Origin of the sequence: Burkholderia sp. AU30198 (assembly GCF_020419825.1) — a bacterium.
GTDB lineage: Bacteria > Pseudomonadota > Gammaproteobacteria > Burkholderiales > Burkholderiaceae > Burkholderia.
Genome location: NZ_JAIZSA010000017.1, coordinates 1 through 57,671, shown reverse-complemented (window position 1 = coordinate 57,671; position 57,671 = coordinate 1). Strand labels below are relative to the sequence as shown.

Here is a 57,671-nt window from a genome sequence, read left to right as displayed (position 1 = left end):
GCGCCGCCGTCGGCGGTCTGCCAGACGCCGCCGCACGAGATGCCGACCGTCACGTGCCGGCTGTCGCGCGGATCGACCATCACCGAATGGATGCCCGGCGCATCGTATCCGCCGCCGCCCCATTCGGCGCGCTCCGGGCGATCCCACAATGCCCGGTTGAGCACCCAGGAACTGCCGCCGTCGTCGGAGCGGAACAGCCCGCCGGGAATCGTGCCAGCCCACAGCACGCCCGGCTCGTCGGCGCCGCCGGCTTCGAGCGACCAGATCTGCTGAAGCGTCCACGGCGGTTGCGGCGGGCGGGGAGGGGCGTCGTCCGCGTCGCCGGTGCCGGCACTCACGCGGGTGCTGGCAGGTGGGGCGTCGGCGGGTTGCGGCGGATAGACGGGAACCGCGCATTCTTCCCAGTCGGCGGCCCCAGTCTGCCTGCGATGTAGCTTGACGCCGAAATGACCGAGGTTCAGCGCCGCATACAGCGTGCCGTCGCGCGGGTCGGCGAGCGCCATGCTGACCGGCTCGCCCGCGAAGTGCGGCTCACCGGGCGTCCAGCCGCCGTGGCGGTCGGGTTGCAGGACGAACAGGCCCTTGCGGGTGGCGACGAGCAGTCGATCGTTCATGTGCGATGTCTCCTGATGGCCCGACCTGATGTTCTGGCACTGGATCGGCGCTTATGTGCAAGTTCCTTTATCCGCCCGTCAGCGCCTGCACGACATAGACCCGGCTGGCGTCGCCGAGCACATCGGACAGATGTTGCCGGTCGCGTATCGGCTGGCCGTCGATGAACACCGACAGGTGTTTGCGCAGCGCACCCTGGTCGTCGAGGATGTAGCCGCGCAGTCGCGGCTGCTCACCAAAAACGGTGTCGAATGCTTCGCCGAGCGTGAGGGCGTCGATTTCGCGCTCGGGCGTTTCGATATGCCGCTGGATCGAAGCGGCGAAGAAGAGGTGCGCCATGGCGGTGGCTGGCAGGAGCCGCGCGGAGGGGACGGTCTGTAGTTTAGGCGATCCATCGGGGGCGGAACGGTGGCGTTGCGTAGTCGCGGTGCGCCGGCGAGTCGGATCCGTCCCGGTCGACACGATCCGGCGATTCGGCAACAATCCTGCCCGGATCGTCATCGCATGCCGGATTCGGCCGCGATGCCGATCGACGGTCACACACGCTCCATTCACCAATGAAGGAAACCCTTGCCATGCCGCGATCCGCGCTGTCGATCGTCAAACCCGCCGTCGACGATATCGTTGCGGGCCGCAAGCAGGTGGAAATCCGGTCGTGGGCGCCGCCGGCCCTACCGCTATGCGATCTCGTGCTGGTGCAGAACACGATCTTCCTGCGACAGGACGGCCAGGAGGATCCAGACGGTATCGCGCTCGCGTTGGTCGACGTGGTGGGGGTACACGACTGGACGCCTGATGAAGCCCGCGCGCAAGGCAAGCAATGGTGTGCCGGGTACGTATGCTGGGAACTGACGAATGTGCGGGCGATCGATCCGCCTTTTTCGTGTGTCGCCCGGCGCGGCATCTATGCGTTGGCGGATGGCTCCGGCAAGGTGTCCTGATGATTGCGTCTGCATCCGGGCTGCGCTGAGTTCCTTCTCGTCACGAGACAGGGCGGTCGCGAAACGAATGGTCACCGGGCGCGCGCCGGTGACGTGCGCTAAACCGGAATCGACCGCCCGCGAATCCTGATCCCGAGCCGCACGACGCCAATCACCGCATTCGACAACCACGTGAGCAGGCGCGGCATTCCGCGCCGGCGGATATCGAGCAGCAGCACGATCCGCACTTCGTCGCTGTCGTTCCACACCTCGTGCATGAACGTGTCGTCCCACAGCAGGAAACGCCCCTCGTCGAGCCGGTATTCGTGGCCGTCGATCTTCAGCACGGCGGCCGGCGTGCCGTCCGCGCGCTTCGGCATCGACAGCACCAGATAGCCGCGCAGGATGCCGCGAAACGGCCCGCGATGCGGGGGAATGTGCTTGCCGGGTGCGAGGAACGACAGCGATGCGGACAACACGTCCGGCGACGCCGCGACGATCGACTCGATGGTCGGGCAGCGCGACAGGTTGCGCGGGAACGGCTGGCCGTACGCCTGCATGATGAACATCCGCCAGTCGCGGGCGTCGTTGGCCGAGATGTCGTACTGCTCGCGCATGATCTCGTGAAAGCGCGGGATGCGCGGCATGTCGCGCGCCACGGCGAATGCCTCTTGCTGGATGTCGGTCCACGCCCGGACGAAACGCTCGGCGTCGGGAAACGCGGCCGTGTCGAGCACTGCGCCGCCGTCGAGATGGCGGTCGTACAGCGTGCGCAGCAGGCCGGCTGCATAGTCGTAAGCGACGGACATGGTCGATCGAAGGGCGATCCGTAAGGGATGACGTCAGTCTGCCCGAAGCGCGGCGGGCGCTGCGTTACGTCAGGTTACGCCGGCTGACGAAAGAATGACAGTTTCATGAACGTCCGTCCCGAGCGCTCCCGGCGCCGGAGAAACCGCGCGGCTCGGGCCGCGACGCGCGGGAATAAATGCACGCGCTCCGTCGTCATACGGGTGTAGCACGTCGTCTCGTTGACTTCTCAAGGAGTGGAACATGAATACGCATTGGCTGGTGGCCGCCGCCGTGGCGGCGATTTCTCTCGCGGGTATCGCGCCGCAAGCGTCGGCACAGGCACTGACGCGCGCGCAGGTCAGGCAGCAACTGATCGACGCCGAAAACAACGGGCTGCGCTTCGTGACCGATACGTCGTATCCGGACGTGAGCCCGCTATTCCAGCGGCAGGCCGAACAGGTGCCGCAGCATCAGGCCAGCACGGCGGTCGGCAGCGATCCGGCCGCCGCCTCCGAAGCGGGCAAGCCGGCGACGATGCCGCCGCGCCAACGATCTGCCGCGTGCGTCGGCCCCGCGAGCTTCTGCTCGATCTATTTCGGGAGCTGACGCAGCCGCCTGCGTGCGCAGGTCAGGCATTCGATACGGTTGATCGATACGGAACATTGAAGGAGTTCATGATGAAAACATATGTCGCAGTCCTGACGATGATCGGAGCGATCGTCGGTCAGTCGGCTTTCGCGCAATCGGCCGCGCCGCTGACGCGTGCGCAGGTGCGCGACGAATTGATACGCCTGGAGGCAGCCGGATATGACCCGGCGAAGGGGGACGAAGGGGAGTATCCGGCGGACATCCAGGCGGCAGAAGCGAAGCTTGCCGAGCAGGACCGGGCGAGGATGGCGGCTGCCGCCGCGCATGCACCGGCGCCCGCTACGCCGGCGCAGACCGGCAACTAGGTGCCGCCATGGTCTTGTGTGACTTCAGGCCGTCGTGTTCGCGGCACGGCAGTACGGCAGCCCTTCGTGCCGCTCGACGCGGCAGAAGGGCACCGGCAGCGGTGCCGGTCATCGCGCGCCGCTTCGCGCGGCGTCGCGATCATCTGGCCAGCCGCGCCAGATGGGCGGGCAGGTCATTCGTGCGATGAACCGGAACGGCAGTCAGTATCGGTCTCGGCGGCCACCCGGCTCATGCGCGCGATGACCTGCCGTGCCGCCAGCGTGGCGATCACCAGGGCATCATGCGCTGCACGACCTGATCGCGCAGCACGAAGCGGTGTGCCAGCGCGGCTGCCACGTGCAGGCAAATACCGCCGAACAGTGCCCAGGCGAGGATGCCGTGCACGTCGCCCATCGCGTGGCCGAATCCGGAGCCGGCCGCCGACAGCGCGGGCAACGGCACGATCCCGAGCAGCGTCACGCCCCATGCGCGCGACGACGCGTTGATCCAGCCGAGCAGCGGCACTGCGATCAGCAGCGCGTAGAGCGCGAAATGCGTGACGCCCGACAGCGCACGCATCGCGGGCGGCAGGTCGCTCGCGGGCGGGCGATGCGTCACGCGCCACAGCACGCGGCAGACCATCGCGGCAATCAGCGCGGTGCCCACGAGCAGGTGCGCGGCGATCAGGCCGATGGGCTGCGTGTCGCGATGCACGTCGGGCATCGTCCAGCCGATCGCATATTGCGCAACGATCAGCGCGACGATCAGCCAGTGAAGAAGGCGTGCAACGGCGTCATATCGGGCGGGCGTGGACATGAGGACTCCTGGCGTACGACGGAGATGGTATCGGTCGGGTGGATTCTACGGTCGTATCCTTAACGAAACGTTAAGCACGCGACGGCCGCTCGTCGGGTTCGCCGGCCGGCACCGGTCCGCCCGCGTCCGCCGACGGCAGCGTAATCGCGACGCCGAGGCCGTGCCCGCCGATGCCGACCCCGAATTGCACGGTGCCGCCGAAGTACTGGGCGATGCGCGTGACGATCGACAGCCCAAGCCCGCTGCCGGGCGACTGCGCGCCGCTGCCGCGATAGAAACGGTCGCCGAGCCGCTCGTGCTCGCCGGGCGCGACGCCCGGCCCGTCGTCGCGCACGACGATGCGTTGCCGCGCACCGTCGTCGTGCACGCCGATCTCGATGCGACCGCCCTGGCGGCCATACTTGATGGCGTTGTCGACGAGGTTGTCGAGCAGGATGCCGATCAGGATCGGATCGGCTTCGATCGCCCGTCCGGCTGCGGTGCCGGCCACGAGGTCGATGGTCTTGTCCGATGCCTTCGCGAGATGGCGATCGATGGCGGCGTCGACGAGTTCGCGAACGACGACGGTGCGCGTCGGGATGCGTTCGTACTCGTCGAGCCGCGCGAGCAGCAGCAACTGTTCGGCGAGCCGCGCGCTGCGGTCGACGCCTTGAACGACCCGCTGCATCGCCAGTTGCTTGCGCGCCGGATCGTTGGTCGCGATCGCCACCTGGGCCTGGATCTTGATCGCGGCGAGCGGCGTCTTGAGTTCGTGCGCGGCGTCGGACGTGAACGCGCGTTCGCGCACGATCGATTGCCGCAGCCTGGCCAGCAGGCGGTCGATTGCGTCGACCAGCGTGCGCACCTCGTCCGGCACGGTGGCGATGCCGAGCGGCTCGAGCGATCGCGCATCGCGCGCGCCGATCAGCGTCGACAGTGTCTTCAACGGCGCGAGTCCGCGCCCGATCAGGTACCAGAGGAGCAGCGCCAGCACCGGGAGTGCGACGATCAGCGGCAGGACGATGCCGCGCGCGATGCCCGTTGCCAGATCGCTGCGCGTGTTGGCGATCTCCATCACGCGTATCCAGCGTCCCGACGCGTCGTCGCGCAAAGTGTGCGTGCGCCATGACGCGCCGCGAACGACGATCATCTCGGGGGTGCCGCGCGGGTTGCGCGTGTCGGGCAACCCGACCGCTTCGGCGGGAAGGCTCGACGCGACGACATGGCCCTGCGCGTCGCGTACCTCGAACAAGACGTCGCGCGGCAGTCGATCGCCGTCGGTTTCAGGGCCGGCACTCGCATTGCCGCGCCCCAGTTCGATGCGTGCGTCCGGCGGAAGACGGGCGAAGCGATCGAGGTCGGCGGGCGACAGATTGACCAGCAGCGACGCATATTCGACGAGGCGGGCGTCTTCCCATTCGCCGATCTCGCGGGTCGCATGACGGAAGCCGCCGAATACGGCGACGAGCCACACGACGGTCACGCAGCCGAGCGCCATCGACGACACGCGTCGCCGAATCGAGCGGGAGATCATGCGAGGTCGACAACGTAGCCGATGCCGCGGACGGTGCGGATCAGTTCCGCGCCGAGTTTCTTGCGCAAGTTCGAGACGTGAACCTCGATTGCATTGCTTTCGATGCCCTCCTGCCAGCCGTACAGGGTGTCTTCGAGGCGCGCGCGCGACTGCGGCGCGCCCGGGTGGCTGACGAGCTGAACCAGGATGGCCCACTCGCGTGACGTCAGTGCGATGCGCGATGCATCGCGCGTCACCGTGTGGGCGGTCAGGTCGATCGTGATGTCGCGCCACACGATTTCGTCGCCGGCGCGGCCCTGCGAACGGCGCACGAGCGCACGACAACGGGCGAGCACCTCGGTCAGCTCGAACGGCTTCGCGAGATAGTCGTCCGCGCCGTCGTCGAGGCCGCGGACCCGGTCGGCCACGGTGCCGCGCGCGGTCAGCACCAGCACGGGGACCGTGTCGCCCGCATCGCGCAATGCGCGCAGCAGCTCGGTGCCCGATTTCCCCGGCAGGCCGAGATCGAGCACGACGAGCGCGAAGCGCGTCGTCGCGAGCGCGGTGGCGGCCGCGTGACCGTCGCGCAACCAGTCGACGTGATAGCCGGCCTGACTCAGGCTGATCTCGAGACCGCTGCCGATCAGGTCGTCGTCTTCAACAAGGAGGAGTCGCATGGTCGATTCGGGTGCAGATGCCTGCGATTGTACGAGTGCCGCCGTGCATGCCGTGCAACGGATTGTAATTGTGCTGCATCAAGCTTCTCCCGATTCTGAAGAACGCTTAAGGTTCGCCACCGTCAATCCCGCTACCATCGGCCACACCATTTCTCGGGTTGTTCTTCGCTTCCCCGGATCCCGAACCGGGTCACGCATGTCCGGCACATGCCGTGTGTGCTTGCCCGTCAATCCTCGACCCCTCCGATCGATCTGCGATCGACGCGTGTCGTCCGCACGGGAGATTCTTTCACCATGGCATTCTCGACGATCGAGCGATGGCGCGCCCACTTGCTGGTCGCCGCACTGGCCGGCATGTTCATTCAGTGTTTCGTGCTGGTGTCGTTGCTCGCATGGCGCGTACCCGAAGCATTTTTCACCACGATGACGTTTCGCGTCTGGGCCGTCATCGCGGTCGCCACGGCGATCCTTTCGGCCCGCAAGCTTGCCGGCGTGGCGTTCCGGGCCGCGGTCGCATGCGGCTGCGTGCGCGTGACAGGAATCGATCGCCGTACGGTAGTCGTGTCATCTGATTGCGCGTATCGTCGCTGGGTCGTCCTTCACATCCGGCTCCACGGGAATCGATACGGCGGCGCGCACGGGTGAACCCGCGTGCGCGCGGCGGCTCCCGGGTGTCGTGGTCGTCCGGGTCACCACTGGGGAGAAGCATGGTTTTGCTGCATGTGCTGCGCGCGCTGGCCGGGGCAATGTCGATCGTCTGCGGGCTGGGCGTGTTGTTGGGCATTGCATACACGGTGACGGCCAGCGTGCTGGTCGGCCGGTTCTTTTCCCGGGCAGCGGCCCAGCCGCGCGATTATCCGGGCGTCACCGTCGCGAAGCCGCTGCACGGCGACGAGTGGCAACTCGTACAGCATCTTGAAAGCTTCTTCGTACAGAATTATCCGGGGCCGGTCCAGCACCTGTTCGGCGTGCACGATGCGAGCGACAAAGCCCTCGCAGCCGTCGAGACGCTGCGCGCGCGCTACCCCGATGCGAACATCAAGGTCGTCGCCGATGCGCGCTTGTACGGGCCGAACCGCAAGATCGCCAATCTCGTGAACATGCTCGAACACGCGGAGTATTCGGTGCTTTGTCTCGCCGACAGCGACGTGCTGGTCGAGCGCGATTATTTGCGTGCGGTCGTCGGCGCGCTGCAGCAGCCGGATGTCGGCATCGTGACGAGCGTGTATCGCGGCATCGCATCGCCGGGCTTCTGGCCCGGTGTCGCCGTCGCGATGACGAACTACCATTTCCTGCCGGGCGTGATCACCGGGCTCTTCATCGGGCGCGCACGGCCATGCTTTGGCCAGACGATTGCGATCACGCGCGCGACGCTCGAGCGCATCGGCGGGCTCGCGCGTTTCGCGCATCATCTGGCCGAGGATCACGCGCTGGGCGAAGCGGTGCGGCAGGTGGGCGCGCAGGTCGTCATTCCGCCGTTCGTCGTCGGGCATGCGTGTGTCGAGGAGACGTTCGCCAAGCTGTACGCACACGAATTGCGCTGGAGTTGCACGATCCGCGCGGCGGACCGGCTCGGTCATGCCGGCTCGGTGCTGATGCATCCGGTGCCACTCGCGCTGCTGGCGCTGCTGTTCTCCGGCGGCACGGCGGCCGCGTGCGGGCTGGCGGTCGCGGCGCTCGCCGCGCGGGCGCTGCTGATGCTGAAGACGAGCCGGGCAACCGGCGCGGGCCTGCGTGGTGCGCTCTGGCTGCCGTTCGTCGATCTCCTGCAGTTCTTCGTGTTCGTGTCGAGCTTCTTCTCGTCGCATGTCGTGTGGCGCGGCACGCGCTTTCACGTCGACCGGGAAGGCCTGCTGTCGCCGGCGAGCGAATCATGACGACGCCGACGAACCCCGGTGCCGATGCCGCGCAGCGGAACGCCGCACGGGGCGACGCGCGGCTGCGCCATGTGGGGCAGGTGGCGGCGCTGGGCGGGCTGGCGCTCGCCGTATGGCTGATCTGGCGCGAGCATCCGCTGGAAATCCTGCATCGCCTGCAGATCGCCGGTGCGGGGCTGTTGCTCGCGGCACTGGCGCACATCCTGCCGATGCTCGCGAACGCGTGGGACTGGCGGATGCTGATTCGCGGCCCGCGCCGGCCATCATTCGCGACGATGCTGAAGCTCGTGTGGATCCGCGAATCGATCAACGGGTTGTTGCCGGTCGCGCGGATCGGCGGCGAGATCGTGTCGTTCGGCCTGCTGAGGCAGGCGGGCGTGCGGCCGGCAACCGTCGTGGCCAGCCTCGTCGCCGACATGCAGCTGACGCTGATCAGCCAGCTGGTGTTCGCGCTGGTCGCGATCGGCTACGTGCTCGAGCACGTGTCGTCGGATGCCGCGCGGGTGGCCGGCAACCTCGCGATCGGCATGGCCGCCTTGGTGCCGGTGCTGCTGCTGTTCGCGCTGGTGCAGCATGCGCGGCCGTTCGAACGCGCGATGCGCGTGCTCAACCGCGTCACGAGCGGCAAGGTGGTGGCGCTGGTCGGCGAATCGGCGCGCACCGATCAGTCGATCCGGATGATCTGGAGAAAGACCGGCATCGTCGTGCGCTATCTCGTGATCTGGCAGACGCTGCAGTTCGTGGGCTATGCGCTGGAAATCTGGCTCGCGTTGTATTTTCTCGGCGCGGAGCCGACCTTCGCGCAGGCGCTCGCGATCGAGGCGCTGATCCAGCTCGTGAGCAGCATCGCGTTTCTGATGCCGGGTGGCCTCGGCGTGCAGGAGGGCGGGTTCGTGCTGATCGGCGGGCTGCTCGGGTTCGACCCGCCGACCTGTCTCGCGCTCGCCGGCGCACGGCGTGTGCGCGACCTGCTGTTCTATCTGCCGGGCCTGCTGGCGTGGCAGTGGGCGGCCGGTTCGGCGAACCGGCCGGGTGGAACGAAACGCGCGACGTTGCCCATCGGGGAATCGGCCCGGCCGCGTTGATGTGACCGGGCAGCCCGTGCCCGCCACGCGCGGCGGGCGGCGCGGGGAATCAGCGTCGTTCGTCGGCGAGATGGCCGCGGATCACGTCCGCGAACGACGTGTCGCCCTTCAGCCCGAGCGCCTCCGCGCGCGACGTGTCCCAGCGGCCCGGCCAGCTGCCGACGATCTTCTCGACACGCTCGTCCGGCACATGACGGATCAGCTTCACGACTTCGTCACCCGCGACTTCGCGCAGTGCCGCGATCATTTCGTCGACCGATACCGAAATGCCGGGGAGATTGATCACACGTTTGTTGCCGAGCTGCGCGCTGTCGATCTCGCAGCCGGCGACGAGCGCTTCGATCGCGCCGCGCGGCGACAGCAGCCACAGCCGCGTCGAACCGGGCACCGGGCACACGCTTTCCTCGCCGTTCAGCGGCTCGCGGATGATGCCGCTCGCGAACGACGACGCGGCCGCGTTCGGGCGGCCCGGCCGCACGCTGATCGTCGGCAGCCGCAGCACGCGGCCGTCGACGAAGCCGCGCCGCGCGTAGTCGCACAGCAGCAGCTCGGCGATCGCCTTCTCGGCGCCGTATGACGATTGCGGGTTCAGCGCGGTGTCGTCCTGCACGACGTCCGGCAGCGCGCCGCCGTAGACTGCGACGGAGCTCGTGAACACGACGCGCGGCCGATGGCCACGCGCGCGGCACACTTCGAGCAGCGTGCGCGACGCGTCGAGGTTGATCCGCATGCCGAGATCGAAATCGGCCTCGGCCTGCCCGCTGACGATCGCCGCGAGGTGGAAGATCGCGCCGGTGTGGGTGTCGATCGCGCTGTCGAGCACCGCGCGGTCGGCGATGTCGCCGACGATCGACGTCACGCGCGCGTCGCCGAAATCGCTGCCCGCGACGACGTCGAGCAGCACCAGCTCGTCGATCTTCTGGCTCCGGCCGTCGGGGCCGGTCAGTTCGCCGCGCTCGAGCAGCTTGCGCGCAAGACGCTGGCCGAGAAAGCCGGCGCCGCCGGTGATCAGTACTTTCATTTGAGTTGCCCTCTTCGAATGCTTTGAATTACAGGTAAGGCTTGAGCCAGCCGAGCCCTTCCGACGTGCCGGCCTTCGGGCGGTATTCGCAGCCGATCCAGCCGTCGTAGCCGAGCGCGTCGATCAGCGCGAACAGATACGGGTAGTTGAGTTCGCCGACATCCGGCTCGTGACGCTCGGGCACGCCCGCGATCTGGATATGGCCGATGCCCGCGAAATCGCGCTTGAGCTTCATCGCGAGATCGCCTTCGACGATCTGGCAGTGGTAGCAGTCGAACTGCACCTTCACGTTCGGCGCCCCGATGTCCGCGCACAGCGCATGCGCGTCGTCCTGCCGGCTCACGAAATAGCCGGGCATGTCGCGCTGGTTGATCGGCTCGATCAGCACCGTGATGCCGTGCGCGGCGGCCGCCTGCGCGGCGTGGCGCAGGTTCGCCACGTAGGTGTCGCGATGGCGCGCGTGGTCCGCGCCCGGCGCGACCAGGCCGGCCATCACGTGCAGCTTCTTGTTGCCGAGCACGCGCGCGTAGTCGAGCGCCTGGTCGATCCCGCGCCGGAACTCGTCCTCGCGGCCCGGCAGCGACGCGATCCCGCGCTCGCCGGCGGCCCAGTCGCCGGGCGGCGCGTTGAAGAGCGCCTGCTCGAGGCCGTGCGCGTCGAGGCGCGCGCGGATGTCCTCGGCAGCGAAGTCGTACGGGAACAGGTACTCGACGGCCTTGAAGCCGTCGTAGGCGGCAGCGGCGAAGCGTTCGAGGAACGCGTGCTCGGTGTACATCATCGAGAGGTTGGCGGCGAAGCGTGGCATGGCAGCGGGTCCGGTGAATGAATGGGGCGGGGCGCACGGCACCCCGCGTCGAATGGCGGCCGATCCGGCAGATCAGCGGTTCACGAGTTTCGCGGGCGTGAGCCACACGGCGATCGCGCCGATCACGAGCATCGCGGCGAGCACGTACATGCCGGACGCCGTGCTGTGCGTGACGTCCTTCAGGTAGCCGATCACGTACGGGCTCGCGAAACCGGCGAGGTTGCCGACCGAGTTGATGATCGCGATCCCGGCCGCGGCCGCGGAGCCTGCGAGGAACGCGGTCGGCAGCGACCAGAACAGCGGTGCGCAGGTCAGCACGCCGCCCGCCGCGAGCGACAGGCACACGATCGACACCGCTGTATTGTGCGAGTACGACGCAGCGACCGCAAACCCGACCGCACCCATCAGCGCCGGCACGATCAGGTGCCAGCGGCGTTCGCGGCGCTTGTCCGCGCTGTGGCCGAACAGGTTCATCACGACGATCGCGACGAGGAACGGAATGGCCGACAGCAGGCCGATCTGCAGCGTATCGGTGATGCCGGTCGATTTGACGAGCGTCGGCATCCAGAACGTGAGGCCGTACTGGCCCGTGACGAACGCGAAGTAGATCAGCGACATCCACCACATGCGCGGGTCGGAGAACACGGCCTTCAGCGAATGGCCGTGCTTCTGCTGTTCCTGCGGTTGCGCGGCGATCTCGTCCTCCAGCAGTTGCTTCTCGCGCTCGTCGAGCCACTTCGCGCTGCGGATGCTGTTGTCGAGATACAGGATCGTCGCGATGCCGACCAGCACGGCCGGTACGGCTTCGATCATGAACATCCATTGCCAGCCGTGGAAGCCCGAGCCGCCGTGGAAGCGCTCCATGATCCAGCCCGACAGCGGGTTGCCGAAGATGCCCGACACGGGGATCGCGGACATGAACACCGCGATGATCTTCGCGCGGCGGTGCGACGGGAACCAGTACGTGAGATACAGGATCACGCCCGGATAGAAGCCGGCTTCCGCGAGGCCGAGCAGGAAGCGCAGCACGTAGAACTGCGTCGGCGTCTTCACGAACGCGAACAACGCGGAAAGCAGGCCCCATGTGATCATGATCCGCGCGATCCAGATGCGTGCGCCGATCCGGTGCATCAGCATGTTGCTTGGCAGTTCGAACAGAAAATAGCCAAGAAAGAAAATGCCGGCGCCGAGCCCGAACACGGTTTCGCTGAACGCGAGATCCTGCGACATCTGCAGCTTCGCGAAGCCGACGTTCACGCGGTCGAGATACGCGACCACGTAGCAGAGCATCAGGAACGGCACGATGCGCCAGAATACTTTCTTGTAGGTGCGGTCGAGTTCCGCGGCATGGGCGGGCGCGGCGGGCGAGCGGCCTGCAGCCGCGTCGAGAGCAGTCATCGTCGTCTCCAAGGATGTCGTGTGCCGGCGGCGCGTACGTCGCCGGTCGTGTGTGTGCTGACGGAAGGGCCCGCGCACACGGCGGGCATGGGAATCGTTGTGCGGCGCGTCGTTACCAGCGCGCGCCGAAGCTGGTACGTAGTTCGTCGAGCGCAGCGTCGTCGAGCGGCTCGGGTTTCGGGTGCGTCATCAGCCACAGCCGCGCCGTTTCCTCGAGTTCTTCGAGTGCATACGACGCATGCGACACCGACGGCCCCCACATCACCGGGCCGAGGCGCTCGAGCAGCACGCCGCGCACCTGGTCGGCGAGCGCCGCGACTTCGGCCGCGACAGCCGGGTCGCCAGGGCGGCGGTAGCGGATCAGCGGAACGTGGCCGACCTTCATCACGTAGTACGGCGTGATCGGCGGCAGCACGTCGGTGTCGCGCCACACGCCCGCGAGCGTCAGCGCGACGAGGTGCGTCGAATGCGTGTGGACGACGCCGTTTGCTTCGGCATTGCGCGCATAGATGCCGCGATGCAGTGCGAGCGTCTTCGACGGCTTGCCGCCCGATACAGGCTGGCCGTCGAGGCCGACCTTCGCGATGTCGTTCGGGTCGAGCCGGCCGAGGCACGCGTCGGTCGGCGTGATCAGCCAGCCGTCGGCGAGGCGCGCGCTGATGTTGCCGGCGCTGCCGACCGCGTGGCCGCGCGCATACAGGCTCGCGCCGACGACGCAGATCTCTTCACGAAGTTTTGCTTCGTCGCTCATCGTGCGGCTCCGTCCAGCGCGCGCAGCGCCTTGTCGAAAAAGTCCGTGGTGCCGAAGTTGCCGGACTTCAGCGCGAGGCCGAGCGGCTGCGCGTCGATGGTGGCCGTCGCCGGCACGCCGGGATCGATCTGTGCGCCGATCTGCAGCGACTTCACGTCGAGCGCCTGCACCACCGCGCCGGACGTTTCGCCGCCGGCGACGACGAACTTGCGCACGCCGAGTTCGCGCAGGCCGCGCGCGATCGCCGCGAGCGTGGTTTCGACGAGATGGCCGGCCGCGTCGACGCCGAGCGCCTGCTGCACGGCCTTCACTTCGTCGGGCGTCGCGGTCGCGTAGATCAGCACGGGCTGCGGCAGATGCGAGCGCGCGAACGCGAGCGCCTGGTCGACGACGGGTTCGCCGCGCGAGGCCGCGAGCGGATCGATGCGGAAGCTCGGCCGCGTGGCGCGCCAGGCGGCGACCTGCGCGTTGGTGGCCTTCGACGCGCTGCCGGCGAGCACGGCCGACAGGCCATCGATGCGCGGCAGCGACGCCGCGTTGTCGCGCTCGGGCAGTTGCTCCGCGCGGCGGAAATTCGCGGGCAGGCCGAGTGCGATGCCCGAGCCGCCGGTGACGAGCGGCAGGCCCGCGCACGCTTCGCCGAGTACGTAGAGGTCGCGATCCGACAGCGCGTCGGCGATCGCGAAGCGCACGCCTTCCGCGCGCAGTTGTTCGATCCGCGTGCGCACGGCGGCCGCGCCCAGCGTGATCGTGTCATAGCGGATCAGGCCGACCGGCGACTGCGTTTGCCGCTGCAGCACGCGCACGAGGTTCGCGTCCTTCATCGGCGTGAGCGGATGATTCTCCATCCCCGATTCGTTCAGCAGCACGTCGCCGACGAACAGGTGGCCGCGATAGATCGTGCGGCCGTTCTCCGGGAACGCGGGGCACGCGATCGTGAAGCCGCCGCCGGCCGCATCGAGCAGCGCATCGGCGACGGGGCCGATGTTGCCCGCGTCGGTCGAATCGAACGTCGAGCAGTACTTGAAGAAGAACTGGCGGCAGCCCTGCGCGCGCAGCCATTCGTAGGCGGCGAGCGATTGCGCGACGGCGTCGGCTGCGGGAATCGTGCGCGACTTCAGTGCGACGACGATCGCGTCGGCGTCGAGCGTGGTGTCTGCGGCGCCGTCGGCGGGCACGCCGATCGTCTGCACGGTGCGCATGCCGCTCTTCACGAGCATGTTCGCGAGATCGGTCGCGCCGGTGAAATCGTCGGCGATGCAGCCGAGCAGGGGACGGGAAGCGGAAGCGGTCATGGCAGAAGCGTCGTTCGAATCAGCGGGCGGGCGGCAGCGTGATGCCGGGAAAAGTCTTGATCACGGCGGAATCGTCCTCGCCGCCGTGGCCGGCACTCGACGCGCTCATGAACATCTGGTGCGCGGTGGCCGACAGCGGCAGCGGGAACTTGCTGCGGCGCGCGGTATCGAGCACGAGGCCGAGATCCTTCACGAAGATGTCGACGGCCGACAGCGGCGTGTAGTCGCCGTTCAGGATGTGCGGCACGCGGTTCTCGAACATCCACGAGTTGCCGGCGCTGTGCGTGATCACGTCGTACAGCGCGTCGGCATCGACGCCTTCGCGCAGGCCTAGCGCCATCGCCTCGGCTGCCGCCGCGATGTGCACGCCGGCCAGCAGCTGGTTGATGATCTTCACTTTCGAGCCGATGCCGTGCGCGTCGCCGAGGCGATAGACCTTGCCGGCGATCGCCGCGAGCACGTCCTCGCAGCCCGCATACGCGGCGGCCGGGCCCGACGTCATCATCGTCATCTCGCCGGAGGCCGCACGCGCGGCGCCGCCGGACACCGGCGCATCGAGCATCTGCAGGCCAGCCGCCTCGATGCGAGCGCCGAGCGCGACCGCGAATTCGGGCGCGACGGTCGCGCTTGCGATCACGACGCCGCCCGGCTTCATCGCCGCGACTGCGCCGTGCTCGCCGAACAGCACCGTTTCGGTCTGCGCGGCATTGACGACGAGCGTGACGACGACGTCGCACTGCGCGCCGAGTTCGGCCGGCGTCGCGCACGCGATGCCGCCTTCGGCGGCGAACGCCTGCAGCACGGTGTCGCGCACGTCGCATGCGTGGACGCGCAGGCCGGCGCGCAGCAGTGAGCGGGCGACGCCGAGGCCCATCGCGCCGAGGCCGATGACTCCAACATTTCGTGACATGGTCAACCTTGATCGATTCGGAAGAGGGGCGGCGCGGCCGCCGCCGGGTTCAGCAGATGCCGGCTTCCGCGAGACGGCGGGCGGCGTTGTACATGTGCGTGCGTGCCGCGTTGCGTGCGGCCATCGGGTCGCGCGCGCGGATCGCGTCGGCGATCGCCGCGTGTTCCTCGCGCACCTGGCGCGAGAAGTCCTCGCGCGTCGCTTCGTTGCGCCGTGTGACCTTCACGCCGGCTTCGAGGTACTGGTTCAGGAACTGCAGCGTCTTCAGGAAATACGGGTTGCCGGTGACGGCCGCGATCGTGCGGTGGAACGCGACGTCTTCCGCGACGCCGTCGCGCCCTTCGGCCACCGCATCGTCGATCTTGCGCAGCGCATCGTCGATGTCGGCCATGTCTTCATCGGTGTGATTCAACGCGGCTTCGGCCGCCACTTCGGCCTCGATCGCACGGCGCACCGCGAGCAGGTGCGGCAGCGAGGTGGCCTCGACCGCTTCCGCGTAGTCGATCCGCAGCGGCCGGATCGCGCCGTGCTGGTTCACGTACACGCCGCTGCCCTGGCGCGGCTCGACCACGCCTTCGTTCTTCAGCCGCGAGATCGCTTCGCGAATCACGGTGCGGCTCACGCCGAATTCCTGGGCGAGCACGGCCTCCGTCGGCAGCTTGCCGGTGGCGGAGAAACTGCCGACTTCGATCTGCTTGAGCAGTTGCTGCGCGACATGGTCGCTCATCGCACGGGCGGGAATTTTCTCGAACATGGTGCTCTGGTTTGTCAGGTTATGTGGTCATCATACAAATTTGAAGGTGTGACAGCACCCGGGATAACCCTCGGTTAACGGATGGCAACGTCGGTTAAATTGACTGGAACCGGTTCCAATTGAGCCGAAACCGATGCGTTCGAGTGTCGATTCGCGATCGGTTTGGAAAAGCGGCGGGCGCCCGTAGCCGTCAGTCGGCGATGTCCTCGACGGGATCCGCGGCGATCGCCGCGCCGGCTTCCGCCGCTTCACCCCCCCGTTCCCGATACGTCGCCGGCGGCACGCCGTACTGCTTGCGGAACTCGCGCCCGAGGTGCGACGCATCGGCGAACCCGCAGCTCGAAGCGATATCGGCCACCGTGCGGTCGGAACTGGTCAGCAGCCACGCGGCCGTGCGCAGCCGCACCTGCTTCGCGAACGCCTGCGGGCTCTTGCCTGTTTCGGCCTTGAACAGCCGCTCGAGCTGTCGCGTGGACAAATCGAGCTTGCTTGCGAGCTCGTCGAGCGACAGCGCGCGCCCGACATGCTGTTCCATCAGCAGAATCGCGCGCTTGACCTTCGGGTGCGTGGCCGGTTCGAGCCCCGGCGGATGCGGCTGCGGCGCATTGCCTTTCTGCATCTCGCCGACCAGCAGGATGCGCAGCGCCTTCTGCACGGTTGCGTGATCGAAGTGGCGCAGCAGGATCGCGGCGGCGACGTCGATCGACGCGCGGCCGCCCGAACAGGTGATGCGGCGCCGGTCGATCACGAACAGCCGGTCGGCGATCAGCAGATCGGGATCGGCGGCCGGAAAGCGCTCGATGAAATCCCAGTAGTGGAACCAGCTCACGCAGGTGCGGTGCCCGTCGAGCACGCCCGCGCGCATCAGCGTGAACACGCCGGTGCAGATGCCGACCACCGTCGCGCCGCCCGCCGCCGCGCGGCGGATGAAGTCGAGCGTCTCGGGGCCCGCCTGCGGCCCCGAATGCAGCAGCCCGCCGACCACCACCACGTAGTCGAACGGCTCGGCCGCGTCGAAGGTTTCCCACGGCGTGATCTGGATCCCGCAGCTCGCGCGCACCGGCGCGAGGGTCTCGCCGATCACGCTCCACGCGCAGCGCACCGGCTTGCTGTAGTCGCCGTCGTCCGCCGACAGCCGCAGCATGTCGACGAAGCCCGAAAAGGCCGTCAGCGTGAAGTTCGGCAGCAGCACGATGCCGAAGCGGATACGCCGCGGCGCGGGTTCTGCGAGGGGGGAAGCGGGTACGTCAGGTGTCATCGCGGCCAATCTCTTCACGCCCGGCGGGCGGTCTCACTCAGTCTGTTGATACGGGTGATGCGGGTACGGCAGTCGGGCGCGGCCGGGCGGCGCGGATGTAGCCAGCGTCGCTGATCGGTTCCGGCCCGACTTGTGGTTTTCCGTCGCCAACCATCGCCAAAACGCACTTTCGGGGCCGCCGAAGGGGGGCTTGGCGGCGGTATCCCACGCCGATGCCGTTTTTGTTCTATCGGCCGATTTTACGCTTTGATGTACTGGCGCCAACGTCATTTCACGTGTGTCCCACCCAGAGGAAGCCAGATGAACGTCAGCGTCTTCGACCTGTTCAAGATCGGCATCGGCCCGTCCAGTTCGCATACGGTCGGCCCGATGATCGCCGCGTGCCGCTTCGCGTCGCACGTGGAGGACGCGAACCTGCTCGGGTTCGTGCGCCGCGTGCGGGTCGAACTATACGGCTCGCTCGGCGCGACCGGCAAGGGCCACGGCACCGACAAGGCCGTGCTGCTCGGTCTCGAGGGCCACCTGCCCGACACGATCGACCCGGACCTGATCGAGCCGCGCCTTGCCGCGATTCGCGCGGAGAAATCGCTGTCGCTGCTCGGCAAGCAGACGGTGCGCTTCGAGGAAAAGGAACACATCGGCTTCTACCGCAAGCTGATGAGCGGCACGAGCATCGTGCACCCGAACGGGATGCGCTTCCAGGCCTTCGACGAGCACGGCCAGCTGCTCGTCGAGAAAGAGTATTACTCGGTCGGCGGCGGCTTCGTCGTGAACCGCGACGGCGATCGCGTGAACGGCGTGCGCGCGGCGGTCGAGGTGCCGTATCCGTTCCGCACCGGCGACGACCTGATGCGCCAGTGCCGCGAGCACGGGCTGTCGATCGCCGAGCTGATGATGCGCAACGAATGCGCGCTGCGTCCCGCCGACGAAGTGCGCGCCGGGCTGCTCGCGATCTGGCGCACGATGGCCGCCTGTGTCGAGCGCGGCTGCAAGGTCGAGGGCGACCTGCCGGGCCCGATGCGCGTGAAGCGCCGCGCGGCCGAGTTGAACACCCGCCTGCGCGAGCGCTCGGAAGAGTCGCTGCGCGACCCGCTGTCGATGCTCGACTGGGTCAACCTGTATGCGATGGCCGTCAACGAGGAGAACGCGGCGGGCGGCCGTGTCGTCACCGCGCCGACCAACGGCGCGGCCGGCGTGATTCCCGCGGTGCTGCACTACTACGTGAAGTTCGTGCCGGGCTCGAACGAAGCCGGCATCGTCGAATTCCTGATGACGGCCGCGGCGATCGGGATCATCTACAAGGAAACCGCGTCGATCTCCGGTGCGGAAGTCGGGTGCCAGGGCGAAGTGGGCGTCGCGTGCTCGATGGCCGCGGCCGCGCTCGCCGCGGTGATGGGCGGCACGCCCGACCAGGTCGAGAACGCCGCCGAGATCGGCATGGAGCACAACCTCGGGATGACCTGCGACCCGGTCGGCGGGCTCGTGCAGATCCCGTGCATCGAGCGCAACGCGATGGGCGCGATCAAGGCGCTGAACGCGTCGCGCATGGCGCTCAAGGGCAATGGCCAGCACTACGTGTCGCTCGATTCGGTCATCAAGACGATGCGCGAGACGGGCGCGGACATGAAGACGAAATACAAGGAAACGTCGCGCGGCGGTCTGGCCGTGAACGTCATCGAATGCTAAACGAAGGATCACTAACATGAGCCGCTACTCGATATTCAGCCTGTTCCGCAACGGCCTCTCGTATCACGAGAACTGGGAAAAGCAGTGGAAGAGCCCGGAACCGAAGAAGGAATACGACGTCGTGATCGTCGGCGGCGGCGGCCACGGCCTCGCGACCGCGTACTACCTCGCGAAAGAGCATGGCATCACGAACGTCGCGATCCTCGAGAAGGGCTGGATCGGCGGCGGCAACACCGCGCGCAACACGACGATCGTGCGCTCGAACTATCTGTGGGACGAATCGGCCGCGCTGTACGAGAAGGCGATGAAGCTGTGGGAAGGGCTGTCGCAGGACCTGAACTACAACGTGATGTTCAGCCAGCGCGGCGTGATGAACCTGGCCCACACGCTGCAGGACGTGCGTGACACCGAGCGCCGCGTGAACGCGAACCGGCTGAACGGCGTCGACGCCGAATTCCTGACGCCCGCGCAGATCAAGGAAATCGAGCCGACCATCAACCTGAACAGCCGCTACCCGGTGCTCGGCGCATCGATCCAGCGCCGCGCGGGTGTGGCGCGCCACGACGCGGTGGCCTGGGGCTTCGCGCGCGGCGCGGATCGCGCGGGTGTCGACATCATCCAGAACTGCCAGGTGACGGGCATTCGCCGTGAAGGCGGCGCGGTGGTCGGCGTCGACACGGTGAAGGGCTTCATCAAGGCGAAGAAGGTCGCGGTGGTAGCAGCCGGCAACACGACGACGCTCGCCGACATGGCCGGCGTGCGCCTGCCGATCGAAAGCCACCCGCTGCAGGCGCTGGTGTCCGAGCCGATCAAGCCGGTCGTCAACTCGGTGATCATGTCGAACGCGGTGCACGCGTACATCAGCCAGTCCGACAAGGGCGACCTCGTGATCGGCGCCGGTATCGACCAGTACACGGGCTTCGGCCAGCGCGGCAGCTTCCACATCATCGAAAGCACGCTGCAGGCGATCGTCGAGATGTTCCCGGTGTTCTCGCGGGTACGGATGAACCGCCAGTGGGGCGGCATCGTCGACGTGTCGCCGGATGCGTGCCCGATCATCACCAAGACCGACGTGAAGGGCCTCTATTTCAACTGCGGCTGGGGCACCGGCGGTTTCAAGGCGACGCCCGGCTCGGGCTGGGTGTTCGCGCACACGATCGCCCGCGACGAACCGCATCCGCTGAACGCGCCGTTCGCACTCGACCGTTTCTACACGGGCCACCTGATCGACGAGCACGGCGCTGCCGCCGTCGCGCACTGACCACGCATACGAGGAGAAAGAAACATGTTGCTGATCGAATGTCCGTGGTGCGGGCCGCGCGCCGAATCCGAGTTCTCGTGTGGCGGTGAGGCCGACATCGTGCGCCCCGTCAACAACGAGAACATGACCGACCGCGAATGGGGCGAATACGTGTTCATGCGCGAGAACAAGCGCGGGCTGCACAAGGAGCAGTGGCTGCATGCGCAGGGCTGCCGCCGCTGGTTCAAGGCCACGCGCGATACGGTGACCTACGATATCAAGGGCTACGAAAAGTTCGGTGGCGACGCTGCCGGCAACGCACACGAAGAGGGCACGAGCAAATGAGCCAGAAAGACCGCCTCGGCACCGGTGGCCGCATCAATCGCGCGATTCCGCTGACCTTCACGTTCAACGGCCGCACGTATCAGGGCTTCCAGGGCGACACGCTCGCGTCCGCGCTGCTTGCGAACGGCGTGCACTTCGTCGCGCGCAGCTTCAAGTACCACCGTCCGCGCGGGATCGTGACGGCGGACGTCGCGGAACCGAACGCCGTCGTGCAGCTCGAATCGGGCCCGTACACGGTGCCGAACGCACGCGCGACCGAGATCGAGCTGTACCAGGGGCTCGTTGCGTCCAGCGTGAACGCGCAGCCGTCGCTCGAGAACGACAAGTACGCGATCAACCAGAAGCTGTCGCGCTTCCTGCCGGCCGGCTTCTACTACAAGACCTTCATGTGGCCGCGCAACATGTGGCCGAAATACGAAGAGAAGATCCGTGAAGCGGCCGGTCTCGGCAAGGCGCCGGAAGCGCTCGACGCCGATCGCTACGACAAGTGCTACGCGCATTGCGACGTGCTCGTGGTCGGCGGTGGCCCGTCGGGTCTCGCGGCCGCGCATGCGGCGGCCACGGCCGGCGCGCGCGTGATCCTCGTCGACGATCAGCGCGAGCTCGGCGGCAGCCTGCTGTCGTGCCGCGCCGAGATCGACGCGAAGCCCGCGCTGCAGTGGGTCGAGAAGATCGAGGCCGAGCTGCGCAAGCTGCCCGACGTGACGATCCTGTCGCGCAGCACCGCGTTCGGCTACCAGGACCACAACCTCGTGACGGTCACGCAGCGCCTGACCGATCACCTGCCGGTGTCGATGCGCAAGGGCACGCGCGAGCTGCTGTGGAAGGTCCGCGCGAAGCGCGTGATCCTCGCGACCGGCGCGCACGAGCGGCCGATCGTGTTCGGCAACAACGACCTGCCGGGCGTGATGCTCGCCGGCGCGGTGTCCACCTACGTGCATCGCTTCGGCGTGCTGCCGGGCCGCAACGCGGTCGTGTTCACGAACAACGATCGCGCGTACCAGACCGCGCTCGACCTGAAGGCGTGCGGCGCGAAGGTGACGGTCGTCGATTCGCGCGCGTCGTCGAACGGCGCGCTGCCGGCCGCCGCGAAGCGGCAGGGTGTGACGGTGATGAGCGGCGCGGTCGTGACGGGCGCATCGGGCAAGTGGCGCGTATCGTCGGTCGACGTCGCGTCGCTCTCGAACGGCCAGGTGGGCGGCAAGCTGCAGACGCTGCCGTGCGACCTCGTCGCGATGTCGGGCGGCTTCAGCCCGGTGCTGCACCTGTTCGCGCAGTCGGGCGGCAAGGCCTGCTGGAACGACGAGAAGGCGTGCTTCCTGCCGGGCAAACCCGTGCAGGCGGAGGCGAGCATTGGCGCCGCAGCCGGTGAATTCGGCCTGGCGCGCGCGCTGCGGCTCGCAGTCGATGCGGGCGTGGAAGCGGCGAAGGCGGCGGGCTTCACGGCCGCGCAGCGTCCGGCCGCACCGCAAGTCGCCGAAGCCGTCGAAGGCGCATTGCAGCCGCTGTGGCTGGTCGGCAGCCGCGAAGCCGCGGCGCGCGGGCCGAAGCAGTTCGTCGACTTCCAGAACGACGTGTCGGCGGCGGACATCCTGCTGGCCGCACGCGAAGGCTTCGAGTCGGTCGAGCACGTGAAGCGCTATACGGCGATGGGCTTCGGCACCGACCAGGGCAAACTCGGCAACATCAACGGGATGGCGATCCTCGCGGGCGCGCTCGGCAAGACGATTCCGGAAACGGGCACGACGACGTTCCGCCCGAACTACACGCCCGTGTCGTTCGGCACGTTCGCGGGCCGCGAGCTCGGCGATTTCCTCGATCCGATCCGCAAGACCTGCGTGCACGAGTGGCACGTCGAGCACGGCGCGCTGTTCGAGGACGTCGGCAACTGGAAGCGGCCGTGGTACTTCCCGAAGAACGGCGAGGATCTCCATGCGGCCGTGAAGCGCGAATGCCTGGCGGTGCGCAACAGCGTCGGCATTCTCGACGCGTCGACGCTCGGCAAGATCGACATCCAGGGCCCGGACGCCGTGAAGCTGCTGAACTGGATGTACACGAACCCGTGGAACAAGCTCGAAGTGGGCAAGTGCCGCTACGGGCTGATGCTCGACGAGAACGGGATGGTGTTCGATGACGGCGTGACGGTGCGCCTCGCCGACCAGCATTTCATGATGACGACCACGACGGGCGGCGCGGCGCGCGTGCTCACGTGGCTCGAACGCTGGCTGCAGACCGAATGGCCCGACATGAAGGTGCGGCTGTCGTCGGTCACCGATCACTGGGCGACGTTCGCGGTGGTCGGCCCGAAGAGCCGCAAGGTCGTGCAGAAGGTGTGCCAGGACATCGACTTCGGCAACGAGGCGTTCCCGTTCATGAGCTACCGGAACGGCACCGTCGCGGGCGCGAAGGCGCGCGTGATGCGGATCAGCTTCTCGGGCGAGCTGGCCTATGAAGTGAACGTGCCGGCGAATGCGGGCCGCGCGGTGTGGGAAGCGCTGATGGCGGCCGGTGCCGAATTCGACATCACGCCGTACGGCACCGAGACGATGCACGTGCTGCGTGCGGAGAAGGGCTACATCATCGTCGGCCAGGATACCGACGGCTCGATCACGCCGTACGACCTCGGGATGGGCGGGCTCGTCGCGAAGTCGAAGGACTTCCTCGGCAAGCGTTCGCTCACGCGCTCGGACACCGCAAAGGAGGGCCGCAAGCAGTTCGTCGGCCTCTTGACCGAGGACGAACAGTTCGTGCTGCCGGAAGGCGCGCAGATCGTCGCGAAGGACACGCAGGTGTCGGCGGTCGATCCGACGCCGATGATCGGCCACGTGACGTCGAGCTACTACAGCCCGATCCTGAAGCGCTCGATCGCGCTCGCGGTGGTGAAGGGCGGCCTGAACAAGATGGGCGAGAGCGTCGTGATTCCGCTGGCCAACGGCAAGCGCATCACCGCGAAGATCTCGAGCCCGGTTTTCTACGATACCGAAGGGGTGCGTCAGCATGTGGAATGAAACCAGAAACCAGACGCAGGTGGCAGGCGCGGGCGGCGTGACGCTTGAATCGCCGTTCGTCGGTGCGGCCGACGTGCTGAAGCCGCACCAGGCGCGCGCCTCGAAGAAGTTCACGCTGCGCGAGCGGCCGTTCCTCGATCTCGTCAACGTGCGCGGCGAGTTGAGCGATCCGGCGTTCGTGAGCGCGTTCGAGCGCGTGGTCGGCTGCCGGCCGCCCGCAGCGCCGAACACGGTCGCGCGCGGCGCCGAGTACGACGTGCTGTGGCTCGGCCCCGACGAGTGGCTCGTGCGCTCGAACGGGCCCGTGCAGGCCGGCGTGCTGGAGGCGCAGCTCGCGGAGGCCGTGCAGGGTTCGTATGCGGCGGCCGTCGACGTCGGTAGCGGCTACACGGTCGTCGAAATCAGCGGCGAACGCGTGCGCGACGTGCTCGCACGCGGCTGCCCGCTCGATCTCCATCCGCGTGCGTTCAAGCCGGGCCAGTGCGCGCAGTCGCACTACTTCAAGACGTCGATCGTGCTGATCCCGACCGGTGACGATGCGTTCGAGATCGTCCTGCGTCGCAGTTTCGCCGACTACTTCGTGCGCATCATGCTCGACGCGGCCGCGCCGCTCGCATCATGAAGCCGTTCGACGAACCGTTCGTGGCGATCGACGCGCCGCGCCTGCGAGGGCGCGGCTGGAGCGTGTTCGTCGACGAATTGAAGGTGCCTGCGCGGATCGGCATTCATGCGCACGAGCATGAAGCGCCGCAGCCGATCGTGATCGATGCAAGGCTCGGTTATCGGTGCGAGCCGAGCGAGCAGGGCGAGTGGATCGATTACGACGGCTATTGCGCGCGCGTTGCCGCGTTCCTGTCGCACAAGCCGCATACGCGGCTGCTGGAGACGCTCGTCGCCGATATCGCGGTGCTGTCGTTCCGCGAATGGCCGGCACTGGAGTCGCTGACGCTGTCGGTGTACAAGCCGAAGATCCGGCCCGGCACGAAACGGGTCGGCGTGTCGCTCGACTGGACGCGCGGCGATTATTTGCGGTGGACGGGAGCGGCAGGGCAGTTTTGATGTGACGGAGGCGGCCGGCGCGGGTGTCGAAACGATGCCGGTCGGCCGCCGGCGTGGCACTTGTCGGTCTTCATAGTTCCTGAAATATAAGAATAATGTATGGGCCGTGAGTGAGTTGTCATTTGTTCCTGGAATATGAGAACAATTCGCCGCCACCGGCGTTTAAGCCTATAATTCCGATATTCTCGTAACAATGCCGTCGATCTGCATTCGCCGGCGTTGTGTTCCTGGTATCCCGGAATTATGGCCCGCACCTTACCCCGCCCGATCGCATCACCCGACCCGCTTGCACAGGATCTCGCTGCATTGGGGGCGCTCGTCCGCAACCGGCGGGCGCAGAACCAGATGCGGATCGACGACGCGGCCGATATGCTCGGCGTCTCCAAGGACGTGCTGTCGCGGCTCGAAAACGGCCGGGCAGTGAGCCTCGACAAGCTGTTCAAGGTACTCGACGGTCTGGGGCTCAATTTGCTCGTCGTGCCGAAACGCGAAGTGCCCGTCGCACGCAAGGCGTTGCGTGAACTGGCTGAGCCGACTGTTCCGGCGGGGTCGCGGGAGGGCGCGTGATGGTTCATCGCCTGCGCATCTCGACCAACGGTTCGCCCGTCGGGCAACTGACTTACGACGCGCGTCAGGACGACTACGGTTTTTCGTATGACCCGACGTGGCAGGCGCGCGCGGATGCGTTCGCGTTGTCGCCGTGCATTCCGCTCGACGGCAGTGCGCTTCCCGTGGGAGCGGTGCAGCGCTTCATCGGCAACCTGTTGCCCGAGGGGCGGGCGCTCGAAGTGGCCGCGGCGATGTATCAGCTATCGAAGGACAACGTGTTCGGTTTGATCCGGATGCTCGGCAAGGAGCCGGTCGGCGCGTTGAGTTTCCTGCCGGACGACGGAGAGGATGCGCAGGCACCGGAAGCCGCCGAGTCCGAACGTCGCGTGATATCCGCGGAGGAGTTGACCGACCGCATCCGCAAGCGCGACGCGATCCCGTTCCCGGTGTGGGACGGTCAGGTCCGTCTGTCGATTGCCGGCCATCAGGACAAACTGCAGGTGCTGGTCGAGGGGGAGCAATTTGCACTCGCCGAAGGGGCGCTCAGCAGCACGCACATTCTGAAGCCGGAGTCGGGCAACCCGCATGCGCCGTTCATGGTCGCCAACGAACATTTCTGCATGACGCTGGCCGCGCGTATGGGGCTGCCCGTGGCGCCCGTCGAGATTCGCCGCATCCCGGAACCCATTCTGCTGATCGAACGATTCGACCGGGTCGTGACGACCGAGCCGGACGATCCGACTCGCGTCAGTGCGGTGCGGCGCCTTCATGTCATCGACGGATGCCAGGCATTGGACTTGCCGGCGACGCTCAAGTACGAACGCAATCTCGGCAACAATGCGGACGTGCGCAATATTCGCGAAGGCGTGAGCTTCGAGAAGCTGTTCTCGCTGACGTCGTGCCTCGAGACCCCGGCGGCCGCGCGCACGGCCATGCTGCGCTGGGCCCTGCTGCAACTGCTGATCGGCAACAGCGACGCGCACGGCAAGAACATCTCGTTTTTCGTCAGCGGTGGCGGGCTTGCGCCGGCGCCGCTTTACGACCTCGTGTGCGTCAACGTGTATGGCGACGCGTACGTGCAGGATATGGCGATGGCTTATGGGGATGTGTTTCGCGCGGAGGACCTGACCGCGTTCGCGCTCGCGGATTTTGCGCATCGCGCGCAGATCCGGCCAGCATTCGTCGCGCGCGAAATGTCGAAGATGGCGAACCTGGCGAGGAAGCTTGCACCTGAATTGGCGGAGTCCGACGTTTACGCGGGCGACGAACGTGGATGGGTAAGCAATATTTCGGAGTACGTGTGTGCTCAGGCTGACCGTGTGCTGCGTATTGCGCCCTTGGTGTCCAAGGTGAATACCGATCTGCTTTGAAATCGAGCGTTCCACGGGCGATCGCCGCAACACGCGTTCCGGTGTGTCGTTGCGATCACCCTGAGCCGACGCGTCAAGCCGCAGCCGCCCCATCCCGCGCCGGATAGTCGACATACCCGCGCGCAGCGCCGCCAATGACGTTCCGGCTACTTCGTCGGGCTGATAGCCGTGCGTGACCATCGTCTTCAACCGACAGGAATATCTGGATACAAGAATGAAAACACGGCGGAAAACCGCCGCTATTGCGAGCGTCCTTAAAGCGACACCCGCTCCAGGAATTTTTTGACCTCGAGCGAGTAGGCGCCGGGATGCGAAAACCTGAACATGTGACCCGTGCGCGGCATGATGACTTCCTGCGCGTGCGTTATGCCATTCAGGAGGATCCCCGCGGCCTCTTCTCCGATCAGCTTGTCTTCCGCGGGCGTCAGAATGAGCGTGGGAACGTCGATCCTTTTAAGAAGGGACGTATAGTCCGCCGTTTCGACCGAGCGCATGCGGTTGACGTAGGCCATGTGCGGCGTCTCGTTGACGAAGAGTGCACGAGTCTTTCCGGTCGACCATGAAATCTCGCCCTCCTTGTCAAATGTCGAAGCCAGCTGTGCCGCGTGTACGCGAAGGGTCATCTGTCGGTAAAAGGGCCCAGGGAAAAACGGTGCAAGCGCGGCCAGCGTCTTGAGCAACGGCGACGTGATCGGGCTCTTCGCAAAACCACCCGACAGCACCAAGCCCTTCAGGCCCTTCGGCCGCCGCGTCGCAAACACGATCGATGAGACCGCCCCGTAAGAATCGCCGACCAGCACATAGTTCTCGAGGTCCTTCGTTTGGTCGACGAGGAAGTCGGCCAGCTTTTCCAGATCGCTCACGTCGTCCGGCAAACGAAGGGTGCGCATAGTGCGGTTCTGCAACGCGGTCAACTGCTCGAGTTGCCACGGGGCGCCCGAGAAGCAGGGAATCATGACCAAGGTGGGCTCTTTCACTGGGGTACTCCTGTCGGGTTGAATGAACGATGACCCGACTTTAGGAGGACCGCGGCGTTCGATCCAATGGCATTTGCACACGATGTCGATGCACGAGATTCATGGTCTCGTGGTCGCGCCGACGACAGCCAGCCGCTGTCGATGCTCAGCCGGCAATCATCATCCCGGTGAGCCACTGAACGACGGGTTCGTTGGCGCGCCCTCGCGCTCGCATGACGAGCACCTCCCAGGTTGGCAGCGCCAACGGGAGCTCGAACAGGCTGAGTTGTGCCGTCTCCTGCAACCGCAGTGCGACCCGCTCGGCGACGACGGCAATCGATTCCGAAGCGCCAACCATGAACGGAACCGCCAGGAAGCTGGGGCACGTGGCGCTCACCTTGCGGGTACGGCCCATGGACTCCAGCGCATCGTCGACAGCCCCCCGCGCATCGCCGCGCGGCGAGACCAGGATGTGGGGCAGCCGGACGAAGTCGTCCAGGTCCATATGCAGCTTGTTACCTCGCCTGACCAGTGCCGGGTGCCCGTTGCGGGCAATGCCGATGAAGCGCTCTTTATGGACGATCTGGCACTCGAAACGCTGCGGGACCTGAAAAAAAGAACCCGCTCCCAATACGATGTCGAGTTCGCCGCTGTCCAGCATGCGCAGGGCGGATTCGGCGTCGGCCGGCTTGAGCTTCAGCACCGCGCTCGGCGCGGCGGCCTGGATTTTTGCCAGAACCGGGCTGATGACCGTCAATACGGCGTGATCGGTGGCGGCTACCGAGAGCGTCCCTTGAAAACGGCCAGGATCGAACGCGCCACGCGGACTGACGACGCGCCTCACCGACTCGAGCACCGCCGCCACTTGCGGCATCAATTCGACGGCCAGTGGCGTCGGCTCGATCCCGCGGGGGTTGCGAATGAAAAGCTGATCGTCGAAAGCGGCACGCAGCCTCGACAAGGCGTGGCTGGTGGCGGACTGGGACAAATGCAGTTTTTCAGCGGCGCGTCCGACGTGCCGCTCGGCCCAGAGCGCCTCCAGTACAACCAGCAGGTTGAGATCGAAACGCGTCAGATCCAGGGGCGTCATGCTGCACGTGTCGTCGAGTGTCAACGGATCCTAGTTGCCGCGGACCGACGTCGGGCTCGACTTCTCGCTGACCGGCACCATGCGGCCCTTCGCATCGTTCGCGGGGGGCGCGGCTTGCGCGTCGTCGTCCGGTTCGAGCACGAAGCGGAATGCATCGACCCGCTGCATCACCTTCGCCGCATACGCGTTCGAGCCGCCGCTGTAGCTCCTCAGTCCGGCCCGCACGTCGCCACCGGCCGCCCTCACGTAGCCCGACAGAATCGCGGAGCCGACTTCGACGTTCGCGTTCGGTTCGGTCAGGTCCTTCACGTTGCGCACCAGGCCGCGGTGCGCGGTCGGCACGACCTGCATCAGCCCGGTCGCGCCATGCTGGCCGCGCGCCTTTTCCTGGAAGCGCGATTCGATCGAAATAATGGCGTAAACGAGGGCGGGAGGCAGCGAATATTTCGTCGCAGTGACGCTCACGATATCGGCGAGCTTTGCGGCCCGTTCCTTCGCGACGCCGAACTTCTTCGTCAGGTAGGACGTGATGCGGCGGTTTGCTTCGTTCGGCTGATCGTTGGCGTCGGCGAGCGGCGCGGATGCGACGGACGGTGCCGATGCGGCCGCTTCAGGCGCGAACGCAGGCAGTGCGGGCGCCTGCTGCGCCGATGCCTGTTGCGCGATGCCGAGCGAAAGCACGATCAGCCAGAGAAACCGTCGCATGGTGGAGTGCGGGGATTGGGAAGGCGCCTAGTATATCGGCCAATTGCCGCAGGTGGTCGAATGCCGGCTCGAATGAAAGCGGCATGTAGGCTTGTGTCGACTCGCGATCGGGCGGCGGGCCGATCGTTGCGCGGACACGCATCGGAGTCCGGATGAACGTTGCCAGGCGTGGCGTTTCGGTCGTTTTTACAGGCACCTGTGCGTGACAGGATATGTCCCCGCGCGCATTACGTGCGCCGGGCAGCCGCCACCCGTGCAATCGCGCCGATCGCATCGCTGACGAGCACCGCGAGCAGCCCGACGATTACGCCGCCCTGCAGCACGAACGCGGTGTTCGACGTCTGCAGCCCCGCAATGATGACGTCGCCGAGCCCGCGCGCGGCGACCGTCGAGCCGATCGTCGCGGTGCCGAGATTGATCACGACCGCGAGCCGGACCCCGTTGACGATCACCGGAAACGCGAGCGGCAGTTCGACCGACACCAGTTGCTGCCAGCCGCTCATTCCCATCCCGCGCGCGGCGTCGACGACGTCGCGCGGCACGTCCTCGAGGCCGGCGATCGTGCTTTCGAACACGGGCAGGAGGCCATACAGCACGAGCGCGATCAGCACGGGCTTCAATCCGAAACCGACGGCCGGCACTGCGAGCGCGAGCACTGCGACAGGCGGGAAGGTCTGGCCGATGTCGACGACGCTGCGCGCGACCGGCAGGAAATCCGCGCCCCACGGCCGCGTGACCGCGATGCCGGCCGCGACCGCGACGATCGTGCCGATCACGCTCGACAACGCGACCGTGCCGAGATGCGCGAGCGTCAGGTCGAGCAGGCTCGCGCGATCGTAGATGACCGGTGCGCCGTTGTCCGCGAACGGCGCGAACCATCCTTGCAGCCATGCGGGGCGCAACAGCAGCACCAGCAGCAGGGCGAGCGCGGCGGCGCGTGCGACGGTCGCGGGAAGTGCCGACCGCCCAGGCTGCATGCTGCTGCGCGTCGTCATGCGGGCTTCCTGGCGTGCGCGCGGATCGCATCGAGCGTGATGCGGCGCGTGTTGTGGCCGTTGCCATCTTCCACTGGCAGCACATCGACACCGCGCCACAGCAACTCCGACACCGCATCGCGCAGCGTGCGCGTCGCGGCGATCGGTTCGCCGTCGGCATGACCGGATTCGGCGACTGCGTCGATCGGCGTCAACGCGAGCAGGCGCAGCGGCCGGTCGACGCCCGCGACGAGCTGCTCGACGACGCCGGCTGCCGGCTTGCCGAGAATCTCGGCCGGCGAAGCGACCTGCAAGAGCCGGCCGCCGTCCATCACCGCGATCGTGTCGCCGAGCTTCAGCGCTTCCTCGATATCGTGCGTGACGATCACGACCGTGATGCCGAGGCGGCGCTGCAACGCGAACAGGTCGTCCTGCGCCTTGCCGCGAATGATCGGATCGAGCGCGCCGAACGGCTCGTCCATCAGCAGCATCGCGGGCTCGGCCGCGAGCGCGCGCGCGACGCCGACGCGCTGTTGCTGACCGCCCGACAGTTCGTGCGGCAGCTTGTCCGCGAACTCGGCCGGTGCGAGATGGAACAGGTCGAGCAATTCGTTCACGCGAGCGTCAATGCGATCGGCGGGCCAGCCGAGCAAGCGCGGCACGGTCGCGATGTTGCGCGCGACGCTCCAGTGCGGAAACAGCCCGTGCCCCTGGATCGCATAGCCGATGCCGCGCCGCAGCTGCTCGGGCGCAACGGTGGCCGTATCGACGCCGTCGATGCGGATCGTGCCGCTGGTGGGCGCGATCAGCCGGTTGATCATGCGCAGCAGCGTCGACTTGCCGCTGCCCGATGCGCCGACGAGCGCGGTGATCGTGCCGCGCTTCATCGTCAGCGACACGTCGTCCACGGCGACGACGTCGCCGAAGCGTTTGCCCGCACGTTCGATCTCGATCATCCTGCACGCCCTTTCGCGAGCGTGGTCGCGGCTTCGAACATGACGGCCGCCACCAGCGCGAGCGCGATCGTCGGGATCGCGCCGAGCAGCACGAGATCGGCGGCCGATTGCCCGATCCCCTGGAAGATGAAGGTGCCGAAGCCGCCGCCGCCGATCAGCGCGGCGACCGCCGTCAGCCCGATGTTCTGCACGAGCACGATGCGCACGCCGCTCAGGATCACCGGCAGCGCGAGCACGAGATCGACACGCAGCAGCCGCTGTGTGCGCGTCATGCCCATCGCGCGCGCCGCTTCGGTCACGTGCGGCGGCACTTGCCCGAGCCCGACCACGACGCTCGACGCGATCGGCAGCAGCGAATACAGGAACAGCGCGAGCACGGCAGGAGCCACGCCGATGCCGCGGATGCCGAGCGCGGCCGCGAGCGGCACGCGTGCGGCGAGCAGCCCGAGCGGCGCCATCATCAGCCCGTACATGGCGATGCTGGGGATCGTCTGCACGATATTGAGCACGGGCATCGCGACGGTACGTACCGCCGCGATGCGCGCGCACGCGATGCCGAGCGGTACGCCTGCGATTAGTGCGGCGGCCACCGAGCCACCGGCGAGCGACACGTGCCGGATCGCCTCGCGCCAGAAATCGTCGCTGCGCACCGCGTATTCGCGCATCACGGAGAGGCCATCCCACCAGCCGCTCGCGAGCGGCACCGAAATCGCTGCTATTGCAACGACGAGCGCGGCGAGACGTCGCCACGGGCCGAACGAGAGACGTGCGAGCGCATCCGCGACGAGCACGGCCCACGCGAACAGGAGCAGCCAGACACCGGAGGAGGGCGACACGCGGGCGAGCGTGTCATCGGGTGCGACGACGTGCGTTGCGGCCGCACCGACCGCGTACGCGAGCGTCGTAAGCCACGCGCAGCCGGCCGCGAGCCGCCATGTGGGGCGGCTCGCCGTCATCGCCCACAGCGCGCCGACGATCCAGAGCGCGGCGAGCACGGCGCCTTGCAGGGCCGGTAGCGCGGCAAACACCGACAGGTCGGTGCCGGCCGCGATGCGGTTCGGCCGCAGCACCGCGAACGGCAGGCCGAGCACGGCGACGATTGTCAGGACGCCGATCAGGATGCCGACCTTGTCCGCCGTGATGCGCCGCGCGGACGCTGCCGCGCGACCGGTCATTTAACGAAGCCCTTCGCTTTCAGGTAGCTTTTCGCGACGCCGGCGGCCGGTTCGCCGTTGATTTGGATGCGCGCGTTCAGCGTCTGCAGCGTCTTCAGGTCGAGGCTCGCGAATACGGGCTTCAGGTAGTCGGCGATCTGCGGATGCGCTTTCAGCACGGCTTCGCGGATCACCGGCGCGGGCGCGTAGACGGGCTGCACGTGCTTGTCGTCGTCGAGCACCGCGAGGCCGCTCGACGAGATCCCGCCGTCGGTGCCGTAGACCATCGCGGCATTCACGCCGTCGGTCTGGTTCGCGGCGGCCTTGATCGTCGCGGCCGTGTCGCCGCCGGACAGCACGACGAGCTGGTCGGGCTTCAGCTTGAAGCCGTACGCCTTTTCGAACGACGGCAGCGCCGACGCGCTGTTCACGAATTCGGCCGACGCCGCGAGCTTCACCTTGCCGCCGCCCGCCACCCACTTGCCGAATTCGGAGAAGGTCTTCAGGTGCTGCGACTGCGCGACCGGCGCGAGCAAGGCGACGCCCCACGTGTTGTTCGCCGGTGCCGGGGTGAGCCATACAAGGTGGTTCGCCGCGTAGTCGAGTTGCTTCGCGGTGTCGTAGCCCTGGCTCGCGTTCTTCCACAGCGGATCGTCGGCCTTGTTGAAGAAGAACGCGGCGTTGCCGGTGTATTCGGGGTAGATGTCGATCTCGCCGCTCGTGAGCGCCTTGCGCACGATCGGCGTGGTGCCGAGCGCGATCTTCTCGGTGACGGCGATGCCATGCGCCTTCAGCACCTGCGCGATGAGGTTGCCGAGCAGGTTGCCTTCGGTGTCGATTTTCGACGACACCACGACGGGCGTGTCGGCATGCGCGCCGGGCGCGACGAGGGTAGCGGCGAGCGCGAGGCCCAGGATCCGGGCGGGCAGGGCGAGCTTCATACGGGCCATTCTCCAGGACGGGGGCGTACGCCGAAAGTTACTTGACTGAGCCGGCTTTGGCAAACCAGGTGAGGCGGCGTGCCCACAGCCCGTGTGGGGATTACCCGCATCCGTCGTGCGGGCTTGTTACACTGAAATCCGTTCCCGCCTTGCCGACACTTCCTGACATGAAGCCCGAGTTGCTGGTTCTCATCGCATTGCGCGGCGACGCGCATCGCGAGATCGCCGCGTCGTTCGACGTGCGCCTTGCCCCGACATCCGAAGCACGCGAACGCGCGATCGCCGAACACGGCGGCACGATACGCGCGGTGCTGACCAACGGCAGCACGGGGCTCACCGCTGCCGAGATCGATCGTCTTCCGCAACTCACGTTCGTCAGCGCGCTCGGCGCCGGCTACGAGCACATCGACGTTGCGCACGCCAAGGCGCGCGGCGTTACCGTGGTCACGGGCGCGGGCACCAACGACGATTGCGTCGCCGATCACGCGTTCGCGCTGCTGCTCGCGGCCGTGCGCAACGTCGTGCAGCTCGATGCGAAAACCCGCGCGGGCGTGTGGCGCGATGGCCTTGCGATGCCGCCGAACGTGTCGGGCAGGAAGCTCGGCATCGTCGGGCTCGGCAAGATCGGCGAGAAGTGCGCGCGCCGTGCGGCCGGCTTCGACATCGAGACCGGTTATCACAATCGTTCGGCGAAGGACGTCCCCTACCGCTATTTCGACCGCGTCGACGCGCTCGCCCGGTGGGCCGATTTCCTGATCGTCGCGACGCCGGGCGGCGCGGGCACGCGGCACCTGATCGATCGCGCGGTGCTCGACGCGCTCGGCCCCGGCGGGTTCGTCGTCAACGTGTCACGCGGCAGTGTTGTCGATACCGCTGCTTTGGCGGACGCGTTGCGCGAAGGGCGCATCGCGGGCGCGGGGCTCGACGTGTACGAAGGCGAACCCGAGCCGCCGCGCGCGCTGACGGATCTCGACAACGTCGTGCTGACGCCGCACATGGGCGGCTGGTCGCCCGAGGCGCTCGACCGCTCGGTGCAGCAGTTCATCGACAACGCCGCGCGGCATTTCGCGGGGCAGCCGGTGCTCACGCCGGTGTGAGGGCGACGCAGCAGGCTGCGCATCAGGCTGCCTGCTTGCAGAATTCCCAATAGAACGCCGGCAGGTTCGCCGGCTTGTTGGCATCGAGGTCGATCCACGCGAACTGGTTGTGCTCGTCGCTCAGGACGATTTCATGACGATCGACCTGGCACTGGAAGCACACGATGAGCACGCGCTTGCCTGGCACGACCTCGCACGAACGGCTTGCCACGTAGCGGATCGTCGATGCGACGATCCCGCATTCCTCCTGCACTTCGCGCGTGACGGTTTCTTCGAGCGATTCGCCTGCTTCGGGCCAGCCGCCCGGCAACTCCCATTCGTCGCGCGGATTGCGCAGGAACAGGACCGAGCGGCCGTCGCGGACGATGGCTTTGGCGCTGATGGGGATCATGTGGGTTCACCGTTGGCATGCGACTCTCGCAGCCTATCGCAGGTGTTCCCTTCGTGCAGCGCGCCCCCGCCGGCGCCGACCGGCGCGTAGGCGGGGGCGGCCGTGCCGTTGCGCGGGAAGCCGGCGAGGGACGACGCATCCGTGGACGATGAAGCCAGCGGCACCGTCACCGACTGGCCGGCCGGATCAGGCGTCCGATGGTGCGGCAGTTTCCCGACGACGCGCCACGGCATGTCACGGGGCAGCCGGTGCGCATGCCGCTGTGACGGCGGCTCGTGCGGCAGATCCGGCTGCTTCCGTGCGTCGAACCTGAAGTCGGCACGTATTTGTACGGAACCGGCGCGCGAAGATGAAAAAAAGTTGCGCCCAGATGGCCAATTGAGAGCCGAAATATCGATCCACCTGAAATAACATTTCACTCCATCACGTCCGGCAACTGGCTGGATGCGTGCCGCACATGGAGACGATCGATGCATACCCCTGTCGTACCGCAGCCCGCGCTCGAGCTGGATGGAGCGCTGCTTCTCGACCAACTGAGACGGCTCGGCGAAGTCGGTGCCGATCCCGACGCAGGCGGCCGGACCCGTATCGCGCTGACGGACGACGAGCGGGTCGGCCGTGATCTCGTCGTCGAATGGATGCGCGAACTGGATCTCGACGTCCGGATCGACCGCATCGGCAACATTTTCGGCACGTTGCGTTCGGCAACCGACGACGGCAGCGAGCGCCCGCTGATGATGGGTTCGCATATCGACACCGTGAAAAACGCCGGCGCACTCGACGGGTGCTATGGCGTGCTGGCCGGCCTCGCCGTCGTGCGCGCGTTTCGCGACGCCGGGCTCAAGCCGCGCCGCTCGATCACGATCGGCGCCTTTACCAACGAAGAGGGCATTCGGTACCAGCCGGACATGATGGGCTCGCTCGTCCATGCCGGCGGCATGCCGGTCGACGCGGCGCTGGACACGGTCGGCATCGACGGCACGCGCCTGGGCGACGAACTCGCGCGGATCGGCTATGCCGGCGATCTCGAACCCGGCGCGATCGTGCCGCACGAATACCTCGAACTGCACATCGAACAGGGGCCGATCCTCGAGGCCGAGCGGATTCGCATCGGCGTGGTCGAGAGCCTGCAGGGCATTTCATGGCAACAGGTCACCGTGCAGGGGAATGCGAACCATGCCGGCACGACGCCGACGCATCTGCGGCATGACGCAGGCTGGGCGGCGGCGGCGATCGCGACTTTCCTGCGCGAGCTGGCGGTGGCGAGCGGCACGACGCTCGCGACGATCGGCATGCTGCGCATCGAGCCGAACGTCATCAACGTGATTCCGCGCAAGGCCGTGTTCACCGTGGATCTTCGCGATCCGGACGAGCTGCGCCTGCAGGACGCGGAGCAGCGTCTGGCCGACTATCTCGACAAGGTGGCGGCGGAGGAGGGTGTCAGGATCACGACCGAACGTCTGGTCCGGTTCGAACCGGTCGTGTTCGATGCGGGGCTTGCCGAGGAGATCGAGGCGTCGGCCGCACGGATGGGATTCTCGAACCGGCGCATGACGTCGGGTGCCGGCCACGACGCGCAAATGATCGCGCGCATCGCGCCTGCGGCGATGATCTTCGTGCCGAGTCGTGGCGGGATCAGCCACAACCCGCGCGAGCATACCGACGACGACCAGCTCGTCGACGGCGCGAAGGTCCTGCTGGATGTCGTGCTCAGGCGCCTGGCGGCGCACTGAGCGTCGATCGGGCCCGTCGCGCTTGCCGCTTGCCGCGGCCCTGGCGCAACCGGGGCATGCCGGTTGCCGATCCGCGCGCGGTGCACGACTTGCACGTGTGAATCAGCGATTTTGCAGACGGCGTGTTCACGGGATGACGACGTTCCGCTGCCCGTGAAGCACGCCGACAGACAATCGATGTTGCGCATGCGGTCGTTCCCGACCGCATGCGCATCACTTGCTTCAGGTCACGACGACACGAGCGGCACCGTTACCGACGTGCCGGCCGGATCGAGCGTCAGGCCCGTGCCCGGCGTCGGCCGCAGCGTGGCCTCGTTGTCGCTGGACAGCACGACGAGCCCCAGCCGGTGGCCGGCTTCCAGCTTGTAGTCACGCGGCATGAACGTCAGCTTCAGGTCGTACGGCATCCCCGGCAGCACGGGCTCCGAGCGCCACTCGGAGAACCGGTTGCGCGGATCCGTCCACGCACGCGTGACGATCGTGGCCGTACCGTCCGGCGCGCGGTCGACCAGCAGGGCCGTCACGTTGGCCACCGCCGAGAAGGTCAGCCTGACGCGTGCGGTCGCGGCGCCGGAAAGGCGTGTCGCGGCCGTGAGCGGCGCGGATTCGAACCGGCTGCGGTTCTCGCCCGTCGGCGTGTTCGCCAGCGTGAGCGCGGTAATGCGCGCATCGTCGGTGAAGCGCGCGAGCGGGCCGCCGCTCGGCAGCCGCAGCAGCGTGCCGGTGCCCGCGCCGTCGCCGCCCGCGAAATACGTGACCGGCGTGGCGTGGCGGGCGGCCCAGTCCGCTTCCTTCAGCAGCGTGCCGTCCGCCTGCTCGATCACCGCGCGCGGATCGCGTTCGACACCGTTGTCGAAACCGATCAGGTAGCGCGTGAACCAGCGGTTCACTTCCGCGGTCCACGCATCGGCCATCGCCGGCACGCGGGTCGGGTCGGTGTGCTTCAGGCGATGCAGCCACAGCTGCGTCGGCACGCCCTGGCGCCGCATCGCGAGATGCCACGCCGTCGACTGGTCGACGCGCACGTTGTCGTCGGTCAGCCCCTGCGCGACGAGCGCCGGCGCGACCGCGAACGCGGTCGGGATGTCGCGCGCGGCCCAGAACGGCGAATAGTCGCCGGTCTTGCGGTCTTCCTGCTGCAACGCTTCATCGATCAGGTGCGTGCAGCGCTCCGGATGCGCGTTCGTCAGCAGCGCCTTGATGTACACGTCGACGTCTTCGCCCTGATAGCCTTCCGGCGCACGCACGAGCCCGCCCGAGCGGTAGTAGCCGTACATGTTCGTCAGCCCGGCGACCGGCACGATCGCGTCGAGCCCGCGCGTGCGCAGGCTCGCGACCATCTTCGGCAGCGTGCCGTCGTACGACACGCCGTACATGCCGACGTGGCCCGTCGACCAGTTCGCGACGACCGTCTTGCCGTTCGCGTCCTTTGCGGTCGCGTCGCGGCCGAGCCAGCGGATCACCGATGCCATCGCAACCGATTCGTCGCGCGTGAGGATCGTCGGGCAGCCGTCCGAGCCGGCGGTGCCGAGCGAATCCGCATAGACGATCGTGAAGCCACGCGGGATGAAGTAGCCCTCGATCCACGAGCGCCCGGCGGCGGCCGCTTCGACCTGCTGCAGCATCCGCACCTGCGGTGCGGCGGCCATGATGCGTGCGGAGGCGCCGGTGGCTGCCGTGGCTGCCGTTGCCGCATTGGCGGCCGGATGCGGCGTGCCGTCGAGTTCGACGTCGACGTTGTGGTCGGGGCTGTCGGCGAGGCCCGCGTAGTACGGGCTCGCGAGCACGATGACGGGCGTGCGTGCGCCGTTCGCGGTTTCGGTGGGGCGCACGATGCGCACGTGGATGCGGTCGCGCGTGCCGTCGCCGTCGGAATCGACCGGCGTGTCGACCCACGCGTTCTCCTCGATCGTGCCGCCCGACAGCGATGGCTGCACCTGGCCGTTCGCGATCACGGGCCGGTAGCGGCCGCCGCTTGCCGGGTTGGCGTATGGCACGCCGGACGGCGAGATGCGCGATGCCAGCGACTGCTTGTCGGCCGCCGATGCGGCGGCCCCCTCCTGTTGGCCCTGTGCGAGCGCGGAAACGCCCGCCACGCTGCCGCCGTCGTCGCCGCCGCACGCGGCGAGCGTCGCGGCTGCAACGAGCGCGGGAAGCCACGCGCGACGCAATCCGGTTCGATGAATGTCCATTGCTGACCTCTTGTTGTGATTGTCTGGAACCGGACGGCCCGCGATATGCCCCCTGCGGCCCGGCCGGGTGCTGCATCGGATGAAACGGAACGGCACCTTCGAAAGCGCCGGGCGCGAGGCCCGGGTGTCACGGCCGGTGTCGACGCGCGTCGCGCAACCCGGCGGGCAGTCGGGGCGACGGCATCGCCCCGACCGAAAAGCGTCAGTGCGGCGGCTGATTCGGGCCGCCTGATCGATGCGAGGCCGGCTGCGCGGAATGAATGCAGGAGTGCGAATCAAATGCGGGCATGCCCGATCTTCCTTCAGGTTTCAGACGAAACGGAACGGCACGATGCGATGAGGCGGGGATGGTGCGAACGGCGGTGCTGCAACGGCAGGACAGCGCGACTGGCGTCGGCGGGGCTGGCCGGAATGCTTTCCGGAAGCTTGCGCCAAACTTATCTCAGTGAAATCTAGGTGTCAAACTTTTTTAGTTTGAATCAAACAAAGTTTCTAGCGGTGCCCGGCGATCGACATGAGATCGGTCTAAATTTCCGCGAAATATTTCCGTAAACGGTAAAAAACGGATTGAAAGGAGAGAGGGCATGACGATGTCAGTCACGGCAGCGAGCGGCCTTTCGCTCGTGCAGATGGCGCAGGAAGCGGCGCTCGACGGGCGCCAGCAGACGGGCGCGGTGGCCGGGCAACCGCAGGACACGCCGATCACCATCCGCGCGCTGGATCAGGACGCGATGCACGCGGCGCGAATGAAACAGATGTCGATGCTGGGCGATCTGTCGACGAAGCTGCGCGGCGTCACCAGCCAGCTTGCGACGAGCCTGCACGAGATCATCGCGAAGCGCCCGGATCTGGCCGACGCGCAGTTCGACTTCAAGACCGGCAACGGCCGGATCGAGGTCGTGTCGAAGACGATGACGGAAAGCGATCGCGCGTGGGTGGAGGCGACGCTGAACGCGAACGCGGGCCTCGTGCTCGCGACGCGCGAGTTTCACCAGCAGGCCGTCGACTTCGCCGAGCAGGGCGCGGCCGCCGTGGGCGAGACGTTCACGGACGCCGATCGCCAAGTGGCCAGCCAGCGCGCCGACGCGGACTTCCTCTTCATGAAGGAAATCAATACGTCCGTCGCGCGCAACCAGAAGTTCGAAGAGATCGGCGGGCATTTCACCACGCAGGACGGCACGCCGCTGACGTTCGAGCAGTCGGCCGGCAGCGCGCGCGGCACGCTCGCGCTGCTGGATACCGACCGTCAATTGTCGTCGGGCGCGGCGATCTTCGTCGACGATGCGGGGCAGAAGACCTACGGCAGGCGCGCGGGCCTGATCGACGTCGGCTTCGGGGCCGCATTCGAGGACATCCTGAACGGCCGCAACACCATCGGTTTCCACGAGATCGCATGACGGCACGCTTCGCCGAGCCGGACACCTGACACCGCGCGCCTATTCGTCGCGCAGCGCCTCGGCCGGCCGTACCCGCGCGGCACGCCAGCTCGGGTAGAGCGTCGCGACGCACGACATCAGGAACGCGGCCGCGGCGATCTCGATCACGTCGGTCGCCGCCAGCTTCGACGGCAGCGAGCTGAGGAAGTACACGGACGGCGTCAGGAAGCGGATGCCGAGCAGCTGCTCGATCGCCGGCAGCACCCACGGGATGCTCACCGCGATCGCGCAGCCGAGCGCGACGCCCGCCAGCGTGCCGGCGAGGCCGATCGTCATCCCCTGGATCGCGAAGATCTTCATGACCGACCCGGGCGGCGCGCCGAGCGTGCGCAGGATCGCGATGTCGCCCTGCTTCTGCGTGACGGTCATCACGAGCGACGACACGAGGTTGAACGCGGCGACCGCGACGATCAGCATCAGGATCAGCGACAGCATGCGCTTTTGCAGCCGCTCGGCTTCGAACCACGTGCGGTTCTGCCGCGTCCAGTCGCGGATATAAAGCTCGCCCGACAGCGTGTGCGACAGTTCCAGAGCAATGTCCGGCGCGCGCTGCAGGTCATCGAGGCGCAGCCGGATGCCGGTGGGCGCGCGCACGTTGAACAGCGTCTGCGCGTCGCGGAGATGGATGTATGCGAGCGCGCTGTCGTACTGGTAGTGGCCCGACTCGAACGTGCCGACCACGTTGAACTGCCGGAACTGCGGCAGCGCGTCGCCGATGCGCGCGGTGTTGCCGGGCGCGAAGAACGTGATGCGGTCGCCGATCTTCACGTGCAGCGCGTCGGCCAGCGCCGAGCCGAGCACGATCCCCATCTCGCCCGGTACGAGCGCGTCGAGCCGCCCGGTCTTCAGCTTGCGCGCAATCTCGGACACGCGCGGCTCCAGCACGGGATCGATGCCGCGCAGCGCGACGCCCGTCACGCTGCCCGCGTTCGTCAGCAGCGCCTGCGCATCGACATAGGGCGCGACGGCGCGCACCGCCGGATTCTGCAGCGATTCGTGCGCGGTGAGCCGCCAGTCGGGCATCGCGCCCGTCGGCGAGAAGATTTCCACGTGCGCGAGCACCGACAGCATCCGGTCGCGCACTTCGGTCCGGAATCCGTTCATCACCGACAGCACGACGATCAGCGCGGCGACCCCGAGCGCGATGCCGGCCATCGCGGCGCCGGCAATGAACGACACGAAGCCGTCGCCGGCCGAGCGCCGGCCGCCGCGCGCATAGCGCAGCCCGATCTGCCATTCGAACGGGAGTTTCAAGCGGTTTCCTTTCATTTCGATTCGAATCATGCCAAGCCGCGCATTCTAGCGAACGCGGCGCGACCACGCGCAGCGGTTGCGCCGGCGAGCCGAAATCCACCCGACCGGCCGGTTATCCGGCAGCGTTGCGCGCCGGCACACCGATATTTCCATCGTTTCGGGTCTGATCGATAATGGCGCCCAGCATCCGGTCGAACATACCAAGTATTTACGGCGCAACCGGGCCGCGCCGTCACAAGACCCATAACGATTCGGGGAAGGTTGCCGTGCAGGCAGCATGTCCTTGACAAGGAAATAACAATGGATTTGCTGCGCTTTCTGCTGCTCCTGCCCGTTCGCGTGGCGGGCTTCGTCTGGTGGCTGCTCGGCTGCGCGCTGCGGCCGCTGGTCGGCAACGTGTCGTGGACGGCGCCCGCGTGGATGGGCATCACCGCCGCGGCCGTGCGCCGCCGCCCGTGGCATGCCGGCGGCCTCGTGCTGCTCGCGGCCGCGCTCGGCTACGGCGGGTACTGGTTCAAGCACCGCCCGAAGCCTCCCGAGCCCGAAACCGTCAGCTTCACCGTGAAGGCGCCGGCGATCACCACCTATGAGGTGGACGAAACCGACAAGCCGAAGATCACCGTGCATCCGCTCGAAGTCGTGTTCGCGCAATCGGCGGCGCCGATCGAACAGGTCGGCAAGCCGGCCGGCGACGGCATCGAGATGACGCCCGCGCTGAAGGGCGCATGGGAGTGGGTCGACGACAAGACGCTGCGCTTCACGCCGGCGGCCGACTGGCCGGTCGGCGCGCACGTCGAGGTGCGTTTCGCGGTGCACCGGGTGTTCGCGCCGCAGGTGACGATGCGCGACGATCGTTTCGCCTTCGATCTGCCGGCGTTCGCCGCGACATTCGGCAACAACGAGTTCTACCAGAACCCCGACAATCCGGCGGAGAAGCAGGCGCTGCTGCAGTTGCACTTCAACTACCCGGTCGATCCGGCCGAGTTCGAGAAGCGCATCGGCCTCGTGCTGGTCGGTCGCGACGGCAAGAATTCAACGCCGCTGCGCTACACGGTCAACTACGACAAGATGAAGACGAGCGCGTGGGTCTACTCGCAGCCGCTCGAGATTCCGCGCGATCCGCTGGTGGCACGACTCGACGTCGACAAGGGCGTGAAGAGTGCGCGCGGCGGCAACGGCACGCCGGACGCGCTGCACGCGTCGGTCAACGTGCCGGGGCTCTACAGCCTGTCGATCGCGAACATCGCGCCGACGCTCGTCGACAACGAGCGCTACGAGCCCGAGCAGGTGCTCGTCGCGGAAGCGTCGGACGGTGTGCGCAGCGCCGACCTGGCCGCGCGTGCCAAGGCGTGGGTGCTGCCGAAGCGTAAGCCGGGCGTCGATCAGTCGGACGACGAGCCGCCGTACGAATGGAACGTGGCCGACATCAGCGATGCGGTGCTGAAGCAGTCGAAGCCGCTGCCGCTCGACGCGGTGCCGACCGAGAACGACTACGCGACGCTGCAAAGCTTCAAGTACCACGCGACGCCGGGCGATCGCATCGTCGTGCGTTTCGCGGGCGACCTGAAATCGGCGGGCGGCTACCTGCTCGCCGAGCCGGTGACGACCGCGTTCACGGTGCCCGACTATCCGAAGCTGCTGCGCTTCATGGCCGACGGTTCGCTGCTGTCGATGAGCGGCAGCAAGCGGCTGTCGGTCGTGTCGCGCAACCTGCCGGGGATGAAGGTCGAGATCGGCCGCGTGCTGCCCGACCAGCTCCAGCATCTCGTGAGCTTCAACAACGGCACGTACGCGCGTCCCGAGCTGTCGTATTCGTTCAGCGAGGATCACATCGTCGAGCGCTTCGTGCAGACGCGCGCGTTCCCGGCCGGCGAACCCGGCAAGGCGCACTACGAAGGCATCGATCTCGGCCAGTACCTGAAGGGCGGCAAGCGCGGCGTGTTCCTGCTGCACCTGACGAAGTACGACCCGGCCGCCGAGAAGAAAAAGGCCGACGACGCGAAGGACAGCGATGCGTCGTCCGACGGCAGCCAGGATCAGTCCGACAACGCCGATTCGAGCGACAGCAACGGCAACGGCGACGACAGCGACAACGCGCTCGGCGACACGCGCCTGATCGTCGTGACCGATCTCGGGATGCTGGTCAAAAAGGCACTGGACGGCAGCCAGGACGTGTTCGTGCAGTCGATCCGCAACGGCCGCCCGGTTGCGGGCGCAACCGTGTCGGTGCTCGCGGTGAACGGCCAGGCGCTGTTCACGCAGACGACCGGCGCCGACGGCATCGTGCATTTCCCCGCGTTCAAGGGGCTCGACCGCGAGAAGCGGCCGCAGCTGTATGTCGTGAAGAAGGACACCGACCTGTCGTTCCTGCCGGTGGCCGGCCGCGATCGCCAGCTCGATTTCTCGCGTTTCGACGTCGACGGCGAGCGCAATGCGACCGGCCAGGGGCAACTGTCCGCGTACCTGTTCTCGGATCGCGGGCTGTATCGCCCTGGCGATCCGTTCCACATCGGCCTGATCGTGCGCGCGGCGAGCTGGGCGCGCAGCCCGGCCGGCGTGCCGCTGCAGGCGGAGATCGTCGACCCGCGCGGGATCACCGTCGAGCGCAAGCCGGTGACGGTCGATGCGACCGGCTTCACCGAGCTCGGCTATACGACGGCCGAAACGGCGCCGACCGGCACGTGGACGGTCAACCTGTATATCGTCAAGGACGGCCAGCCCGGTGCGGAGCCGATCGGCAGCACGACGGTGCAGGTGAAGGAGTTCCTGCCCGACCGGATGAAGGTCGACGCGAAGCTGTCGCAGCAGGTCGTCGAAGGGTGGGTGAAGCCGAAGGGGCTGAAGGGTGTCGTCGATGCGCAGAACCTGTTCGGCACGCCGGCGGAGAAGCGCCGCGTCGCGGCGACGCTGACGCTGCGCCCGGTGTGGCCGTCGTTCCGCAGCTGGCAGGGCTATCGCTTCTTCGACGCACGTCGCGCGAAGGAGGGCTATACGACGACGCTGCAGGACGGCACGACCGACGACAAGGGCCATGCCGAGTTCGATCTCGATCTCGACAAGTACGCGGACGCGACCTACCAGCTCTACTTCCAGGCGAAGGCCTATGAAGCGGAAGGCGGGCGCAACGTCGCCGCGAACGCGCAGACACTCGTGTCGAACAACGACTGGCTCGTCGGCTACAAGTCGGTCGACGATCTCGGCTACGTGAAGCGCGGCAGCCCGCGCACCGTGCGGCTCGTCGCGATCGATCCGAACGCGAAGGCGATCGACGTGAAGGACCTGCGTGCGCAGCTCGTCGAGGAGCGCTATGTGTCGGTGCTGACCAAGCAGGATTCCGGCGCGTACAAATACGATTCGCGGCTGAAGGAAGTGCCGGTCGACGAGAAGCCGCTGACGATTCCGGCAGCCGGGCTCGACTTCACGCTGCGCACCGACAAGCCGGGCAGCTACGCGCTCGTGATCCGCAACGCGGACGGCGCCGCGGTGAACCGGATCGAGTATTCGGTGACGGGCGATGCGAACGTCACGCGCTCGCTCGACCGCAACGCGGAACTGCAGGTGAGCCTGGCGAAGCACGACTTCAAGCCGGGCGAGCAGGTCGAGATTGCGATCCGCGCGCCTTACGCGGGCAGCGGCCTGATCACGATCGAGCGCGACAAGGTGTATGCGCACGCGTGGTTCCATGCGGACACGACGAGCTCGATCCAGCACATCACGGTGCCGGCCGGCTTCGAGGGCAACGGCTACATCAACGTGCAGACCATCCGCGATCCGTCGTCCGATGAAATCTTCATGAGCCCGCTGAGCTACGGTGTCGTGCCGTTCTCGGTGAACCTCGACGCGCGCCGCAACGCGGTGTCGGTCGATGCGCCGGCGCTCGTGAAGCCCGGCGACACGGTGAATTTCACCGTGCATTCGGCGAAGCCCGCGAAGGTCGTCGTGTTCGCGGTCGACGAGGGCATCCTGCAGGTCGCGCGCTACAAGCTCGGCGATCCGCTGAAGTTCTTCTTCCGCAAGCGGATGCTCGAAGTCGGCACGTCGCAGATCCTCGACCTGATCCTGCCGGACTTCGAGAAGCTGATGGCGATGGCCGCGCCGGGTGGTGACGCCGACGATGGGATCGGCCGCCAGTTGAACCCGTTCAAGCGCAAGCGCGACAAGCCGGTCGTCTACTGGTCGGGGATCGTCGACGTGAACGGCGACACCCGCCTGAGCTACACCGTGCCCGACTATTTCAACGGCAAGCTGCGCGTGATGGCCGTGTCGGTGTCGCCGGACCTGGTTGGCACATTCGAAGGCGCGACGACGGTGCGCGGCGATTTCGTGCTGTCGCCGAACGTGCCGACGACGCTCGCGCCGGGCGACGAGGCCGATGTCAGCGTCGGTGTCGCGAACAACCTGACGGGCGTCGGCAGCCAGCCAGTGCCGGTCGCGGTCACGCTGAAGACGGGCCCGCAGTTGCAGGTGATCGGGCCGGCCACGCAGAACGTCGCGCTCGCGCCGCAGCACGAGGGCGTTGCGATGTTCCGCGTGAAGGCGACCGATACGCTCGGCTCGGGCGCGCTGTCGTTCGGCGCGCGCTACGGCGCGAAGGGCGCGCAGCAGCGCGTCGACGTGTCGGTGCGGCCGGCCGCCGCGTTCCGCACGCAGCTCGATATCGCACGCGTCGATCCGGGCAAGAAGGCGAACGTGCCGAACCTGCGCTCGATGTACGACGCGTATGCGTCGCGCGACGCGAGCATCTCGACTGCGCCGCTCGTGCTGTCCGAAGGGCTGTCGTCGTATCTCGTGAACTTCGAGCACTACTGCAGCGAGCAGATGGTGAGCGCGGCCGTGCCGCGCGTGTTCGCGGCGAAGTGGCTGTCGGTGCGTGCGCTGACGAGCGCGATGCATGCGACCGACTCCGGTGCCGATACGACGAACGCGGCTGCGATCACGCAGTTCCTCGGCGTGCTGCGCAGCCGGCAGAATGCGCAGGGCGGGTTCGGCCTGTGGAGCGCGACGCCCGATGCCGACCCGTTCGTGTCCGCATACGCGATGCACGTGCTGCTCGACGCGCGCGAGCGAGGTATCGCCGTGCCGAAGGACATGCTCGACGCGGGCAACCAGTATCTGCAGAAGCTCGCGGCGAACGATTCGCTCGGCTCGCTCGACCTGCTGCGGCAGCGTGCGTACGCGGTGTATCTGCTGACGCGTCAGGGCAACGTGACGACCAACAGCCTCGCGGCCGTGCAGAAGCGGCTGCAGGATGCGTATCCGAACGACTGGAAGAACGATCTCGCGGCCGCGTGGCTCGCCGCGTCGTATCAGTTGCTGAAGCAGGACAAGGAAGCCGCGGCACTGATCGCGGGCCCGCAGGCGCTGCTCGAGCGCAAGCGCGCGTCCGATGGCGGTTACGTGACGGGCTACTACCTCGATCCGCTGACGCGCGACGCGAGCGTGCTGTACCTGATCGCGAAGCACTTCCCGGAACGCGTGCGCAAGCTGTCGCCGCGCGCGATGGACAACCTCGCCGCGCCGCTCGTCGACAACCGCTTCAACACGCTGTCGTCGGCGATGACGATCCTCGCGCTCGATGCGTATGCGGCGTCGAGCGCGGGCCAGCTCGACCAGCTCTCGATCGACGAGGTGCGCGCGGGTGCCGCACCGAAGGACGTGTCGTCGATCCAGGCGAACCTCGTGCGCTCGGGTACGTGGTCGGGCGGTGCATCGCGTGTCGACTTCGTGAACGGCAGCACGCTGCCCGCATGGTGGGTCGCGAGCCAGTCGGGCTACGACCGCGGCACGTCGACGAAGGCGATCAAGAACGGGCTGGAGATCGTGCGCGACTACACCGACACGGACGGCAAGCCGCTCGACAAGATCACGCTCGGCCAGGAGATCGACGTGCACGTGAAGATCCGCGCGACGGGCTCGGCGAACGTCGGCAACGTCGCGATCGTCGATCTGCTGCCGGGCGGCTTCGATCCGGTGATCGCGCCGCCGCCTGTCACCGACACGCAGGACGGTGACGGCAACGGCAACGGCAACGGCGATGGCGGCGCGTCGGCGCCAGTGGCCGATGCACCGTGGCGTTCCCCGATCGGCGTGAAGGGTTCGACGTGGCAGCCGCAATTCGCGGACGTGCGTGAGGATCGCGTGGTGATCTACGGCACCGCGACGACCGACGTGCGTGAGTTCGTCTACCGGATCAAGGCGAGCAACGCGGGCCGCTTCGTCGCACCGCCGGCATACGGTGAGTCGATGTACGACCGCCGCGTGCAGGCGCAGGCGCCCGGCGGCACGACGCTGACGGTGGAGCGCGTGCGATGACGATGAGGCTGCAACGTCGTTACAGGCTGCGCCGGACGCGAGGAGCGCCCGCGCGTGGCTGACGCTTCCGTGCTCCGGCGCGTGCTGCACGGCGCCGGCCGCTGGCTGCATCGCTGGCAGAACTGGATCGTCGGCGCGCTGCTCGTGTTCGGTGCGCTGGCCGCGTGCCGGCTGTGGCCGCATCCGCCGCTGCGCGACTGGAAGCCGTCGTCGGTCGCGGTGACGGACGCGCAGGGCCGGTTGCTGCGTCTGACGCTCGCCAAGGACGACCGCTACCGGCTGTGGGTGCCGCTCGACCGGATGTCGCCGCAGCTCGTCGAAGCCGTGATGCTGCACGAGGACCGCTGGTTCTGGTGGCATCCCGGTTTCAACCCGTACGGGCTCGCGCGCGGCGCGTGGATCACGTACGTGCGCGGCGGCAATCCGCAGGGTGGCTCGACGCTGACGATGCAGCTCGCGCGCTCGCTGTGGCGGCTGAACACGCGCACGCCGGCCGGCAAGCTCGAGCAGGTTGCGCGCGCGGTGCAGCTCGAACTCTTCTATTCGAAACGACAGATTCTCGAAGCGTATCTGAACGATGCGCCGTACGGACGCAACGTCGAAGGCGCGGGCACCGCGAGCGTCGTCTATTTCGACCGGATGCCCGACGCGCTGACGCTGCCCGAGGCGCTCGCGCTCGCGGTGATTCCGCAGGACCCGGCGCGGCGCGTGCGCGGCGGGCAGGACGAGATCAACCGCGCGCTGGCTGCGTCGCGCAACCGGCTGTATGCGCGCTGGCTGACGAAGCATCCGGGCGATGCGTCGCTCAAGCCGCTGTTCGCGTTGCCGCTGGCGATGCGGCCGCTGTCCGCGCTGCCGTTCGACGCGCCGCACGCGGTCGACCAGGCGCTCGCCGCACGCGGCGCGTGGCGCACGACCTCGGGCGGCGCGGCGGACGATAGCGACGCCGGCACGCGGCTCGTGACGACGCTCGATCTCGACCTGCAGCGCACGCTCGAACGGCAGATCGCACGCTATGTCGCGCGCAACGACACGCGCGGCGTACGCAACGCGGCGGCGATCCTCGTCGATACGCGCGACATGGGCGTGAAGGCGCTCGTCGGCTCCGCGAACTTCTTCGACCGCACGATCGACGGGCAGGTGAACGGCACGCTCGCGCGGCGTTCGCCGGGCTCGACACTCAAGCCGTTCATCTATGCGCTCGGCTTCGACCAGGGCGTGCTGCACCCGCAGACCGTGTTGCGCGACGTGCCGATCGCGTTCGGCCCGTATGCGCCGGAGAATTTCGACGGCCACTTCCTTGGGCCGATCACCGCGACCGATGCGCTGAACCGCAGCCGCAACGTGCCGGCCGTGTGGGTCGCGTCGCAGCTCAAGTCGCCCGATCTGTACGGGTTCCTGCAGGAAGCCGGCGTGCGCCGGCTCGCAAGCGCGCAGCACTACGGGCTCGCGCTCGTGCTCGGCGGCGGCGAAGTGACGATGCAGGATCTTGCGGCGCTCTACGCGATGCTCGCGAATCGCGGCGAGTTCCGGCCGCTGCGGCTGCGCGCGGATGAACCGGCTTTGCCGGGCCGGCGCCTGCTCAGCGCCGAGGCGAGCTACATGACGATGGACATGCTGCGTCAGCACCTGCGCCCCGACGAGACGAGCGGCGCGCAGCCGTCGAGCGTGCCCGTCTACTGGAAGACCGGTACGTCATGGTCGTTCCGCGATGCGTGGACGGCCGGCGTGTTCGGCCCGTACGTGCTGGTCGTGTGGGTCGGCAATTTCGACAATTCGACCAATACGGCGTTCGTCGGCGTCGACGCAGCCGCGCCGCTGTTCTTCCAGGTCGTCGATGCGCTGAATGCCGAGCGCACGCTCGTCGAGCCGTCGCGCGCGGTGCCGCCGAAGCTGAAGCGCGTGCGGATCTGCCTCGCGAGCGGCGATTTGCCGAACGAGTGGTGTCCGCAGCAGGGCTGGACGTGGTTCATTCCGGGCACGTCGCCGATTCGTGTCAGCACCGTGCACCGGCCGGTCGTGATCGACGATGCGACGGGGAAGGCCGCGTGCCCGCCGTACGACGGCAAGCGCACGCATACGGAGATCTTCGAGTTCTGGCCGTCGGATCTGCAGCAGGTGTTCGCACAGGCCGGTATTCCGCGCCGGCGGCCGCCGCAAAGCGCGGACTGCCGCGACGCGGGGCAGGTCGAAGGTGACCCGCCGCGCATTACGTCGCCGCTGCGCGGCAGTACGTATGCGATGCGCGTGAGGAGTACGGAGGAGACGCGCATCGCGTTCAACGCGACAGCCGATGCGAGCGCGCATGCGCTGTACTGGTTCGTCAACGATGCGTTTGTCGGGCGCAGTGCGCCGGGCGATGCGCTGTTCTGGCAACCGCGGACGGCTGGCAGTTATACGGTGCGGGTGGTCGACGATCACGGGCGTAGCGATCAGCGGCCGCTGGCGGTGGGGTTGGAGCAGTAGGCGTTGCGCGCCTGTCGCCTGGGTTGTTGTCGGGTGGTTGCGTCTACTTTTTTGTGCTTTATGGCTTTCCCGGGATGTCGCATGCCCGATTCGAAGCGATAGAAGGGTGTGGTCAATTCCCCACCTTTTAGCGGCCGTCGCAATGCACGGCGAGCGCGCGCGAGTGGTTGACGGAGTCGGTGCCCGGCTGAGTCGGGCGCGGGAACGGGTCACATGTTCGACTGAGTGTGCGGTGTTGGGCCGCAATCAGTCGCTCGACATCAGCGCGTAGATTGCCGACCATCGCTGACGAGAGCGTCGGACGTCATCGTCCGCCGTTGTCGGCAATATCGGAAGCGTGTCCGCACGATGCGGTTGGGGCGTATCGTGCAGTCTGAGCCATTCGTAACCCGCAACAGGAATTTTCATCATGACGGCCACACCGCCGGAGCGCATCGCAATCAATCATGACGAGTTCGACGCGAAGTACGTCGGCCGAACCGTTAGCGGCAGCCAGTTCTTTTTGACTACGCCGTTTGTACCCGAAATCTCGAACCGACCGGGCGCGGAATATGTCGCGCTTTATCTGTTTGATGCCGGAGGCACCTTTCAGGAGGCTCGAATCGAAGCCTTTGGTCCGCGTGCTGCCATGGATCTGACGGCACGCGATGCCTGCTTCGAACGGTATCTGGCCGAGCTTGGCGAAGTGCAGTACGGCCGCATCGAGATCGCCCCTTTCTCTGTCGAACGTTTCGGCGTCACGTTTGGGCTCGTGGCGGATGACAGGGACGAGGATGACGACGCGGCGCTATACATCATGGAGCCAGGCAACTATATGGCTTTCTTCGAGCCGTGGGACAGCGGCGACTACGACACCTGAATTGCTTGCTGGCGACAGCAGGGCAGGCGTACCTGCCTGACGACCTCGTGGCGAGTGGCCGTCGCCGGCAATGCCGGCGGACTGCTTCGGGGCGTCAGGCGACCTCCACGGAAATCCCCGCATCCCTCTCCAGTCCTCTTTCCCGATTCCAGTCACAGCGGCGCACGGGCAGCCCTCCATCACCCATCATCCGCCTTCGCCTGCAGCCTCCTTCAACTCCTGGATCACGATCAGCCGCGTGCGCCCGTGCTCGTCCGACCCGTATCACGGGCGTAGCGATCAGCGGCCGCTGGCGGTCGGGGTGGAGCAGTAGGCGCCGTATCTGTATCCGTATCGCGCGTTCGCGGTCAGCGTGCCGCAATCTGCGCGCTTTCGCGGCGAAGGCTCGTGTGAGTGAGCATCAGCAAGTTGATGACGACGACGGCGATCGTTGCGACGATCATCCAGTTCACGCCGCCGTGGGTCACCAATATGCCTGCTACGTACGGAAATCCGAACAGGCCCGTGAAGTAGGCGATCGTGAAGACTTGCGAGCATGCTGATGCGGACAATCCCTTTTCGCTGGCGAGATTGACCGCCATGCCGTTCAAGGTGGAGTAGCTGAGTCCGTAGCCGATCGCGAAGATGAACGAGCCGATCACATACAGGATTTCACTGCCCGGATTGGACACGAAGAGGACCAGCGCCACGAGCGTCATGGCGAACAGCGTGAAGGCGAGCTTTCGGACCGGCAATCGGCTGATCGTCTGTGCCAGCGTGAATCGGCAGAAGACGGTCGTCAACGTGAATGTCACGAAAAAGAGATCGGGCGACAGGTGTCGCGACTCCGCATAGATCGCCTGGAAATTCGACAACGCGGAAAAGGCGCATGCGGCGAGTCCGATCATGATGATCGGCAGCCGGGTGACATGGCGCAGTATCTCGGCAACCCGCGCGGCCGTCAGGCCGGTTGCATCTGCGGGCGGGTGGGGGAGGCGTTCCGCCCGTTTTCGGACAATCGAAAATGCGATGGCGGCAATCACGCAAAGACACGCCAGGCCTGCGTAGACGATCGAATACGACCCGGAGCGGCTGGCGACGAAATGGCCGATCGGTGACGCGAGACCCAGCCCGACCATTTGACCACCCGAGAGCAAGGTCAGGTATTTGATCCGCGCGGAGGGCCTGAGGTGATGAATGATTTGAAGTGGCGCGAGGATATAAAAAGCCGACCATCCCATTCCCAGAAGCAGGCCGCCGATGAATGCGATCCTCAAGTCGTGCGCTGCCAGGCTGAACGCGAGCATGGAAAGAGCCATGACGGCAGCGGCCGCCACGATGGTCGACATCAACCCGATTCGTTGTGCTACCCATCCGGCGACAAGAGAGCTGACGATCATGGTCAGGATGCCGGTCGAGATCACGGCGCCGGCCATCGACGAATCGAGGCCGCTCTGACGCAAATGCTCGGAGAGGAGAAAGCTGGCGCCGTAGGCGGCGGCAAGCGCGATGCTCGCGATGAGGAATGGAATAAACGTGGCAGCGGCGAGCGAAGACGGAAGCTGGTCAGCGGATGGTTTCATCGAGTTGGCATCCAGTTTTTATCGCCGCCTTGATGCGTTGAGCGGGCCGGATTTCTTTGATCGTCTTGTACCCACGGTTGGCATGCATACGGCCCGTCCGGATTCCATGATCCTGAGCCTGACGGGCATTGTGTTTTAGGCAGAAGGGGGATGAAATGTACAGTGAAGCCGATTTTCTTCTGCACAGTTCCGGTCGTTGCTGATGAGCTTCGGCCCGGAAACTGGAAGTCGATCGAGATTACGTTGGATGGTTTCGAAACGCGATCAACTACCTGCCTGAATCATTCCGATGTTGCTACCGCTCATATTTTTGCCCGCGATGCCGTGCGACGGCCGCCGCAGCACGCGGACTGCCGCGACGCAGGGCAGGTCGAAGGCGACCCGCAGCGCATCACGTCGCCACTGCGCGGGAGTACGTATGCGATGCGGGTGAAGCGTGCGGAGGAGTCGCGCATCGCGTTCAACGCGACGGCTCGATGCGAGCGCGCATACGTCGTACTGGTTCGTCAACGATGCGTTTGTCGCGCGTAGCAGGCCGGGCGATGTGCTGTTCTGGCAGCCGAGGACGGCTGGAAGTTATGCGGTGCGGGTGGTCGACGATCACGGGCGTAGCGATCAGCGGCCGCTCGCGGTGGGGTTGGCGCAGTAGCGGCCCACCCGCGCCGCTTCAGACGCTGTAGCCGATCCTCAGGACCCCCCATGGTCGTCCGCCGACGACGATCGGCGCGGAAACGTCCTTCATCAGCGCGAATTGACCATTGCCCATGTCGCGTCGATAGGTCTGCAGCAGGAACGGCTTGGTGTGCGACACGGAGGTGCGCGCCGTCCGGTCGGTGTAGATCCGGCGGTTCCGGCAATTCGCCGCGTTCCAGGTGGCGTCTGCGCGCTGGGGCAGCGAGAATTTCCGGTTGTGGGTAGGCAGGTAGCACTGTCTGTCGAAGCTGGCGCAATAGACGATGCGCTCGTCGATACCGAGCACCGGCTCCTGGATGGCCGGCAGCACGCGATCGGTGAAGGCCGTGAAGCGCGTCACGAACTGCTGCGGGTCGGTGCCGGGAATCGGCTCGTAGTGCGCGTCGAAGAGCGCGTCGAGCGCGATGTCGCCGCGGCTGACCGCCTCCTCGAAGAGCTTGCTGATCGCGGCGGCGGTGTTCCGTGCGGTTTCGATCAGGCGCGTGTCGGGCGACTCGATGCCGGTCGCGGCCGTGAGTTCGATGAGTGTCTCGGAGACGGAGAGCAGATTGCCGAGGCGATCCTTGGCCTGTGAGAAGTTGTCGCTCGAGCTTTCGACACCGGACGCCATCTCGCCCACCTGTTCGTCGAGGCGGTGGCACTGCGTCTCGATCTCGTCCGTCAGCGACGCGATCTGTTCGGCTTCGCCGGCGAGCTCGGTGATCGCGTGCCCGGTCGCGTGCACGACTTCGCCGATCGTGCGCGTGCCCTCGCGTACGCGGTGTGCGCGCGCGGCGTTGTCGGTTCCGTCCGCGATCAGGTGTTCGGTCTGCTCGGCGAGGCGCGCAAGGGTCGTTTCGATCTGGGCCGTGGCCTGCCCGGTCTTGGCGGACAGGTTCTTGACCTCGGCTGCGACGACGGCGAAGCTGCGGCCCGACTCGCCAGCGCGCGCGGCCTCGATCGCGGCGTTCAGCGCGAGCAGGTGGGTCTGGCGAGCGATGACGGAGATCTCCTCGGACACGGCCCGCACGTGATCGAGCGCGTCGCGTAGTGCCCCCATCTGGCTGCTGATCGCGGTGACGCCCTCGACGAGGACGTGAATGTCCGCGAGCGATGCCTCGATCGTCTGCTGCGACTGCCGGACCGCGCTCGATGCGTTGGCGCTGACGTTGCGCACCTGCTGCGCGGCCTCGGCGATCCGGTGGTTGCCGCGCAACGTAAGGGCCGCCGATTCGCGCAGCGTATGGCAGACCTCCGCCTGCCGGGCGACGCGGGCGGCGACTTCCTCGACGTGCCCCGACACATCGCAGATCTCGATGCCGAGCCTGCCGGCCTGCTCGGCTATGTCGCCGACGAGTGCGCGTGATGAACGGCGGCCGCGACCGATTCCGAAAAGGTTCACGTTGCTGGGTCTCCTTGTGGGCGCACCCGCCCGGTTCCTGGCGGATAGTGGGCGTGCGCTCCTGACTTGACGGCAGCGCGGCCGCAGACTTGAGGTCGGGTAAACATCGAGGCTGGATTGTCGGAGCGACGCCGGGCGCAGCACGTCGCTCCCCGTGCTCGCGGCGTGCGGGGACGACCGTGTGCCGGCCGTCCGTCCGTCCGCAGGCAGCGTCAGAATACGTGGTGGATGCCGGCATTGACGCCGACCGTCGTGCCCGGCAATCCGAACAGCGCGCCGCCCGTTATGCCGAGGCCCGTATTCATCGCGCCGTGGTTGTTGACGACACCGACCTGCGCATACAGGCCGGTTCGCTTCGACAGGCTGTAGTCGGCGCCGATCGCGGCAAGCAGCGAATGATTGTGCGAATCGTTGCGGTCGGTCGTGTACCACGCGCCGGTGTTCAGGTCGAGGGCCGGCGTGACGCGATAGTCGAGCCCGGCGCTATACACGTTGTTGCTGAACGAGCCGGCGACCTTGTAGCTCGTGAACGACGCCTTGCCGGTCACAGGCCCGAATGTGTAGGCGGCGCCGATCGTGCGGCCGACGAATGCGACCGTGCTCGGAACCGGTGTCGGCGACGTGCCGCCGTTGCCGTCGTAGAGCGCCGCGTTGAGCATGAATGCGCCATTCGTATAGGTGAGGCTGCCGGAATACTGGCGTCCCGCCTGGAAATCCCCGGCTTTTCCGCCGAATCCGAACATCGCGCTGCCTGTCAGCCCGGCGATCGTCGGGCTCGTGTACGAAATCGCATTCGGGTTGAAGAGGCCCGTGACGAGCACGTTGTCGACGTAAGGGATCAGCGCGGCGCCGAAGTGCGAGATATTGCGGGGATCCGATCCGAGCACTGCGAGCACGAATGGCGAGAACTGCAGGCCGACCTTCGTCTCGCCGAATCCGCCGTCGATTCCGACCCACGCCTGGCGACCGAAGAAGTTGCCGTTCGAATGGCCGAACGCGCCGTCCGTGATGTTGAAGCCGCTTTCCAGCTTGAATCTCGCATGCAACCCGCCGCCGAGATCTTCGGTACCCGTCATGCCGAAATTGGTCGGCGTCATGCCGGTGTCGGTCAGCGCGAACTGGCGTCCGGCGTTGCCACCGGTTGCCGAGTCGAGCGATCGGCTCGTATAAAGCAATGCGGCGTCGAGGTCGCCGTACAGCGTGATGCTGCTCTGAGCGAAGCTGCTCGTGCTTGCCGCTGCGCCCAGCAGTGCCGCGCAAATCATCCGTGTCATTCGGTTCATCGTCTGTCTCCGTTTTGTTGAGTGTTGTAATACGTATAACTAATTAAATATGCGGCGACGGAATCGATTCGAGCCGCATGCATGCCGTGCCGTCGGGGAACGCACGGCGATGCTTGTCGCGGGCCGGATACGGCCGCGCTCCGGCGCCGCGGCGAGGCGGATTGCCCGCCGCGGCGGGTGGTATTACATCGAGCGGTTCAACTGTTCGAGGATGGCCGGATTCTCGAGCGTGGACGTGTCCTGGGTGATCGCTTCGCCCTTCGCGAGCGAACGCAGCAGGCGCCGCATGATCTTGCCCGAGCGCGTCTTCGGCAGGTTGTCGCCGAAGCGGATGTCCTTCGGCTTCGCGATCGGCCCGATCTGCTTGCCGACCCAGTCGCGCAGCGTCTTCGCCAGCGCCGCCGCTTCCTCGCCTTCCGGACGCGAACGCTTCAGCACCACGAATGCCACCACCGCCTCGCCCGTCGTATCGTCCGGACGGCCGACCACGGCCGCCTCGGCCACGAGTTCGTGCGACACCAGCGCCGATTCGATCTCCATCGTGCCGAGCCGGTGGCCCGACACGTTCAGCACGTCGTCGATCCGGCCCATGATCGTGAAGTAGCCGGTGTCCTTGTCGCGCACGGTGCCGTCGCCGGCGAGATACAGCGTGCCGCCGAGTTCCTCGGGGTAGTAGCTCTTCTTGAAGCGCTCCGGGTCGCCCCAGATCGTGCGGATCATCGCGGGCCACGGACGCTTGACGACGAGAATGCCGCCCTGACCGTTCGGCACGTCCTGGCCGGTTTCGTCGACCACCGCAGCCATGATGCCCGGCAGCGGCAGCGTGCACGAACCGGGCACGGTCGGCGTCGCGCCCGGCAGCGGCGTGATCATGTGGCCGCCCGTCTCGGTCTGCCACCACGTATCGACGATCGGGCAGCGCTCCTGGCCGACGTGCTTGTGATACCACATCCACGCTTCCGGATTGATCGGCTCGCCGACGGTGCCGATGATGCGCAGGCTCGACAGGTCGTAGCTCTTCGGATGCACCTTGTCGTCAGCTTCGGCCGCCTTGATCAGCGAGCGGATCGCGGTCGGCGCGGTGTAGAACACGGTGACCTTGTGGTCGCCGATCATCTTCCAGAAGCGGCCGGCGTCCGGGTAGGTCGGCACGCCTTCGAACACGACCTGCGTGCCGCCGCATGCGAGCGGGCCGTACGTGATGTACGTGTGGCCGGTCACCCAGCCGATGTCGGCCGTGCACCAGAACACGTCGGCGGGTTTCCAGTCGAAGGTCCACTTCATCGTCTGCGCGGCCCACAGCAGGTAGCCGCCCGTGCTGTGCTGCACGCCCTTCGGCTTGCCGGTCGAGCCCGACGTATACAGGATGAACAGCGGATGCTCGGCGCCGACCCATTCCGGCTCGCACTGGTCGGATTCGCCGGCCGTCAGTTCGTGCATCCACAGGTCGCGCTCGGCATGCCAGTCGACCTTGCCGCCGGTGCGGCGATAGACGATCACGCTCTTCACGGCCTCGCAGCCGCCCAGCGCGATCGCTTCGTCCGCGATGCTCTTCAGCGGCAGCGTCTTGCCGCCGCGCGCCTGCT

At 67.0% G+C, this 57,671-nt stretch carries 50 protein-coding genes (1 of these 50 running past the window's edge); 22 read left to right on the top strand and 28 right to left on the bottom strand.

Going from position 1 to position 57,671, the window contains the following annotated elements:
• Together LGN19_RS30210 and LGN19_RS30205 are read right to left on the bottom strand one after the other, a co-directional pair.
• A protein-coding gene (locus tag LGN19_RS30210; protein WP_226218813.1) for a WD40/YVTN/BNR-like repeat-containing protein crosses the window boundary here: on the bottom strand, positions 1-614 show its 5' portion. 535 nt of this gene lie to the left of the window's left edge; only the first 614 of its 1,149 coding nucleotides appear in the window; it begins with the start codon at positions 612-614; the stop codon falls past the left edge of the window.
• 67 nt (positions 615-681) lie between these two features.
• A complete protein-coding gene (locus LGN19_RS30205; protein ID WP_226218948.1) occupies positions 682-951 on the bottom strand; it encodes a MoaD/ThiS family protein in 270 nt (89 codons plus the stop codon).
• 218 nt (positions 952-1,169) lie between these two features.
• On the opposite strand from LGN19_RS30205, the gene LGN19_RS30200 reads away from it, so the two are divergent.
• The gene (locus tag LGN19_RS30200; RefSeq protein ID WP_226218811.1) at positions 1,170-1,553 is read left to right on the top strand and encodes an ASCH domain-containing protein; all 384 of its coding nucleotides are present in this window, start codon (positions 1,170-1,172) and stop codon (positions 1,551-1,553) included.
• 98 nt (positions 1,554-1,651) lie between these two features.
• Here the strand turns inward: LGN19_RS30200 and LGN19_RS30195 are convergent, their stop codons facing one another.
• Complete coding sequence (locus tag LGN19_RS30195) at positions 1,652-2,341, bottom strand: aspartyl/asparaginyl beta-hydroxylase domain-containing protein (RefSeq protein WP_226218810.1); 690 nt, start codon at positions 2,339-2,341, stop codon at positions 1,652-1,654.
• 241 nt (positions 2,342-2,582) lie between these two features.
• On the opposite strand from LGN19_RS30195, the gene LGN19_RS30190 reads away from it, so the two are divergent.
• On the top strand, positions 2,583-2,927 hold the full coding sequence (locus LGN19_RS30190) for a DUF4148 domain-containing protein (RefSeq protein ID WP_226218808.1): 345 nt from the start codon (positions 2,583-2,585) through the stop codon (positions 2,925-2,927).
• A gap of 71 nt (positions 2,928-2,998) precedes the next feature.
• On the top strand, positions 2,999-3,274 hold the full coding sequence (locus LGN19_RS30185; protein ID WP_174961864.1) for a DUF4148 domain-containing protein: 276 nt from the start codon (positions 2,999-3,001) through the stop codon (positions 3,272-3,274).
• Between the two features lie 268 nt (positions 3,275-3,542).
• Here LGN19_RS30185 and LGN19_RS30180 read toward each other — a convergent pair whose 3' ends face one another.
• The 3 genes from LGN19_RS30180 to LGN19_RS30170 form a co-directional block, all read right to left on the bottom strand.
• Positions 3,543-4,070 carry a cytochrome b gene (locus LGN19_RS30180; RefSeq protein WP_226218807.1) on the bottom strand — a complete coding sequence of 176 codons (528 nt, stop codon included), beginning with the start codon at positions 4,068-4,070 and terminating at the stop codon, positions 3,543-3,545.
• Between the two features lie 70 nt (positions 4,071-4,140).
• Positions 4,141-5,583: an ATP-binding protein gene (locus LGN19_RS30175; RefSeq protein WP_226218805.1), complete on the bottom strand. Its 1,443-nt coding sequence runs from the start codon at positions 5,581-5,583 to the stop codon at positions 4,141-4,143.
• Complete coding sequence (locus tag LGN19_RS30170; RefSeq protein ID WP_122947951.1) at positions 5,580-6,239, bottom strand: response regulator; 660 nt, start codon at positions 6,237-6,239, stop codon at positions 5,580-5,582. The genes LGN19_RS30175 and LGN19_RS30170 overlap by 4 nt, the downstream gene beginning before the upstream one ends.
• Positions 6,240-6,533: 294 nt before the next feature.
• Between LGN19_RS30170 and LGN19_RS30165 the strand changes: the two genes are divergently transcribed.
• From LGN19_RS30165 to LGN19_RS30155, 3 genes are all read left to right on the top strand, one after another.
• A complete protein-coding gene (locus LGN19_RS30165; protein WP_122947950.1) occupies positions 6,534-6,884 on the top strand; it encodes a hypothetical protein in 351 nt (116 codons plus the stop codon).
• A gap of 62 nt (positions 6,885-6,946) precedes the next feature.
• On the top strand, positions 6,947-8,116 hold the full coding sequence (hpnI, locus tag LGN19_RS30160; RefSeq protein WP_226218804.1) for a bacteriohopanetetrol glucosamine biosynthesis glycosyltransferase HpnI: 1,170 nt from the start codon (positions 6,947-6,949) through the stop codon (positions 8,114-8,116).
• Positions 8,113-9,201 carry a lysylphosphatidylglycerol synthase domain-containing protein gene (locus LGN19_RS30155; protein ID WP_122947948.1) on the top strand — a complete coding sequence of 363 codons (1,089 nt, stop codon included), beginning with the start codon at positions 8,113-8,115 and terminating at the stop codon, positions 9,199-9,201. The genes hpnI and LGN19_RS30155 overlap by 4 nt, the downstream gene beginning before the upstream one ends.
• Before the next feature lie 49 nt (positions 9,202-9,250).
• Here LGN19_RS30155 and denD read toward each other — a convergent pair whose 3' ends face one another.
• The 8 genes from denD to LGN19_RS30115 all read right to left on the bottom strand — a co-directional run bounded on the left by denD (position 9,251) and on the right by LGN19_RS30115 (position 17,393).
• Complete coding sequence (denD, locus tag LGN19_RS30150) at positions 9,251-10,222, bottom strand: D-erythronate dehydrogenase (protein ID WP_226218802.1); 972 nt, start codon at positions 10,220-10,222, stop codon at positions 9,251-9,253.
• Between the two features lie 28 nt (positions 10,223-10,250).
• Positions 10,251-11,027 (bottom strand): 2-oxo-tetronate isomerase, encoded by a 777-nt coding sequence (gene otnI / locus LGN19_RS30145; protein ID WP_226218801.1) that lies wholly within the window; start codon positions 11,025-11,027, stop codon positions 10,251-10,253.
• 72 nt (positions 11,028-11,099) lie between these two features.
• The gene (locus tag LGN19_RS30140; RefSeq protein WP_122947945.1) at positions 11,100-12,425 is read right to left on the bottom strand and encodes an MFS transporter; all 1,326 of its coding nucleotides are present in this window, start codon (positions 12,423-12,425) and stop codon (positions 11,100-11,102) included.
• Between the two features lie 112 nt (positions 12,426-12,537).
• Entirely contained in the window at positions 12,538-13,176 is a 639-nt protein-coding gene (locus tag LGN19_RS30135) for an aldolase (protein ID WP_175223396.1), read from the bottom strand.
• Positions 13,173-14,471, bottom strand: a complete 1,299-nt coding sequence (gene otnK / locus LGN19_RS30130; protein WP_226218799.1) for a 3-oxo-tetronate kinase — start codon at positions 14,469-14,471, stop codon at positions 13,173-13,175. Before otnK ends, LGN19_RS30135 begins: the two co-directional genes overlap by 4 nt.
• Before the next feature lie 19 nt (positions 14,472-14,490).
• Positions 14,491-15,381 carry an L-threonate dehydrogenase gene (ltnD, locus tag LGN19_RS30125; protein WP_006489132.1) on the bottom strand — a complete coding sequence of 297 codons (891 nt, stop codon included), beginning with the start codon at positions 15,379-15,381 and terminating at the stop codon, positions 14,491-14,493.
• Between the two features lie 49 nt (positions 15,382-15,430).
• Positions 15,431-16,135, bottom strand: a complete 705-nt coding sequence (locus tag LGN19_RS30120; RefSeq protein ID WP_011354089.1) for a FadR/GntR family transcriptional regulator — start codon at positions 16,133-16,135, stop codon at positions 15,431-15,433.
• 190 nt (positions 16,136-16,325) lie between these two features.
• A complete protein-coding gene (locus tag LGN19_RS30115; RefSeq protein ID WP_122947941.1) occupies positions 16,326-17,393 on the bottom strand; it encodes a GlxA family transcriptional regulator in 1,068 nt (355 codons plus the stop codon).
• Positions 17,394-17,693: 300 nt separating this feature from the next.
• Between LGN19_RS30115 and LGN19_RS30110 the strand changes: the two genes are divergently transcribed.
• From LGN19_RS30110 to LGN19_RS30075, 8 genes are all read left to right on the top strand, one after another.
• Positions 17,694-19,079: an L-serine ammonia-lyase gene (locus LGN19_RS30110; protein ID WP_122947940.1), complete on the top strand. Its 1,386-nt coding sequence runs from the start codon at positions 17,694-17,696 to the stop codon at positions 19,077-19,079.
• A gap of 16 nt (positions 19,080-19,095) precedes the next feature.
• Positions 19,096-20,340, top strand: coding sequence for a sarcosine oxidase subunit beta family protein (locus LGN19_RS30105; protein ID WP_006480591.1), 1,245 nt, complete (start codon positions 19,096-19,098; stop codon positions 20,338-20,340).
• 24 nt (positions 20,341-20,364) lie between these two features.
• Positions 20,365-20,664 (top strand): sarcosine oxidase subunit delta, encoded by a 300-nt coding sequence (locus tag LGN19_RS30100; protein ID WP_027790629.1) that lies wholly within the window; start codon positions 20,365-20,367, stop codon positions 20,662-20,664.
• Positions 20,661-23,672, top strand: a complete 3,012-nt coding sequence (locus LGN19_RS30095) for a sarcosine oxidase subunit alpha family protein (RefSeq protein WP_174961825.1) — start codon at positions 20,661-20,663, stop codon at positions 23,670-23,672. The genes LGN19_RS30100 and LGN19_RS30095 overlap by 4 nt, the downstream gene beginning before the upstream one ends.
• A complete protein-coding gene (locus LGN19_RS30090; protein ID WP_122947937.1) occupies positions 23,662-24,294 on the top strand; it encodes a sarcosine oxidase subunit gamma in 633 nt (210 codons plus the stop codon). The genes LGN19_RS30095 and LGN19_RS30090 overlap by 11 nt, the downstream gene beginning before the upstream one ends.
• On the top strand, positions 24,291-24,731 hold the full coding sequence (locus tag LGN19_RS30085; RefSeq protein ID WP_069252424.1) for a dihydroneopterin aldolase: 441 nt from the start codon (positions 24,291-24,293) through the stop codon (positions 24,729-24,731). Before LGN19_RS30090 ends, LGN19_RS30085 begins: the two co-directional genes overlap by 4 nt.
• 243 nt (positions 24,732-24,974) lie before the next feature.
• Positions 24,975-25,298 (top strand): helix-turn-helix domain-containing protein, encoded by a 324-nt coding sequence (locus LGN19_RS30080; RefSeq protein WP_226218797.1) that lies wholly within the window; start codon positions 24,975-24,977, stop codon positions 25,296-25,298.
• Complete coding sequence (locus LGN19_RS30075) at positions 25,298-26,650, top strand: HipA domain-containing protein (RefSeq protein WP_226218946.1); 1,353 nt, start codon at positions 25,298-25,300, stop codon at positions 26,648-26,650. The genes LGN19_RS30080 and LGN19_RS30075 overlap by 1 nt, the downstream gene beginning before the upstream one ends.
• Positions 26,651-26,904: 254 nt before the next feature.
• On the opposite strand, the gene LGN19_RS30070 is transcribed toward LGN19_RS30075, so the two are convergent.
• The 7 genes from LGN19_RS30070 to LGN19_RS30040 form a co-directional block, all read right to left on the bottom strand.
• Positions 26,905-27,627, bottom strand: a complete 723-nt coding sequence (locus tag LGN19_RS30070; protein ID WP_226218796.1) for an alpha/beta fold hydrolase — start codon at positions 27,625-27,627, stop codon at positions 26,905-26,907.
• Positions 27,628-27,772: 145 nt separating this feature from the next.
• Positions 27,773-28,696 (bottom strand): LysR family transcriptional regulator, encoded by a 924-nt coding sequence (locus LGN19_RS30065; RefSeq protein WP_226218794.1) that lies wholly within the window; start codon positions 28,694-28,696, stop codon positions 27,773-27,775.
• Between the two features lie 30 nt (positions 28,697-28,726).
• Entirely contained in the window at positions 28,727-29,401 is a 675-nt protein-coding gene (locus LGN19_RS30060) for a lytic transglycosylase domain-containing protein (protein ID WP_122947933.1), read from the bottom strand.
• Positions 29,402-29,628: 227 nt separating this feature from the next.
• On the bottom strand, positions 29,629-30,396 hold the full coding sequence (locus LGN19_RS30055) for an ABC transporter permease (protein ID WP_226218792.1): 768 nt from the start codon (positions 30,394-30,396) through the stop codon (positions 29,629-29,631).
• Positions 30,393-31,331, bottom strand: a complete 939-nt coding sequence (locus tag LGN19_RS30050; protein WP_122947931.1) for an ABC transporter ATP-binding protein — start codon at positions 31,329-31,331, stop codon at positions 30,393-30,395. Before LGN19_RS30050 ends, LGN19_RS30055 begins: the two co-directional genes overlap by 4 nt.
• A complete protein-coding gene (locus LGN19_RS30045) occupies positions 31,328-32,506 on the bottom strand; it encodes an ABC transporter permease (protein WP_226218790.1) in 1,179 nt (392 codons plus the stop codon). The genes LGN19_RS30050 and LGN19_RS30045 overlap by 4 nt, the downstream gene beginning before the upstream one ends.
• Positions 32,503-33,426, bottom strand: a complete 924-nt coding sequence (locus tag LGN19_RS30040; protein ID WP_174961833.1) for an ABC transporter substrate-binding protein — start codon at positions 33,424-33,426, stop codon at positions 32,503-32,505. Before LGN19_RS30040 ends, LGN19_RS30045 begins: the two co-directional genes overlap by 4 nt.
• Before the next feature lie 167 nt (positions 33,427-33,593).
• Between LGN19_RS30040 and LGN19_RS30035 the strand changes: the two genes are divergently transcribed.
• Positions 33,594-34,523, top strand: a complete 930-nt coding sequence (locus tag LGN19_RS30035) for a 2-hydroxyacid dehydrogenase (RefSeq protein ID WP_174961835.1) — start codon at positions 33,594-33,596, stop codon at positions 34,521-34,523.
• A 22-nt stretch (positions 34,524-34,545) separates the two neighbouring features.
• On the opposite strand, the gene LGN19_RS30030 is transcribed toward LGN19_RS30035, so the two are convergent.
• On the bottom strand, positions 34,546-34,914 hold the full coding sequence (locus LGN19_RS30030; protein WP_226218789.1) for an NUDIX domain-containing protein: 369 nt from the start codon (positions 34,912-34,914) through the stop codon (positions 34,546-34,548).
• 470 nt (positions 34,915-35,384) lie between these two features.
• Here LGN19_RS30030 and LGN19_RS30025 point away from each other — a divergent pair, with 470 nt between their 5' ends.
• Positions 35,385-36,647, top strand: coding sequence for a Zn-dependent hydrolase (locus LGN19_RS30025; protein ID WP_226218787.1), 1,263 nt, complete (start codon positions 35,385-35,387; stop codon positions 36,645-36,647).
• Positions 36,648-36,874: 227 nt separating this feature from the next.
• Here the strand turns inward: LGN19_RS30025 and LGN19_RS30020 are convergent, their stop codons facing one another.
• Positions 36,875-38,839 (bottom strand): Xaa-Pro dipeptidyl-peptidase, encoded by a 1,965-nt coding sequence (locus LGN19_RS30020; protein ID WP_122947925.1) that lies wholly within the window; start codon positions 38,837-38,839, stop codon positions 36,875-36,877.
• Positions 38,840-39,423: 584 nt separating this feature from the next.
• Between LGN19_RS30020 and LGN19_RS30015 the strand changes: the two genes are divergently transcribed.
• Positions 39,424-40,236 carry a hypothetical protein gene (locus LGN19_RS30015; protein ID WP_226218786.1) on the top strand — a complete coding sequence of 271 codons (813 nt, stop codon included), beginning with the start codon at positions 39,424-39,426 and terminating at the stop codon, positions 40,234-40,236.
• 39 nt (positions 40,237-40,275) lie between these two features.
• Here LGN19_RS30015 and LGN19_RS30010 read toward each other — a convergent pair whose 3' ends face one another.
• Positions 40,276-41,529 (bottom strand): lipoprotein-releasing ABC transporter permease subunit, encoded by a 1,254-nt coding sequence (locus tag LGN19_RS30010; protein ID WP_226218784.1) that lies wholly within the window; start codon positions 41,527-41,529, stop codon positions 40,276-40,278.
• A 300-nt stretch (positions 41,530-41,829) separates the two neighbouring features.
• Between LGN19_RS30010 and LGN19_RS30005 the strand changes: the two genes are divergently transcribed.
• From LGN19_RS30005 to LGN19_RS29995, 3 genes are all read left to right on the top strand, one after another.
• Positions 41,830-47,841: an MG2 domain-containing protein gene (locus LGN19_RS30005; protein ID WP_226218783.1), complete on the top strand. Its 6,012-nt coding sequence runs from the start codon at positions 41,830-41,832 to the stop codon at positions 47,839-47,841.
• Between the two features lie 54 nt (positions 47,842-47,895).
• Positions 47,896-50,307 (top strand): penicillin-binding protein 1C, encoded by a 2,412-nt coding sequence (pbpC, locus tag LGN19_RS30000; protein ID WP_226218782.1) that lies wholly within the window; start codon positions 47,896-47,898, stop codon positions 50,305-50,307.
• Positions 50,308-50,716: 409 nt separating this feature from the next.
• Positions 50,717-51,166: a hypothetical protein gene (locus LGN19_RS29995; RefSeq protein ID WP_226218781.1), complete on the top strand. Its 450-nt coding sequence runs from the start codon at positions 50,717-50,719 to the stop codon at positions 51,164-51,166.
• Positions 51,167-51,513: 347 nt separating this feature from the next.
• On the opposite strand, the gene LGN19_RS29990 is transcribed toward LGN19_RS29995, so the two are convergent.
• Entirely contained in the window at positions 51,514-52,728 is a 1,215-nt protein-coding gene (locus LGN19_RS29990; protein WP_226218780.1) for an MFS transporter, read from the bottom strand.
• Between the two features lie 162 nt (positions 52,729-52,890).
• On the opposite strand from LGN19_RS29990, the gene LGN19_RS29985 reads away from it, so the two are divergent.
• The gene (locus LGN19_RS29985) at positions 52,891-53,259 is read left to right on the top strand and encodes a hypothetical protein (protein ID WP_226218962.1); all 369 of its coding nucleotides are present in this window, start codon (positions 52,891-52,893) and stop codon (positions 53,257-53,259) included.
• The gene (locus LGN19_RS39845; protein WP_226218778.1) at positions 53,165-53,377 is read left to right on the top strand and encodes a hypothetical protein; all 213 of its coding nucleotides are present in this window, start codon (positions 53,165-53,167) and stop codon (positions 53,375-53,377) included. The genes LGN19_RS29985 and LGN19_RS39845 overlap by 95 nt, the downstream gene beginning before the upstream one ends.
• An 18-nt stretch (positions 53,378-53,395) precedes the next feature.
• Here LGN19_RS39845 and LGN19_RS29975 read toward each other — a convergent pair whose 3' ends face one another.
• The 3 genes from LGN19_RS29975 to acs form a co-directional block, all read right to left on the bottom strand.
• Entirely contained in the window at positions 53,396-54,802 is a 1,407-nt protein-coding gene (locus tag LGN19_RS29975; RefSeq protein WP_226218944.1) for a methyl-accepting chemotaxis protein, read from the bottom strand.
• A gap of 212 nt (positions 54,803-55,014) precedes the next feature.
• Positions 55,015-56,085, bottom strand: a complete 1,071-nt coding sequence (locus LGN19_RS29970) for a porin (RefSeq protein ID WP_226218776.1) — start codon at positions 56,083-56,085, stop codon at positions 55,015-55,017.
• 183 nt (positions 56,086-56,268) lie between these two features.
• Positions 56,269-57,671 (bottom strand): acetate--CoA ligase (acs, locus tag LGN19_RS29965; protein WP_226218774.1); only part of this gene is annotated, 1,403 nt, incomplete at its 5' end.

Bases quoted from the DNA above. Each gene is read 5' to 3' on its own strand.
- LGN19_RS30205 (WP_226218948.1), bottom strand. From the start codon at position 951: ATGGCGCACCTCTTCTTCGCCGCTTCGATCCAGCGGCATATCGAAACG.
- LGN19_RS30200 (WP_226218811.1), top strand. From the start codon at position 1,170: ATGAAGGAAACCCTTGCCATGCCGCGATCCGCGCTGTCGATCGTCAAA.
- LGN19_RS30195 (WP_226218810.1), bottom strand. From the start codon at position 2,341: ATGTCCGTCGCTTACGACTATGCAGCCGGCCTGCTGCGCACGCTGTAC.
- LGN19_RS30190 (WP_226218808.1), top strand. From the start codon at position 2,583: ATGAATACGCATTGGCTGGTGGCCGCCGCCGTGGCGGCGATTTCTCTC.
- LGN19_RS30185 (WP_174961864.1), top strand. From the start codon at position 2,999: ATGAAAACATATGTCGCAGTCCTGACGATGATCGGAGCGATCGTCGGT.
- LGN19_RS30180 (WP_226218807.1), bottom strand. From the start codon at position 4,070: ATGTCCACGCCCGCCCGATATGACGCCGTTGCACGCCTTCTTCACTGG.
- LGN19_RS30175 (WP_226218805.1), bottom strand. From the start codon at position 5,583: ATGATCTCCCGCTCGATTCGGCGACGCGTGTCGTCGATGGCGCTCGGC.
- LGN19_RS30170 (WP_122947951.1), bottom strand. From the start codon at position 6,239: ATGCGACTCCTCCTTGTTGAAGACGACGACCTGATCGGCAGCGGTCTC.
- LGN19_RS30165 (WP_122947950.1), top strand. From the start codon at position 6,534: ATGGCATTCTCGACGATCGAGCGATGGCGCGCCCACTTGCTGGTCGCC.
- hpnI (WP_226218804.1), top strand. From the start codon at position 6,947: ATGGTTTTGCTGCATGTGCTGCGCGCGCTGGCCGGGGCAATGTCGATC.
- LGN19_RS30155 (WP_122947948.1), top strand. From the start codon at position 8,113: ATGACGACGCCGACGAACCCCGGTGCCGATGCCGCGCAGCGGAACGCC.
- denD (WP_226218802.1), bottom strand. From the start codon at position 10,222: ATGAAAGTACTGATCACCGGCGGCGCCGGCTTTCTCGGCCAGCGTCTT.
- otnI (WP_226218801.1), bottom strand. From the start codon at position 11,027: ATGCCACGCTTCGCCGCCAACCTCTCGATGATGTACACCGAGCACGCG.
- LGN19_RS30140 (WP_122947945.1), bottom strand. From the start codon at position 12,425: ATGACTGCTCTCGACGCGGCTGCAGGCCGCTCGCCCGCCGCGCCCGCC.
- LGN19_RS30135 (WP_175223396.1), bottom strand. From the start codon at position 13,176: ATGAGCGACGAAGCAAAACTTCGTGAAGAGATCTGCGTCGTCGGCGCG.
- otnK (WP_226218799.1), bottom strand. From the start codon at position 14,471: ATGACCGCTTCCGCTTCCCGTCCCCTGCTCGGCTGCATCGCCGACGAT.
- ltnD (WP_006489132.1), bottom strand. From the start codon at position 15,381: ATGTCACGAAATGTTGGAGTCATCGGCCTCGGCGCGATGGGCCTCGGC.
- LGN19_RS30120 (WP_011354089.1), bottom strand. From the start codon at position 16,135: ATGTTCGAGAAAATTCCCGCCCGTGCGATGAGCGACCATGTCGCGCAG.
- LGN19_RS30115 (WP_122947941.1), bottom strand. From the start codon at position 17,393: ATGACACCTGACGTACCCGCTTCCCCCCTCGCAGAACCCGCGCCGCGG.
- LGN19_RS30110 (WP_122947940.1), top strand. From the start codon at position 17,694: ATGAACGTCAGCGTCTTCGACCTGTTCAAGATCGGCATCGGCCCGTCC.
- LGN19_RS30105 (WP_006480591.1), top strand. From the start codon at position 19,096: ATGAGCCGCTACTCGATATTCAGCCTGTTCCGCAACGGCCTCTCGTAT.
- LGN19_RS30100 (WP_027790629.1), top strand. From the start codon at position 20,365: ATGTTGCTGATCGAATGTCCGTGGTGCGGGCCGCGCGCCGAATCCGAG.
- LGN19_RS30095 (WP_174961825.1), top strand. From the start codon at position 20,661: ATGAGCCAGAAAGACCGCCTCGGCACCGGTGGCCGCATCAATCGCGCG.
- LGN19_RS30090 (WP_122947937.1), top strand. From the start codon at position 23,662: ATGTGGAATGAAACCAGAAACCAGACGCAGGTGGCAGGCGCGGGCGGC.
- LGN19_RS30085 (WP_069252424.1), top strand. From the start codon at position 24,291: ATGAAGCCGTTCGACGAACCGTTCGTGGCGATCGACGCGCCGCGCCTG.
- LGN19_RS30080 (WP_226218797.1), top strand. From the start codon at position 24,975: ATGGCCCGCACCTTACCCCGCCCGATCGCATCACCCGACCCGCTTGCA.
- LGN19_RS30075 (WP_226218946.1), top strand. From the start codon at position 25,298: ATGGTTCATCGCCTGCGCATCTCGACCAACGGTTCGCCCGTCGGGCAA.
- LGN19_RS30065 (WP_226218794.1), bottom strand. From the start codon at position 28,696: ATGACGCCCCTGGATCTGACGCGTTTCGATCTCAACCTGCTGGTTGTA.
- LGN19_RS30060 (WP_122947933.1), bottom strand. From the start codon at position 29,401: ATGCGACGGTTTCTCTGGCTGATCGTGCTTTCGCTCGGCATCGCGCAA.
- LGN19_RS30055 (WP_226218792.1), bottom strand. From the start codon at position 30,396: ATGACGACGCGCAGCAGCATGCAGCCTGGGCGGTCGGCACTTCCCGCG.
- LGN19_RS30050 (WP_122947931.1), bottom strand. From the start codon at position 31,331: ATGATCGAGATCGAACGTGCGGGCAAACGCTTCGGCGACGTCGTCGCC.
- LGN19_RS30045 (WP_226218790.1), bottom strand. From the start codon at position 32,506: ATGACCGGTCGCGCGGCAGCGTCCGCGCGGCGCATCACGGCGGACAAG.
- LGN19_RS30040 (WP_174961833.1), bottom strand. From the start codon at position 33,426: ATGAAGCTCGCCCTGCCCGCCCGGATCCTGGGCCTCGCGCTCGCCGCT.
- LGN19_RS30035 (WP_174961835.1), top strand. From the start codon at position 33,594: ATGAAGCCCGAGTTGCTGGTTCTCATCGCATTGCGCGGCGACGCGCAT.
- LGN19_RS30030 (WP_226218789.1), bottom strand. From the start codon at position 34,914: ATGATCCCCATCAGCGCCAAAGCCATCGTCCGCGACGGCCGCTCGGTC.
- LGN19_RS30025 (WP_226218787.1), top strand. From the start codon at position 35,385: ATGCATACCCCTGTCGTACCGCAGCCCGCGCTCGAGCTGGATGGAGCG.
- LGN19_RS30020 (WP_122947925.1), bottom strand. From the start codon at position 38,839: ATGGACATTCATCGAACCGGATTGCGTCGCGCGTGGCTTCCCGCGCTC.
- LGN19_RS30015 (WP_226218786.1), top strand. From the start codon at position 39,424: ATGACGATGTCAGTCACGGCAGCGAGCGGCCTTTCGCTCGTGCAGATG.
- LGN19_RS30005 (WP_226218783.1), top strand. From the start codon at position 41,830: ATGGATTTGCTGCGCTTTCTGCTGCTCCTGCCCGTTCGCGTGGCGGGC.
- LGN19_RS29995 (WP_226218781.1), top strand. From the start codon at position 50,717: ATGACGGCCACACCGCCGGAGCGCATCGCAATCAATCATGACGAGTTC.
- LGN19_RS29990 (WP_226218780.1), bottom strand. From the start codon at position 52,728: ATGAAACCATCCGCTGACCAGCTTCCGTCTTCGCTCGCCGCTGCCACG.
- LGN19_RS29970 (WP_226218776.1), bottom strand. From the start codon at position 56,085: ATGAACCGAATGACACGGATGATTTGCGCGGCACTGCTGGGCGCAGCG.